Origin of the sequence: Roseateles toxinivorans, from assembly GCF_004362525.1 — a bacterium.
GTDB classification, from domain to species: Bacteria; Pseudomonadota; Gammaproteobacteria; order Burkholderiales; family Burkholderiaceae_C; genus Paucibacter; species Paucibacter toxinivorans.
In genome coordinates this window covers 55000-112670 of the sequence record NZ_SNXS01000006.1, presented here as the reverse complement: position 1 = coordinate 112670, position 57671 = coordinate 55000, and the positions used below count along the sequence as shown (strand labels likewise).

Below are 57671 nucleotides of genomic sequence, written 5' to 3'. Positions count from 1 at the left end.
CAAGGCAGAGAAGCGCGCCTCGCGCGAGCTGGCAATGAAGTACATCAACGGCTACCGCGAGGTGATACGCACCGACCCGGTGCTGGTCAAGCTGATGCAGAAGGATCGCCCCTTCGGCACCGTCGACTTCTACGGACTGAACACCGCGCTGCGTGACCTGGACCTGAACATCCAGCGCTCCGTCTAGTCGCCAACACCCCGTACAGCTGGCTTCAAAAGGAATTCCAACATGGCATTCACCGAATCCCAAACCGCGTGGCTGGAGGGCCTGTCCGGCCTTGCCCTGGCCAAGGAACGCGCGGACACCGAGCGCTCGAAGAAGGACCTGCTGGCCACCGAGCGCACGGTCAAGCTGGCGCCGGCCAAGGAGAGCATCAAGCGCAAGCTCAGCGCGGCCTCGTTCAAGAAAGGCAAGTTCAGCAGCGTCAAGGTACTCGACGAAGAAGGCGGACAGGAAGCTGAGTTCGACTACTCCGACGTCAAGGGCGACAAGCAGTTCGAGCAGGAATACCTGGCGATGATGCAGGACGCGATGGAGCAGATCTCCGCCGCGGTGGCACAGATGCGCGACGAGCAGACCGAGCTGATCGACGAGGAAACCGGCGCGGTGGTGCTGGACAAGAAGGGCAAGCCGGTGATGGTGCCTCTGTACACCGACGAGCAGATCGCCGAAGAGGTCTATATGCCGCTGGTGCGCGAGCGCCTGATGCCCGAGTGGCTGGTGCCCAACAAGTGGAGCAAGACGCAGCAGATGCTGGATGCCAGCGATGCACTCTACAAGGAACGGCTGGAGCAGTACACGGCCGAGATGCAGGAGGAGGACCAGACCCTGCTGGACGCCGGCAAGGACGCCACCACCCGTCTCGGCGGCCTGGCGCAAAAGGCGCTGGCCATGGTGCCCGGCGCCGAGGCCGAGCTGGCCAGCTCCATCGTCGGCCTGGTCACATTGGGCACGACCACCCTGATCACCGGCGTGCAGATACTGAGCAAGGGCCAGCTGGACCGCTCGCTGAACACGGTGATCGACAACGTCGGCTCCCTCCTGAGCCAGAGCCTGTCGCTGGCCACCGGCCAGGACGATATCGGCAAGCTGGCCGGCAATGCCTTCAAGGCCACCGTCGCCGGGGCCAAGATGGCGGTCAACCTGGCCCAGGACCCGCCCAATGTGGCCGGCGCCATCGACGAGTTCGCCAACGGCCTGCAGGCGGCGCTGAGCGTGGGCTTCAGCGGCAAGGAGCTGGGCGGCGCCGACCCCAGCCTGGTCAGCGAAGCCGCGGGCAAGTCCGCGGTGATGCTGTTCAAGGCCATTGCCACCGGCATACGGCTGCGCGAGCATGTGCTCAACGGCGATTCCGATGCCATCATTGCCGAGCTGACGGCCGCCTCGCAGGAGACCTTGAAGACGGTGCAGTCCATCGTCACCACGGCGATGACCGAGGGCAAGAAGGGCAAGACCAAGGAGGCGATCGAGAAGCAGCAGAAGGAGCTGACCGACAAGATCTCCCAAGGCATAGACCTGGCCCAGGCCGGCATCTCGACGGGCAAGAAGATCGTCGATGCGGTCAAGGTGCGCAGCATCAAGGGCATGGCCGAGGAAATCGTCAACGGCATCGGCGACGTGATCGCGGGCACCGTCAAGCTGGCCGCTCCAGCGGTGAGCGACATCGTTGGCAATGCCTACCGCGCGACCACCAAGACCGGCCTGGTCGCCTACTACCTGACGATGGACCCGCCGGACCGCAGCAAGGCCCTGGAGAGCCTGGGCCAGGGCTTCGAGGCGGCCTTCTCGCTGGCCGGCAGCGGCGGCAGCTCGGCCGACGCACTGAAGGCGGTGGGCAAGGCGGTGTCCACCGCCTTCGTGACGGCGGGCGCCAGCATCGACCTCGGCCAGGCCATCAGCGATGAGAAGTATGGCGATGCCGCCAAGGCCCTGTCCAAGCTGGCCCGCTCCATCATGAGCCAGGCCTTGAAGGTCGACATGAGCGGCGACCCCTCCGTCACCACCGAAGGCGAGGAAGGCAACGAGCTGGTGAAGAACGCCAAGATCGGCATGGACGCGTTCGATTCGCTCAGCAGCGTCATCACCGAGGCCATCGACGGGCTGAAGGACGAGAAGGCCAAGGCCAAGCTGATGCAGCAGCTCGATGAGCTGCGCACCGCCGACGCGCTGGCCGAGATCGAGTCCAGCAAGGAGGAGATCGAGCGTGTGCTGATCCAGGGCGACGAGGCCGGCGGCAAGGCGGCCGACACGCGCTCGATCGAGGTGCTGATACAGGAGATGCAGCGCGACCGCATGATCATGGAGATGGCGCAGAAGCTGATGTCGGCCGGTGCCACCGTCGTCGAGCAATTCGTGGCGCCGATGGCCGTCGGCGGCGCGGCGATCAAGCTGGCCGCCAACCTGATCAAGGCCACGCAGCGGGCGAGCATGCTCAACACCTGGATCAACAACCAGAAGGACATGCACAAGGCGGTCAGCAGCTTCGAAAGCTCGGCCGCCAACTTCGTCAAGAACCAGGGCGAGCAGTTCTCGCACTACGCGATTCAGGCGGCGCTGGAACTGGCGCGGATGATTGGCGAGATCGTCAGCTGCAGCGGTATTTCCTCGGCCGCCGGCGTGGCCCTGGCCAAGGGTGCGGCGCTGGCCATCGCTGCCGAAGACATTGCCTACGAGTACTACAAGAAGGCCGATCTGGAAAACGCCTGGCGCATCACCCGCAAGGCCTGGGCCAATCCGGACAGCCGCAAGCTGGGCCTGCTGGCGCGCAAGCTCAACCCGACCCTGGCCAAGTACACGCTGGCCTGGGGCGCCGCGGTGAAGCGCGATGCAATGGCCCAGGAGGCCATGCGCACCTGCGGCCTGAACGCGCTGACCCTGTCACAGAAGGACAGCAATGTCAGCCAGGTGCAGAAGTTCCTGGAGACCAGCTTCAACGAGGACAATGTGGTGCTCAAGCGCTACACGGTGCCCGACTGGATGCCCGCGGTGGTCGAGCTCACGGCCAAGAGCTGGACCACGGCCAAGCAGCGCGGCGAGACGCTGGGCGGTGTGATGCCGGCGAATGCCGGTGGCGTCGACGAGACACTGGTCCAGATCGCCAGGCTGCGGGTCGAGTTCCAGACGCAGGTCGAGACGATCATCAAGGTCGGCTACGTCAAGGCCGAGCGCGATGGCCACTACGCCTCGCTGGACAGCCTGCGCGATGACTTCGAGACGTCCGCGGACCGCTTCCGCGATCTGCTCAACAACTACGATCCGCGCGACAAGAACGGCAAGCAGCACAAGGAAATGAGCGACCTGGTGGCCGAGTTCAAACTCGCCGCCGAGGAGGCCGCTGCCGACATCGATTCGACTTGGCAGGAACTGTCCGACGCGCTGGAAAAGGTGCGCCCGCCGGAGAACCTGATGAGCCTGTTCGACGAGGAAGCAGTGACGACCTGAGGCTCGGAGGGTGAGAGTTTTTCGTAGCGAGCGGTTGTCAGGCTAGGCGGACGGAGCGCAGGGACCGGAACGTACTCCATGTACGTGAGGATCCCGAGCATCCGGCCAACGACGCATGGCGACCGCGCAGTAGAAAGGCGCTCACCCTCTCAGACGGTCAGCGCCTCCTCGATCTCGCTCATCGCATCCAGCGTCGCCTGCTTGAACTTGCTGCCGTTCATGAACGGCGCCTTCAGCAGGTGGCCGATCACGCTGTCGGTCTCGACGCGCTGGCGCAGGCCCTTGAACACGCCCATATTGCCGGCGTTGATGCCGGCATCGAGCTGGTTCTGCATATCGGCCAGCAGCTTGCCCAGGTGGGCCTCGATGGCATCGGTCAGTTCGGCCGGATTGCCGTCGGTGCCGGCCGACTCCAGGCTCTTGCGCAGAGTCTGCAGCTCGACGCCCAGCTCGGTCGGAATGCGCGCCCAGCGCTCCAGCATGAACTTGCGCTGCGCCACGATGCCGCTGGGCTTGGACTCGGCGGCAGCCTCGCGCTTGGCCTCCAGCAGTTGGGCCAGCACATCGTCGTCGATCAGTTTCTGCAGGATCTGCGCGGCATCGCCGTACTTCTCGCCCTCGGCCGCATCGGAGGCACGACCCCAGGTCTGAGTCAGCTTCGCGATCCGGTCGCTGATGTCCTTGCTGTCGCTGCCGCTGGCCTTGATGGCTGCCAGGTAGTCGGCTTCGAGCTGGTTGAACAGCTCGAAATAGCGGGCCGCGGCGGCATCGTCTGTCTGCTCCTCGGTTTCTGTCTCGGCCACCCCTTCCTCGACATCTTCCTCGACCTTGGCCTGCACCTTGGCCAGGGCCTGCTCCACCTCGGCCAGCATCGTGTTGGCCGTGTCGAACTCCTTCTTGCGGGCGAGCACGCCGGCCTCGCTGACCTTGAGCTTGATGTCCTGCGCGTCCGGGCGGCCGGAGGTGATGGCCTCCTTGACCTTGGGCAGCAGTGCGGCCAGGCGGGCGTTGAAGGCCGCGCCCTCGTCGCCGCCCGTGGCAGTGGGCTTGACGGCGGGGGCATCGCCCGGCAGTGGCGGCGCCGGAGGGATGGCGCCACCGCCCTGCCCCAGCAGCTTCTCCACCGCATCGAGCAGGCCGTTGGCGGAGTCGAACTCCTTCTTGCGCGCGAACATGCCCGCTTCGCTGACCTTGAGCTTGATGTCGGTGGCCGCCTCGGGCGGCGCCCCCTTGATGCGCGGCAGCAGGGCGGCGAGCCTGGTGTTGAACTTCTGGCCCGGGTCATTGGGGTCGACGGGGGTGGCCGTGGCCGGTGGCTTCACCTCGCCACCGGCGGTCGGCCGAGGCGGTGCGGGCGGAATTGACGCCTTGGCCAGATCGACCGGGTTGCCCAGCATGGTGTTGAGCATGGCCATGGACTTCAGCGCGCCGACCCAGTCACGCGTCGTCGCCTTGCCTGCCATGAACTCGAACACGCCGCGCAGACGCTGGGCATCCGGGCGCTGTTCCTTCATCGCCTTCAGGTACAGCGGCTCCAGCGTCACCAGCTTTTCTTCGTACTGCGCCTGCTCGGCGGTGATCGGGCCGTCCTCGTCTTCGTCATCGTCCTGGTCGGCACCGCTTTCGGCCGGCTCGCCGTCGTCGTCGATGTCGTTGGGGTCTTCGCCGCGCACGCGGATCTTGTAGCGCTGCTCGGTCTGCTTCAGCAGCGCCTCCTTGATCTTCTTGGCCATGCCGGCGGCCTGGGTCAGCAGGACGAAGGTGTGGGAGTTCTGCTCGAAGATGCATTCGCCCGTCACGAACTTGACGCCGCTGGTTGTGCCCAGCTCGGTGGTCAGCAGCTTGCGCCGCGGCGGGCCGATCGGCTTGCGCGAGACCATCACCACACAGTCCTTGCCGGCCACGGCGATCATCGCCTTCAGCACCACGCCCTTGCGCACCTCGCGCAGCAGCGGCACCATCTTGGTGGTCAGCAGGGTCGGGCTTTCCTCTTCCTCGCCCTCGCTCTCCTGAGCCTCCTTCTCGGCCTTCTCGATCTCCTTCTCGAGGCTCTTGCGCTCGTCCTTGATCGCGGCGTCCACATCCTTCAGATAGGCGGCCAGCGGCTTGTCGGCCTTGTTCTTCTTGAGCAGGTCGTCGGCCTCCTCCTGCACCTCGTCCAGCGCCTTGAGCTGCTCCTCCGGGCCGGCCTTCTCGGCCTTGGAGAGTGCTGCCAGGGCCTTCAGCCAGGCCTTGTCTTCATAGTCCAGCTTCTTGCTGAAGTCGGACCAACTCTTCTCGGTCAGGTATTTATTGCTCACCTATGGGCTCCTGGAATGTCACTGAGGCCGGCTGTATGGGTGCGCGGTCCTGCATGGGCAGGGCCGACAGCGATGGAGTTTCCGCTATCCCCGAGAACCGGGCAAGCCGTTTGCTCATTTCAAGCTGCGCCGCCGGTCAGCAGCCGACGCATGTCGACGAAGAGACCGGCCGAAAGCTGGTCGCGCAGCGGCTGCCAGTCGCTGCGGTCATCGGCGATCTCGCGATAGCTCTGGCGAGAGATCTGCAACATCTCGATGACCTGCTCGTTGTCGGCATCCAGCCAGGCGAAGACCAGGCTTTGGTCGACGGTGACTTCGACGAAGCGCAATTCGACGCCCGGCCCCATCGGCAATTCGGGCGACTTGCGCACGATGGCCATCTTCAGCAGTTCCAGATCGACGTCGTCAAGGCCCTCTTCGGCCGCGAGCAGCTTCTCCCGGAAGGCGGCGAGGCCGAACACGACCCGCGCCTTCAGTCCGGCGCCCAGCTCGCGGGCAACGCCGACGGCCCGGTCGCCATAGGACCGGTTGAAGACGGCCAGATCCTGGGCCTCGATCGCCTTCCAGGCGTCTATGGCGTCCGCCGGGTGGATGGCAAGCCATTGGCCGCGGCCCGTGTCCAGGTAGTTCAGCTCCGGCGCCAGGCTGAAGTTTTCCTGGCAGGCGCCGCAGGTCTGACGCTGGAAGCTGCCGTCGAACACGGCATCGCGCAGATCGGGCCGGCGGTCGGCGTTGACGCTGTAGGCCACATTGAAATCGACCGGCTTGCCGCAGGCCGGGCAGGCGATGACTTGCTGCTTGAAGAGTGACATGGAGAGTTCCCGTCCGGTCGGCTAGAGGGAGGCAAGCCAGGCATTCGCCGGATGGCTGGCTTTCAGTTTTTCCATCCGGTGGGCAGCATAGAGCTCGGACAGCCACTCGGCCGGCGCGCGGAACTGGTAGCCGGTGATGCCCTTGCTGCGGGCGGCCAGGTCGTAACTGACCCAGGTGCCGGGATAGGCCTCGTGGTAGACCCGGTCGCCGATGGCGCGCTTCTTGGTTTCGCTGCCCAGCTCCCACAGCTGCTTGTCCACGCGCACGGCATCGCACCAGGCCTCGGCCTGGGCCTTGCAGCCGGCCCAATCGAGGCGCGCGGGGTCCGGCATCGGGGGCGTGCCGCCCTTGGTCAACAGGTACTCGATCAGATAGTCCTGCGCCGGGTAGTTGAACTTGGCTGCCGCCGCGACGGCCAGCGGCGTCACATCGCGGCCATGCATGCGCCAGCCGCCGAACTCCGCGTCGCCTTCCTTGCTGGCCATGAACTGCTTCTTGTCGTCGATCGCATGGCCCAGCTCATGCAGGGAGGTCCAGTCAAAGTACTTGGGCGCTGGCGACGTGGCGCTGTCGGGTACCAGCTCGCATTCGGGCTCCACGTCCGGCAGCGCATAGACGGAATTGGCAAGGGGATGGGGATCGCCATCCTTGGCACGGCCGCAGCTCAGCACGACCCTGGCCACGCCGGGCTGATAGAGGGAGCCCCGGTCCTGGTTGGCCTTTTCGAAGCTCCTGCCGCCGTAACGATCGATCTTGATGCCCTCGGTATGGACATCCGGCACCATGGCCATCAGCTGGTAGAGCTTCTTCAGCGTGGTGGGATGTGCCTCGGTGTCCGGCTTGAGCACGCCATCCTTGGTGTAGTTCTTCAGTTCCACATTGAAGCGGGCCTGTATCGCCGCCTGCACCACCGAGCGCTTGGTCGTGGCCGGCAGATGGGCGATCACATCGTCGAGGAGCTGCTTGCCGCCATCCATGCCCAGGATGGCATCGACATCCCCCTTGGTCGGATCGGTCCCGCCCAGCATGCTCTTCTTCAGCTCCGCGCCCTTGCAGCGTGTGGCCACCTTGGCCAGCAGCTTGCGTGCGCCAGCGTAGTCCCGGGTCGCAGGCAGGGCCAGCGTCTTGGCGGCGGTGATGCACTCGTCGAGGATTTTCTGCACGTCGGCGCCGATGTGCGGATCCAGCGGCGTCAGCGCGTTCAGGCCATCCAGCGTGGCTTGCGCCTTGACGAGCTCGTCGCTGTAGCCGGTGAACTGCTCGGCCAGCGCGGTGGCGGCAGCGCACTCGTTGGCCACCGGCTCCAGCAGGCCGACGGGGCCACGGTAATCGTGCAGCAGGGCCTTGGCCTTGGCCGCGTCTATCCGGTCGAGCGTGATCCGGGCCTTGTCGGTCACCATGCTCGGCTCGGTCAAGCCATTGACCAAGGCCTCTGCGGCGAGCAGCGCCTTGCCGTACTCCAGATGTCGGTCACCCACCTCCTGGGCAGCCACACACTGGTCGACGACGGCCTCGATCTTGGGCTTGGCCTCGGCCGGCGCCAGCGCCTTGGCCGCGGCAAGCGCCTGCCCGATCGGATCGGTGCGGTCCTTGATCGCTGCCCGGGCTGCATGTCGTTCGGTGAGTCCCTTGAGCAGCTTCTCGGCCTCCAGCCAGGCTGCTGCACTGCCCTCGGCCGTGCCGTCGAGCAGCAGCTTCGCATCCGCGCCGCCCTTGGCCACGGCAGCATGCCCGGCCGCCACGGCCGCAGCGGTGTCGCACTCGGCCTTGACCTTGCCCAGCAGCTGCAGGGCGGTCTTGTAGTCCAGGCCCGCCGCCGCGCTCCTGGCCGCCTCGATGCGGTCCCGCCGGATGCGCTCCACATCGGCGGCCACCACCGGCTGGGTGAGCGGCACCAACTCGCTTTCGGCAGCGGCCAGGGCGGTGACGTAGCTGCCGTGATCCGTGACCAGGGTTTCGAGCGCCGTGCATTGGGCATCGACCGCATCGAGCAGCTGGGTGGCGCCCGCGTACTCGCGGCCCTTGGCATGGGTCTCGGCGGCATCCAGCCAACGGGTCTGGAGGTCTTTGAGTCTGTCGGAGATCAGCGCCACCGCGGGCGACAGCCCGCTCACCAGCCCGGTGCAGGTCAGCATGCGCGTCTTGGCCGCGGCGAGCTTGGGCAGATAGGCCTCATGCAGCACGGCGATCTTGGTTGCGGGCGGGCAGGCCCATTGAATCTCCAAGCCCACCTGACGGGCGGCTGCGTACTTGCCGCCGGCACGCAGATTCTCGCCGTTGAGATACCGGGTCTTGAGGGCGGCTATTTCGACGGCCACCGCAGCGACCCCAGCATGAGCTTCCAGCGCGGCGATGGCCTGATTGGCATAGTGCAGCGAGCCACCGGCCCAGTAATAGTCCGTGGTGTCTTTGGTTGCGGTGGCGGTCTGCAGCTCGCCGCTGGCCAGCAGGGCCACGGCCCCGGCAAAGTCGCGAGCCAGGGCAAGCGCCTCGGCAGCATCCACATGGTTGAGCTGGATGGCGGCTGCAATATCCCGCTTCGCCTGCCACACGCCAAACAAGGCCTCGACAAGGCCGATCTGGGTATTCAGCTCGGCAAGATTGGCTTTCGCCGGCGCCAGCTGGAGCCGGTAGGCGGCTTCGTCTGCAACGACCTTCTTCGCCACGTCGCAGGCACCGGCCACCCTGGCCAGCAGCTCCATCGCCTCGGCATACAGCCGGGTGGTCACCTTGGTTTGCGCGGCAGCGATCAGGTCGGTGTCGATCTTCAGCTTGTCGGCAGCGACCAGCGGCTCGGTCAAGGCGGCCGCCTTCAGCTTGGCGGCGGTGAGGGCGGTCTGGTAGGCGGCGTCCTGCGCAACGACGGCCTTGGCCTTGGCGCAGTCGGCCGGCACCTTGGCCAGTTCGGCCAGCGCGCCGGCATAGTCCCGGGCCGGGGGCTTGATGTCCTCCCTGGCCTTGGTGATGCGGTCCAGCCCGATCTTGTCCTTGTCGACGGCAATCAGCGGCTCGGCCAGGGCGACCAGCTGCAACTCGGCATCGGCCAGGGCCAGCAGGTATTGTCCGTGCCTGTCGGCCACGGCGCGGGCCGGAAGGCAGGCATTGGCGGCTTGCTCAAGCAGGGCCTTGGGATCACCGCCGTCCTCCGGCTTGGCCACGGCGGCCCGGGCCAGGGCGATTGTGGCGCGGATGGCCTCGCGGTCGTCCTTGATCACTTCGCCCAGGCCATCGAGCGCAGCCACCATGTCCTCCACCGCCTTGAAGGCCGGCTCGGGCGCGGTCAAGACGCCCGCAATCGGTGCCTGCGCCGCGCCATGGGCAGCCGCGGCCTCGCCCGCGCCGGTGACCACGGCCTTGGCGGCGTCGCATTCAGCCGCCACCTTGCCCAGCAGCAGCGTCGCGCCGGCGTGGTCCAAGGCAGCCGCCAGGGCCACGGCGGCATCGATGCGCTCGCTCTGGATGCGGACCCTGTCACCGGCCACGACGGGATCGGTGAGCAGCGCCACCGCCGCCTTGGCCGCGGTGAGCGCGATTCCATAGCCGGCGATCGCCGTGCATTCGCCATCGACCTTGGCCAGCAGGGCCAGCGCCTCGGCATAGTCGCCGGACACGACCTTGGCGTCTGCGGCGGTCAGGCGGCTGGTGGTGATCTGGGCCTTGTCGACCGCCACATCGCCGTGGCTCAAGGAGTCGATGCGGCTCACCGCTGCCGCACGCTGGGTCTGAAAGTCCTGGTGCTGGACCAGCAGCGCCTGTACCGCGGCATACTGCGCGTCAAAGGGCTTCAGCGCGTCCGATGCGGCGACATAGTTGCCCAGGCGGGCGGTCGCGACACCTTGATCAAGCACCAGCGCCTTGACACTGTTGATGCGGGTCAGGATGACTGGCGCAGCCACAGGGAAGACCGAAGCCGTGCCGTAGGATGCCTTGAGGAGCTGGTCGCTCGCCTTCCACTTCTGATAAAAGGCGTCGGCTTCGCCCTTGGTCTTGGTCACGGCGTTGACCCGTTTTTCCAATGCTTCCAGCAGCGCCATGGCATCCAGGTATTCGCCAGCCGTCGCCTTGGCTTCTGCCGCGGTGAGATTGTTTGCTGCGATGTCTGGTATGACATCCGCGACCCCCAGCAGAAGGCTGCCGAATTCGCTGGCCCAGCCATCACTCCAGCCCTTGCACTGGCCATACATCCAGTTGAAGCGGTTGATGGCCAGCGCCAGACCATCGACATAGCGCTGGGTGTGCACCTTGGCCAGCTGGCAGCGCTTGCCCGCCTGGGCCAGCAGGGTCATGGCGGTGCCCGAGTCGCCCGCCGTGGCGGCGGTCTTGGCGGCCTCTATGGTCTCGATCCTCAGCAGCGCCACTTCGGGTGCGACAACGGGGTGGGTCAGTGCCGCGGCCGCGTCTTCGGCCACCTGCAAGGCCGCTGCATACCTGTCTGCAATCTCCTTCGCCGCCGCACAGGCAGCGGCGACCTGGCCCAGCAGACCCAACGCGCCGGCCCGGTCGCCGGTGACGTTGACCTGGGTCTTGGCGGCCTCTATCAAGGTGGTCTTGATGTGCAGGGCCTCGTTCTTCACCACCGGCTGCGCCAGCAGGGCGACGGCCTGGTCGGCGGCGAGCAGCGCCTGATCGTATGCCAGGCCCTCCTGCCTGGCGACTTCGCAGGCCGGCGCCACCTTGTCGAGCAGCGCCATCGCCTCGCGCCAGGCAGCGCCGCCGGCTTTCGCCTTGGCGGCCGAGATGAAGTCGGAGCTGATCTTCTCGGCGTCCTTCACCAGGGCCGGATGGACCAGCAGAAGGACCGCCGCTTCGGCGGCACGCAGTGCCCCGGGGTATGCCTCCCTCAGGGCGGCATCGGGATCGGCCCGGGTCACGGGCGGCTCCGATGTCTTGCCACCGCTGCCGTCAACGGCGACCGCGACGACAGGCTCGCTCGACACCTGATGAAGGATGACCTCCATCTCGCTGGCCCACTGCTGCGTGGGCGAATCCTTGGGCTCGGACATACTGGCCTCCCGTTGGCTCCCGGCGGCAACCGCATCGTAGGCAATGGCGAATCTGAGGCGCTATCCTGCCGCATATCTGCGCATTGGCCGCATCAAGTCGGCATCAATCAGGTCGAAAACAGCATGTGCAGAAGCGCCACGGCGCCGCGTCTTCGCGTTTTGCACGATGTACAGTGCGCCTGATACGGCGATGATTCTCCATCCACTGCATTGATTCCGAAAGCGCAGCCCCCCACGTGGAAACTCCCCTTGCCGAACCCCTGCATTCCACACTGTCCGGTGTGGCACGGGTGCTGGTGCATGCCGGCAAGCTGCAGCCCAAGGCGGCCGAGGAACTGGCGCGCAGCGCCAAGGAGAAAAAGACCAGCTTCGTCGCGGCGGTGATGGCGGCCAGTGCGGTCTCGCCGACAGAACTGGCACACACGCTGGCCCATGCGCTGGCCCTGCCGCTGCTGGACCTGAATGCGCTGGACACGCAGAAGCTGCCACGCAACATCATCGACACCAAGCTCGCCGCCCAGTACCAGGTGCTGGTGCTGGGCCGGCGCGGCAGCCGCCTGTTCATCGCCGGGGCCGACCCGACCGACCAGGAGGCGGTGGAACGCATCAAGTTCGCCACCCAGCTGTCGCCCGAATGGGTGATCGTCGAGCATGACAAGCTGGCCAAGCTGGTCGAGGGCAGCACGACCAGCGCCAACGAGGCGCTGGAGTCGATCTCCGGCGGCGACTTCGAGTTCGACGTCACAGACGAAGAGAATGCCGCGCCCGAAACGGCGGATGTGCAGACCGATGTGGAAGACGCACCGGTGGTGCGTTTCCTGCAGAAGATGCTGATCGACGCGATCAATATGCGCGCCTCGGACCTGCACTTCGAGCCCTACGAGTATCACTACCGCGTGCGCTTTCGCATTGACGGCGAGCTGCGCGAGATCACCCAGCCGCCGATTGCCATCAAGGACAAGCTGGCCTCACGCATCAAGGTGATCTCGCGCATGGACATCGCCGAGCGCCGCGTGCCGCAGGACGGCCGCATGAAGCTGAAGTTCGGCAACAAGGCGATCGACTTCCGGGTCAGCACCCTGCCGACCCTGTTCGGCGAGAAGATCGTGATCCGGATTCTCGATCCGTCCAGCGCCAAGCTGGGCATCGAGGCGCTAGGCTACGAGAAGATCGAGAAGGAGCGGCTGCTGGCCTGCATCCATCGGCCCTACGGCATGATTCTGGTCACCGGGCCCACCGGCTCGGGCAAGACGGTGTCGCTGTACACCTGCCTGAACATACTGAACCAGCCCGGCGTGAATATCGCCACCGTCGAAGACCCGGCCGAAATCAACCTGCCCGGCGTCAACCAGGTCAATGTCAACGACAAGGCCGGCCTGACCTTTGCCGCCGCGCTGAAGGCCTTTCTGCGCCAGGATCCGGACGTGATCATGGTCGGTGAAATCCGTGACCTGGACACCGCCGACATTGCCATCAAGGCCGCCCAGACCGGCCATATGGTGATGTCCACGCTGCACACCAACGATGCGCCGTCCACCCTCACCCGGCTGCTGAACATGGGCGTGGCGCCGTTCAACATCGCCTCCAGCATCCTGCTGATCACCGCCCAGCGCCTGGCGCGGCGCCTCTGCGAAAACTGCAAGGTGCCGGCCGACTATCCCCGCGAGGCGATGGTGCGCGCCGGTTTTGCCGAGGTGGATCTCGACGGCAACTGGAAACCTTATCGCGCCGTGGGCTGCTCGAATTGCAACAATGGGTATCGGGGCCGGGTCGGCCTGTATCAGGTGATGCCCATCACCGATGCAATTCAACGCATCATTCTCGCCCTGGGCACGGCGGTGGATATTGCCGACCAGGCCCGCAAGGAGGGCGTGCGCGACCTGCGCGCCTCGGGATTGATCAAGGTCCGGGCGGGTATGACAACCCTGGAAGAAGTGATTTCGGTCACGAACGAATAAGCCCCCAGCGGGGACAATCAGCAGGCTGGGGATGGGACCCCAGGAGGTGATATGGCGACGTCAGCGGCGGTAAAGAATATTCCGGAATTCGTCTACGAATGGGAAGGCAAGGACCGCAACGGCAAGATCGTGCGCGGGGAAATCCGTGCCGGCGGCGAAGCCATGGTCAATGCCACGCTGCGGCGCCAGGGCATCCTCGTCAGCAAGGTCAAGAAGCGCCGGCTCAGCGGCGGCAAGTCGATCCAGCAAAAAGACATCGCCATCTTCACCCGCCAGCTGTCGACAATGATGCGCGCCGGTGTGCCGCTGCTGCAGGCCTTCGATATCGTTGCCCGCGGCAGCCCGAACCCCAAGCTGACCCGGCTGCTCAACGATATTCGCGGTGATGTGGAAACCGGCACCAGTTTGTCCACCGCATTTCGCAAGCACCCGATGTATTTCGACGCGCTGTATTGCAATCTGGTCGAGGCCGGCGAGGCCGGCGGTATTCTGGAAGCGCTGCTGGACCGGCTGGCCATTTACCAGGAAAAGTCGGTTGCGCTGAAAAACAAGATTCGCGGCGCCTTGATGTATCCGATAGGCGTGATGGTGGTGGCCTTTGTCGTGCTGGCCGTGATCATGATTTTCGTCGTGCCGGCGTTCAAGGATGTTTTCAAATCCTTTGGCGCCGACCTGCCCGCCCCGACCCTGGCGGTGATCGCGATGTCGGAGTTTTTCGTCTCCTACTGGTATCTGATATTCGGTTTCCTGGGTGGCGGCATCTATTTCTTCCTGCAGAGCTGGAAGCGCTCGGAGAAGATGCAGAAGACCATGGACCGGCTGCTGCTGAAGATTCCGATCTTCGGCGACCTGCTCTACAAATCGGCCGTGGCGCGCTGGACGCGCACACTGGCCACGATGTTCGCTGCCGGCGTTCCGCTGGTGGAGGCGCTGGACTCGGTCGGCGGCGCCTCGGGCAATGCCGTGTTTGCCGAGGCGACCGAGCAGATCCAGCGCGATGTCTCGACCGGCTCCTCGCTGACAACCTCGATGCAGTCGACCAATATCTTCCCCAGCATGGTGCTGCAGATGTCGTCCATCGGCGAAGAATCCGGTTCGCTGGACCATATGCTGTCCAAGGCGGCGGAGTTCTTCGAGGATGAGGTCGACGAGATGGTCAAGGGCCTGTCCAGCCTGATGGAGCCCATCATCATCGTCATCCTGGGCACCATGATCGGCGGCATCGTCGTCGCCATGTACCTGCCCATCTTCAAGCTCGGCCAAGTGGTGTAAGCACGGGATGGATGCAGAGCTGATTCATTTCCTGTTGTCGCCGTGGGCACTGGGTATTCTGGGCCTGTGCGTGGGCAGCTTCCTCAATGTCGTGGTGCACCGTGTACCGCTGATGATGGAGCACCAATGGCTCGGCGACGCCGCCGCCCACCTGGGCGATAAGCCGACCCTGCAGAAGCTGGCCGGCCTGAGCGCCGCCGAGGCCGACAAGGTGGCCAGCGCGGCCGCCCTGGTCAGCGCCAAGGTCGAGGCACTGCCGGCGCTGACCATTGCCAAGCCGCGCTCGCGCTGCCCCAGTTGCGGCCACCAGCTGGCCTGGCACGAGAACATGCCGCTGATCGGCTGGCTGCGCCTGCGCGGCCGCTGCTCGGCCTGCAAGACGCCAATCTCGCCGCGCTATCCCGTCGTCGAGGCGCTGACCGGGCTGCTGTTCGCTGCCATCGGCTGGCGCTTCGGCGCACAGGAGCTGACCCTGCTGTGGTGTGCCTTCGCCGCCGCCCTGGTGGCCCTGGCCGCGATCGACTGGGACACGACCCTGCTGCCCGATTCGATCAACCAGCCGCTGCTGTGGGCCGGCCTGGTGGTCGCCGCCGCGGGCTGGACCCTGCCGCTGCAGCAGGCCTTGATCGGAGCCTGCGCCGGCTATCTTTCGCTGTGGTCGGTGTACTGGCTGTTCAAGCTGACCACCGGCAAGGAGGGCATGGGCTATGGCGACTTCAAGCTGCTCGCCGCCCTGGGCGCCTGGCTGGGCTGGCAGATGATTCTGCCCATCGTGCTGGGAGCCTCGGTGATTGGCGCGGTGGTCGGCATCGCGATGAAGATGAGCAGCAGCCTGCGCGAGGGCCGCTATGTGCCCTTCGGCCCCTTTCTGGTCGGCGGCGGACTGGTGGCCCTACTGGCCGGGCCGCAGCGCGTGCTGGGCTGGATGGGATGGGCCTAGCGCGATCTCAGCCGCTGCGCATCGGCCTGACCGGGGGCATAGGCAGCGGCAAGAGCACGGTCGCTCGGGGTTTGGCGGATCTGGGCGCCACCTTGATTGACACCGACGCGATCGCCCGTGAGCTGACCGCGCCCGGAGGCGCCGCACTGCCCGCCATTGCTCAACGCTTCGGATCCCGAGCCATTGGTGCCGATGGCGCTCTGGACCGCGCCCATATGCGGGAGCTGGCCTTCGGCGATGCTGCCAACCGCCTCGCGCTGGAGGCCATCCTGCACCCGATGATTGGCGCCGAAACTTCAAGGCTGGCGGCCAAAGCGAACAGCGCGACCATCGTCTTCGATGTGCCCCTGCTGGTCGAGTCGGGCCGCTGGCGCGACCGGGTGGACCGGGTGCTGGTGGTGGACTGCCTGGAGGCGACCCAGATCGAGCGGGTGATGCGGCGTTCCGGCTGGACGGCCCTGGCGGTGCAGGCGGTGCTGGACCAGCAAGCCACCCGGCAGGACAGACGTGCCGCCGCCGACGCGGTGATCTTCAACGAAGGTCTGAGCCTGGCCGAGCTGCAGCAGCAGGTGCGGGCGCTGTATGCCCATTGGCTGCCATCAGCTGGCAGTTGAGCCTTTTCGGCATTTCTTGTTGTCGGCGTGGAACCAATGCGCGCCCTGTGAAACAATCAACAGGCTTGGCTGCGACGATGTCGGGCCCCGAACTCTCTCCTGCTGCATTGACTGACAAGGAATGGCCGCCTTGGTCCTCTACGAATACCCGTTCAACGAAAGCATACGCACCATGCTGCGGCTCGAACACCTGTTCGACCGCCTGGCCCAGTTGATACCGCGCGATGCCCCGATGGATCACCACTTCGCGCTGGCGACGATCTTCGAGGTCATGGACGTGGCTTCACGTGCCGATCTGAAGTCGGACCTGCTGAAGGAGCTGGAGCGGCACAAGGCCCAGCTCAACAGCTACCGCGGCAACCCGTCGATCTCGGAGCAGGCACTCGACGAGGTCGTGGCGCGCATCGACCATGCCTTCAACGGCCTGAACCAGCTCTCGGGCAAGGCCGGCCACAGCCTCACCGCCAACGAGTGGCTGATGAGCATACGCAGCCGCATCAACATCCCGGGCGGCACCTGCGAGTTCGATCTGCCGGCCTACTTCGCCTGGCAGCAGTTCGCGCCGACCAAGCGCCGCGCGGACCTGATGCAGTGGATGACCACGCTGATGCCTCTGGCCGAGGCTCTGCAGGTGCTGCTGGGCCTGCTGCGCGATGCCGGCGTGCCCCATATGGTGGCCGCCAGCGCCGGCCAGTACCAGCAAAGCCTGGCGGCCGGCCGCGTCTACCAGCTGCTGCGCATGCGCATCGACGGCAGCCTTGGGCTGATCCCGGAGATCAGTGGCCACCGGTTGATGGTCTCGATACGGCTGATGCAGCAGGACGACGAGGGCCGGCTCAGGCTGGCCTCCAAGGACACCTCATTCGAATTGACGCTTTGTGCATGACCACCGAAACCTCCTCCCCTGCCCCGCGCATCGTGCGCTGCCCCACCTGTGGCGGTGACAGCGTGTTTGCGCCGCAGAATACCTGGCGGCCGTTCTGTTCCGAGCGTTGCCGGATGATCGATCTGGGTGCCTGGGCCAGCGAGTCGTTCAGGGTGGAAGCCCACCCTGAACCGGACGAGGGCGACGAGCCCAAGGAAAACTAGGCACGCAGGCGGGTCAACAGACCCGCGGTCGAGCTATCCAGCCCGCTCACGTCGCCACTGGCCACGCGCGGCAACAAGGCGCTGCAAAGCGCCTTGCCCAGCTCCACGCCCCACTGGTCGAAGCTGTTGATGCCCCAGAGCGCACCGCTGACGAAGACCCGCTGCTCGTACATCGCGATCAGCGCGCCGAGCGAGCGCGGCGTCAACGCCTCCAGCACAAAGGTCGTGCTGGGCCGGTTGCCGGGGAAGCTGCGGTGGCGCGCCACCGTCTGCGCGTCCAGCGCTGCACTGGCCGTCGGCGCGCGCTCGGTCAGCGCCTGCTCGGTGGTCTTGCCCTGCATCAGTGCCTGCGACTGGGCCAGGCAGTTGGCCAGCAGCTTCTGGTGCTGATCGGCCAGCAGGGGCTTGAGCACCGGGGCCAGGTCTGGCCCGTAGTTGGGCGTCTTCACGGCGATGAACTCGACCGGGATCACATCCGTGCCCTGGTGCAGCATCTGGAAGTAGGCGTGCTGGCCATTGGTACCGGCCTCGCCCCAGACGACCGGGCTGGTGGCATACGCAAGCGCATTGCCGTCCAGATCGACGCCCTTGCCATTGCTCTCCATCTCCAGCTGCTGCAGATAGGCCGGCAGACGTTTCAGGCCCTGGTGGTAGGGCGCCACGCTGCGGCTGCCGAAGCCGTGGAAGTTGCGGTACCAGACATCAACCAGGCCCAGCAACACCGGCAGATTGGCCTGCAGCGGCGCCTGGGCGAAGTGCTGGTCCATCGCATGGGCGCCGGCCAGGAAGGCACGGAAGTTGTCGGCGCCTATGGCCAGTGCAATTGGCAGGCCGATGGCCGACCAGATCGAATAGCGGCCGCCGACCCAGTCCCAGAAACCGAAGGTGGTGGTGATGCCAAAGGCCGCCGCCGCGGCGACGTTGGTCGTCGTGGCGACGAAATGCCTGGCGATGTCCGTACCGCCCTGGCCCAGGAACCAGGCCTTGGCGGCCTGGGCATTGGCCAGCGTCTCCTGGGTCGTGAAGGTCTTGGAGGCGACGACGAACAGCGTGTCATGCGGGCTCAAGCCGCGCAGCACCGGTGCCAGGTCGTGCCCATCGACGTTCGAGACAAAGTGCAGCTTCAGCTCACCGTGGGCAAACGAGTCCAGCGCCGGCACGACCATCTGCGGGCCCAGGTCGCTGCCGCCGATGCCGATATGCACCACATGGCGCATGCCGCTGCGGGCCGTGTCGCGCACCTGCTCCACATAGGTCAGCAGGCGCTCCAACACCTCCTGCACCTGCTCGCTTTGCGGCCCAAAGCCTGCGGGCGCGCGCAGGGCCGTGTGCAACACGGCGCGGCCCTCGGTGTGGTTGATCGCCTCGCCGGCCAGCATCGCATCGCGCTGCGCTTCGAGCCCGCAATCGCGGGCCAGTTGCAGCAGCAGTGCCAGCGTCGCATCGTCCAGCAGGTTCTTGGACAGATCGGCAAACACCTCTGGCGCCTGCACCGACAGCTTGTCGAAGCGGGCCGCATCGGCTGCGAAGGCCTGACGCAGATCGAAGCGCCGGCCGCTGCCCTGGAAATGCGCGTTCAGCGCGGCCCAGGCCGGAGTCTGGTCACAGCGCGGGTGTTTCATCTCAGCGACTCAATCATCTGGTCCAGCTTGCCGGCGTCGACGGCGAACAGGCGTATGCCCTCGGCCAGCTTCTCGGTGGCCATCGCGTCCTGGTTCAGCGCGAAGCGGAACGTGGCCTCGTTGTAGCTGTGCGCCTCCAGGTTCATGCCCTGAGCCATCTCGGCACTGAGCTGGCGTGTGAGCGGCGCGTCCAGTGCCTGCAGCTGACCCAGCAGGTCCGGGCTGATGGTCAGCAGGTCGCAGCCGGCCAAGGCCTGGATCTGTCCGATATTGCGGAAGCTCGCACCCATCACCTCGGTCGGGATGCCGTACTTCTTGTAGTAGGCATAGATCTGCGCCACCGACTTGACGCCAGGGTCGTTGACGCCCGAGCTGGCGGCCTCGTCCCAGGCCGCGCCGGCCGACTTCTTGTACCAGTCATAGATGCGGCCGACGAAGGGCGAGATCAGCTGCACGCCGGCCTCGCCACAGGCCACCGCCTGGCAGAACGAGAACAGCAGGGTCAGGTTGCAATGGATGCCCTCATGCTCCAGCGCTGCGGCGGCCTGTATGCCCTCCCAGGTCGAGGCCAGCTTGATCAGCACGCGTTCGCGGCCGATGCCTGCCTGCTCGTAGAGCTCGATGATGCGATGGGCCCGGGCAATGCTGCCGGCCATGTCGAAACTCAGGCGGGCATCGACCTCGGTGGATACGCGGCCCGGCACCACCTTCAGTATCTCCAGGCCGAAGCGCACCAGCACCTGGTCGACGATCTCCTCCAGCGGCTCGGTCCTGTGCGCGGCCACCGTGGCGGCCAGCAGCGGCGCGTAGTCGGGCGACTGCACCGCCTTCAGTATCAGCGACGGATTGGTCGTGGCATCGCGCGGCGCGTACTGGGCCAGTTGCAGGAAGTTGCCGGTGTCGGCCACCACGGTGGTGAAGGCTTTGAGCTGGTCGAGTTGGTTCATGGCGGAAAGCTGGAAAGTGGCAATGGGACAGCCAAGATTAGAACCTGTAGGCAGCGTCTGACTGCGACATCGCGGTTACATGCCCTGATCGAGAAAACCCTGAAGTCCCCGGGCAAAACGCAAAAGCCTGGGGTTTGGATTGACGCGGCGATGAAACTTGGCCATCATTAACGTGTAACTAGGTTACATCAACGGCGATTTTCACACACAACAGCGCTCGCAATCCATGTCTTTCGACCTTGTCTTCTTCGGCGGTACTGGCGACCTCACCTGGCGCAAACTGATGCCTGCCCTGTTCCAGGCCTTTCGTCACGGCAAGCTGCCCGAGGGTGGCCGCATCCTCTCCGTCGCCCGCGATGACATGCCCGACGAGCGCTACCGCGAGTGGCTGAAGGAGCGCTTCCGCGAGGTCGAGGGCCCGAAGCGGCCGACCGATGAAGAGTTCGAGCGCTTTGCCGCGCTGCTGCACTACCGGCGCATGGACCTGTCCCAGCCGGAGCACTACCAGCGCCTGAAGGACTGGCTGGCCGAGCGCAATGCCGACACCGTTGTGCTGTACCTGGCCACCAGCCCGCATCTGTTCACGCAGATCTGCGCGCAGCTGGGCGCGGCCGGCCTGAACGGTCCCAAGATCCGCGTCGTGCTGGAAAAGCCGCTGGGCCATGACCTGGCCAGCGCCCAGGAGATCAACAAGGCGGTGCGCTCGGTGTTTGCTGAGACCCAGGCCTTCCGCATCGACCATTACCTGGGCAAGCCCTCGGTGCAGAACCTGATGGCGCTGCGCTTCGGCAATGCGCTGTTCGAGCCGCTGTGGCGCCGTGAGAGCATTGCCAATATCCAGATCACCCTGGCCGAGGGCCTGGGCGTGGGCACGCGCGGCGACTTCTACGACCGCACCGGCGCGCTGCGCGACATGATCCAGAACCATGCGCTGCAGCTGCTGACGATGGTGGCGATGGAGCCGCCCTCGACCAATGACGCCGACGCGATACGCGACGAGAAGCTCAAGGTGCTGCGTTCGCTGAAGCCCTTCACCGCCGAGAGCGTGGGCCGCGATGTGGTGCGCGGCCAGTACCGCGCCGGCACGGTGGATGGCAAGGCCGTGCCCGGCTACTTGGAGGAGGTCAAGGTGCCGTCCGACAGTGCCTGCGAGACCTTTGTCGCGCTGCGCACCGAGGTGCAGAACTGGCGCTGGGCCGGCGTGCCCTTCTATCTGCGCACCGGCAAGCGCCTGGCCGCGCGCGACGCGCAGATCGTCGTCAACTTCCGCCCCGTGCCGCACCCGATCTTTCCCGGTGGCAATGTCGCCAACAAGCTGGTCATCAAGCTGCAGCCCGAGGACGGCCTGGAGCTGCACCTGCTGGCCGCCAAGGGCAGCTCGCATGGCGAGTCGCTGGCACCGGTGTCGCTGGACCTGGATTTCGACAAGGCCTTTGCCGCCAACCGCGTCGGCGCCTACGAGCGACTGCTGCTGGATGCAATTGCCGGCCGGCTGAACCTGTTCGTGCGCAGCGACGAGCAGGAGCAGGCCTGGCGCTGGGTCGAACCGATACTCGACGCCTGGGAGCAGGACACCACCGGTCCCCGCCCCTACACCGCCGGCAGCTGGGGACCACCGGCCGCCAGCGCGCTGGTCGCGCGTGATGGTTTTGCCTGGGCTGAAGAACAATGAGCCCGGCGCCGGGCCGCCCCAAGGCGGGCGAAGTCCCCTCGGGGGACCGCTTGACGTACCCGTTGAGCGAGAGGCAAACATGAGCATTGTGGACCGCGTGCGGGCGGCGTTGCCGGCGCTGCCACCGGCCGAGCAGCGCGTCGCCCATCTGCTGATCGCCGATGCGCGCGCCTTTGCCACCCTGCCGGTCACCGAGCTCGCCGAGCGGGCCCATGTCAGCAAGCCGACCGTGGTGCGCTTCTGCCGCAGCGTTGGCTATGACGGCCTGGCCGACTTCAAGCTGAAGCTGGCCGGCAGCGTCAACGAGGGGGTGCCCTTCGTCCACCGCGCGGTGGACGAGGACGACAAGCCCAATGTGCTGATCATCAAGGTCATAGACAACGCGGTGGCCGCCCTGCTGCACTACCGCAATGACGCGGCCAGCCCCTTGTTCGAGCGCGCCATCAATGCGCTGGCCGAGGCCGGGCGCGGCAAGCACCGGATTGAGTTCTACGGCGTCGGCAATTCGGGCATCGTGGCCCAGGACGCGCAGCACAAGTTCTTTCGGCTGGGCGTGAACACCATCGCCTGCAGCGACGGCCATGTGCAGCTGATGAGCGCGACCATGCTCAAGCCCGGCGACTGCGCGGTCGTGATCAGCAATTCAGGCCGCAGCCGCGACCTGATAGACGCGGCCGAGATCGCGCGCAAGAAGGGGGCGACGGTGATCATCATCACCGCCAGTGGCTCGCCCTTGGCCCAGATCGGTCAGACCCAGGGCCATGTCTTGCTGGCCGTCGACCATCCGGAAGACTACGACCGCTACAGCCCGATGGTGTCGCGGCTCCTGCACCTGATCGTGATCGACATCCTGAGCACCGGGGTGGCACTGCAGCTGGGCCAGGAACTGCGGCCCATACTGCAGGAGATCAAGCGCAATCTGCGCAGCAAGCGCTACGCGCCATCGGCCGACTGAACGTCGATCAGGCCGCGGCAGCTTCGGGCCACAGCAATTCGCTGAGACCATAGACGCGGGCCAGCTCGGCCAGCTTGGGCGGCGCGCCAACCAGGGTCAGCCGGCGGCCCGAGGCCTGGGCCCGGCGCTGACATTCCAAGAGCACGGCCAGCACGGCCGAGTCGAAGTCCAGCAAGGCGGAGGCATCCAGCTCAAGTGGTGCCTGCGCCGGCGCGGCTTCAAGCGCCTGGCTGAGCCCCGCCAGCACCTGCGGGGCGTCGCTCAGCCCGACCTTCTGCGGCAGGGTCAGCATGATGGCCAGCTTACTTGGCTGCCGGGGCGGCGGCCTTCTGGTTCTTGTCGGCCAGCATCTTGATCAGGCCGTCGATGCCATTGGCGCCGATCTCCTGGGCAAAGCTGTTCTTGTACTGATCGGCCAACCAGATGCCCAGCACATTGACGTCATAGATCTTCCAGCCGCCGGCAGACTTCTCCAGCCGGTAGTCGAGCTGGATCGGGTCGCCCTTGCCGCGGACCTCGGTGCGCACCACGACCTCGATGTCCTCGGCGCTGGCACGCAGCGGCTTCAGGCTGATGGTCTGGTCCTTGACCTGGGTCAGCGCGCCGGCATAGGTGCGCACCAGCAGGGTCTTGAACTCGTCCTGCAGACGCTTTTGCTGCTCGGGCGAGGCCTGGCGCCAGAACCGGCCGGTGGCCGTCGCGGTCATGCGCTGAAAATTGATGTGGGGCATGACCTTGGCGTCCACCAGGGCGATGATCTTCTGCACATCGCCACCCTGGATGGCCTTGTCGCTCTTGACGGAGTCGATGACATCGGTGGACACCTGACGAATCAGCGCATCGGGGGCGGTGATGTCGGCCGCCTGGGCCGTCAGGCTCACGCCCAGGGCCAACGCGGCCAGACCGCGGACAAGAACAGATTTGAACAACATGGGAATCCTCATTTCAAGCGCGCCACCCGAGGGGGCAGCGGCGGTTCGACACATGGCCTCAACGCGCGGTGGGGCCGGAAAGTTCACGGCCCGACCTGCGGCGGCGACACCCGCTCGGCCGGCGGCGCGGGTTTCAGATCCTCGTCCTCATCCTCTTCGCCGATGCTGCCACGTTTGGTCAGGTAGGCGTCGCGGATGAAGGTGTACTTGTCGAGGGCGATTTCTTCCAGCATCTGCGAGGCCCGCAGGTAGTTCGCGCGCGAGTTGACGGCCTGCAGCGCGAATATGCTGAACTGGGTCTTGCCATCGTTGAATACCATGGGCGGCGTGGCCAGGCGGTCCAGCGGCATGGCAATCGTGTCGCGCACCGAGCCGGGGCCGAAGATCGGCCAGACGATATAGGCACCGGTCTTGAATCCCCAGCGCCCCAGCGTCTTGCCAAAGTCCTCGTAGTGATGCTCGAGGCCTGCCTCACCGGCGATATCCAGCACGCCGCCAAAGCCCAGCATGGTGTTGAAGGCAAAGCGCGCCGTGTCCTGGATGCCCGCACGCCAGCGGCCCTGCAGGAACAGGTTCACCGCCGACCAGCCATCGGCCACATTGTTGAAGAAGTTGTCGGCGCCCTGGCGCAGAGGGCCGGGCACGACATCGCGATAGGCGGTGGCCACGGGCTTCAGCACCGCCTTGTCGACTTCCTCGTTGAAGGCGAAGACCTTGCGGTTCCAGCGCTCCCAGGGGTCCAGCTTCTGGCCCGGGCCCATGCGGGCCTGCGACACGAAGTTGGCGCAGCCGGACAGGGTGAGCACGGCCAGCAAAAGGGTCAGCAGGCCCAGGCGCCGCAGGCGTGGGCCGGCGAGTACGAGGTCCCTCACTTCTTCTCTCCCTGGACGGCCGCCGATCCCGCGTCGGCCGCCTTGCTGTTGATGAACTGCCCGATCAGCGACTCCAGCACCACCGCCGACTGGGTCTGCGTGATGACGGCTCCGGCGACCAGGTTCTTGTCGTCGGCGCCCGGCTCCAGGCCGATGTACTGCTCGCCCAGCAGGCCCGAGGTCAGGATCTTGGCCGAGCTGTCCTTGGGGAAGACGAAGCGCTTCTGCAGCTGCAGCACGACTCGTGCCTGATAGCTCTTGTCATCGAAGCTGATGGCCTCGACGCGGCCGACCACCACACCGGCGCTCTTCACCGCCGCATGGGCCTTGAGGCCACCGATATTGTCGAACTTGGCGGTGACGGCATAGGTCTCCTCGAAGTTCAGGCTCAGGAGATTGCCGGCCTTCAATGCCAGAAACAGCAGCGCTGCGCCACCGATCAGGACAAACAGGCCGACCCAGGCGTCATGGCGGGAGGATTGCATAAGCACCGTTCCTTAAATCGAAAACATCATCGCGGTCAGCACGAAGTCCAGCGCCAACACCGCCAGCGAGGCCACCACCACGGTGCGGGTGGTGGCCTGGGCCACGCCCTCCGGCGTGGGCTGGCAGGTATAGCCCTGCAGCAGGGCGACAAAGGTCACCGTCAGGCCGAACACCACGCTCTTGATCACGCCGTTGCCGACATCGGCAAACACATCGACACCGCCCTGCATCTGCGACCAGAAGGCGCCGGCATCGATGCCGATCAGCGGCACGGCCACCATCCAGCCACCGATCACGCCAACGGCCGAGAACACGGCGGCCAGCAGCGGCATGGCGATCATGCCGCCCCAGAAGCGTGGCGCCAGCACACGGGTAACCGGGTCAACGGCCATCATCTCCATCGCGGTCAGTTGCTCGCCGGCCTTCATCAGGCCGATCTCGGCCGTCAGCGAGGTGCCGGCGCGGCCGGCAAACAACAGGGCAGCGACCACCGGCCCCAGCTCGCGCACCAGACTCAGCGCCACCAGCAGGCCCACCGCCTCGGACGAACCGTAGCGCTGCAAGGTGTAATAGCCCTGCAGGGCCAGCACGAAACCGACGAACAGGCCAGACACAGAGATGATGGACAGCGATTTGTTGCCGAGGAAGAAGACCTGGTCGATGACCAGCCGCGGCCGCGCCAGGCAGCGCGGCGTGCGCGCCAGCAGCTCCAGCAGGAAGCGGGCGGCCCAGCCCAGATCGACCAGCAGCTGGCGCACCGCACGGCCCAGCTGGACGGGATGAAACAGCATCATGCGCGGGTCCCCAGTCGGAAATCATCGGCCACCGAGCGGGCCGGATGGTGGAACTGCACCGGCCCATCGGGCTGGGCCATCACGAACTGCTGCACCAGCGGGTCGCTGCTGTGACGCAGATCGTCCGGTGTGCCCTGGGCGACGATACGACCATTGGCAATCATCGCCACCTGATCGGCAATCAGGAAGGTCTCGTGCAGATCGTGGGACACGACCACGCTGGTCAGGCCCAGCGCATCGTTCAGGTCACGTATCAGCCGCGCGGCAATGCCCATCGAGATCGGGTCCAGGCCGGCGAACGGCTCGTCATACAAGACCAGGTCCGGATCCAGCGCGATCGCCCGTGCCAGCGCCACGCGGCGCGCCATGCCGCCGGAGATCTCGCTGGGCATCAGATCGCGGGCACCGCGCAGGCCCACCGCGTTGAGCTTCATCAGCACCAGGTCGCGAATCATCGATTCGGGCAGCCTGGTGTGCTCGCGCAGGGGAAAGGCGACGTTGTCGAACACCGACAGATCGGTGAACAGCGCACCAAACTGGAACAGCATGCCCATGCGCCGACGCGCGGCATAAAGGCCTTGCGCGTCCAGCGGCGCCAGATCCTGGCCGTCCAGCAAGACCTGGCCCGACAGCGGCTTGAGCTGGCGGCCGATCAGGCGCAGCACCGTGGTCTTGCCGCCGCCCGAGGTACCGATCAGGGCCAACACCTTGCCCCGCGGAATGCTCAGATTGACGTTCTGCAAGATCACCCGGTCGCCGTAGCCGCAGCTCACCTCACGCAGTTCGACGAGGGGCTGGGCAGATAGGCTGGCTTGCAGATTCAGGTTTGGAGGCATGGGCCGGTGGGTGGCGCGGCGCCCGGCGCTTGGGGCCCGGGCACATCGGAAGAGGTGCGACAGGCCAGCATCATAGGGGAAACACCGATGATGCGTCGCCGGCCCCGCCAAAACCCCGGCCTGCGGCCCGGCTAGAGGCGAAGGCCGCGACTTCCCGCCGGACGTTCGGCGTCGAAGCGCACCTCCACCCTTATCAGCGACTTGACCGCCTGGCCCTGCAGTTCGCCGGGCACGAAGCTGGCGCCGAGAAAGGACTCGCGTGCCACCGCCTCCAGGGCGGGCGGCAGGCCGTTACCCTCAACCCTGACTCTTTGCACCACGCCCAGCTCGTCAATGAACAGGGCAAGAACCGCGCGAAAATGACCACCCTGCGTCTCGGCCCCCTCCGGCCAGAGCAGGGCCACCTGCGAGCGCAGCAGCGGCGGCACGCTGAGCCGGGAGCGCGGCAGGTAGATGTCGTCCGCACCGGCTTCAGTGGTGGCTGGGGCCGCCAGTTGCAAGGCAGGCAGCGGGGCCTGGTCCAACTGAAGCTCGGGCGGCACGGACTCGACGGCAACCGGGGCAGCGCCATCGGCAATCGCCTGGAGCGGGCCCACCTCTGCCTCCATCGACTTGAGCGCGACCGGGGCCGCGGCGCCGACCTGCACCAGCACCGCACGTGGCACAGCGCCTCCCGGCGCCGCAGCAGCGGTGCCCAGCCATGGTGTGCCCAGCACCGCCGCGTGAAGCCCCACCGAGGCGAGCACAAAGGCCAGCAGCGGAGCGGTACGCGGCGCCATAGATGAGCTCCTCAGTCCACCAGCTCACGCCAGGAGCTGCGGCGCGTAGCTCCTGTGCCGAGCAGGGCCGGTTCGATCGACTTGCTGCCCGGCTGGCTGGCATCGGTCTTGGTGATGATGGTCAGGCCGGTACCGTTGCTCAGCTGCACCGTGCTCAGACCGGCCACCATGGTGCTCAGGAACTCCGCATCACCCTTGCCGGTGGCCACATTCAGCTGGTAGATCCACGAGGTGCCGGAGCTGGCCTCGGTACAGTCAGACGCCGTGGTGCCCGGCACATTGCCGGCCACCGTGAGGATGTTGAAGGCCAGTTGCATGTCCACATTGACGCGCTCCCCGGCCGTCGCCAAGTCCACGTACCAGCCATTCTTGCTGCTCCAGTCCACAGGGCTGCCCTCGATGACCTTGCGCACCGACGTCGTGGTGACGGCCTGCTGCACCAGGGTACCGCCGGCGCGCACATCGCCAAGGCCGGTGGCAGCCAGACTGTCCTTGATCGCGTAGATGCTCTGCACCCCGGTCGTGGAGACGTCGGTTTTGCCCAGGTAGCGGCCGGTACCGATATAGACCACCGGGAAGCGCGTGCCTTGGAACTCGACCTCGGCCAGCTGGGGCGCCACCGTGATCGACTGGGGCACACCCTCCACCTGCAGCTGCGCCAGCTTCAGCGCTGCGCTCTTCGGCTCGGTCACGTCGTCGATGTCGAAGCGCCAGACATTGCCCAGCAGGTCACCGGCGTAGTAGCGCTGGGTCAGGTTCTCGGTATCAAACTCGACCCAGCCGTTCAGTCGGCCCAGGCCGCTGGGCGTGTCGGCGGCACCAGCACCGGTGCTGATCTTCTTCAGCAGGGCGCCGGTGTTGGCATTCAGCACGAACAGGTGGCCGCCGCCATCACCGGGCGACACATTGTTGTAGCCCGAGGTGAAGGCCACCACCCAGGTGCCGTCCTTGCGCTTGGTGATGATCGGGTTGCCGTAGCTGAGACCCAGGTCGTCGTTGGTGTACTCCCACAGCGCCACCGGGTTCAGCGGATCGGTGATGTCCAGTGCATAGTAGCCGCGGCCACCGGCGTTCAGCCCGCCGACCAGAATGGTCTTCCAGGCGCCGTCGACGTAGATGTCGCCCGCCGTCGGCGTGGCATCGACAAAGTACTGGTGCTTGGACTCGTAGTACTGGTCGCCCAGCTTGTACATATTGGCCATCACCATGCTGGGGATGTAGGCCCAGCGTTCCTTGCCGTTGGTCGCGTTGATGGCATGCAGCATGCCGTCATTGGCGCCCACATAGAGGGTGGGCGGACGGGTCTTCTGCTTTTCTGCGCCCTTGAAGCTGGCGTAGCCGTTCTCGGTGTAGGCGAAACCGGGTGCGCCCACATAAACCGGCGAGGAGTTGACGATGTCGCCCAGCACCTGGTTGCGGCTCCGGTACTCGGTGTGCGGCTGGCCACGCAGGAAATCCACCATATTCGAGCCCGAGTCCACCACCGCCTTGGCCGCATCGCTCAGGCCGGAGCACTGGGACAGCTGTGCCGTTGCGGACTTGGAGCAGACGTTGTCGAACAGGCCATTGAGCCCGTCGGTCGTCAGGTTGGCATAGGTGAACTCGCGCAGGGTGCCGGTGTTGCCCGAACCCTTCTTGAAGTAGTGGATGGTGCCGCGCGTCGACGGAGTGATCTGCTCGGCCGCCGACCACTTGTGCAGGTCCACTCGGTTGCCCTGGGCGTCGATGGTCGAGGTCGGGATCGCACCTGTCTTGGTATTGATCTCGTAGGCCCGCAGATCACCGGTCCATTCCGACGAGCGGAACTGCGCGATGTACACGCCGTTGTCACCCTCCACCGGCTGCAGGGTGCTGGTCGCCGCTGCCGACGAGGCACCGGTGGCCGCCGAGATGGTGTTCAGCGCCGCCTTCAGGCTGGCGATCAGCGAGGCCGGATCGACGGCACTGAAGTAGCGCCCGCGGCCGTTGACCGCCGCATGCCAGAGGTCGTCGATATTTACGGCCCCTGCATCGTCACCCGGTGCGGGCCAGTTCTTGCTGCCCTGGGTGATGGCCAGGAAGTCGGTCTTCGGGTCGGTGTCGTAGTTGACATCGAACTGCAAGGTGCCATTCATGCCCAGGCTCAGCGTGAACGTGCTCATATGCTGCCAGCGCGCATTGTCCTTGCCCAGCGCGGTGACATTGTTCTCGCACACCGAGGTGCCCAGCGCGCCGATGCAATTGTCCAGCGCATCGGTGCGCAGATCGGACTGGTAGTAGTACATCGCCACGTCGGCCAGGGTGTCGCTGTTGGCACCCGAGGTGCTGCTCGTGGTGCTGCTGGTCTTGCTGCCATCGCTGGAGACCGGCGTCGTGCTGGTGACGACGGGCGCGCCATCGGTCGGCGTCGGGCCGGTGGTGACCGGCGTGGTGGGGCCGGTGGTGCTGGCGGTGGTGGCTGCCGGGGAGTTTGCCGTGGGCGTCGTAGGGGGGCTGGCACTCGACGAGCAGGTCGTCTGCGTGGTCGAGCTGCCGTTCACCCAGGGCGTGTACTCGGTTGAATTGGTACTCGTCGCAGCGGAGGTCACGACCGGCGTGCCGCTGGCAGCCGTAGTCGTCGGGCCGCTGATGCGCGTGACCGTGGGGGCGCTGGTCGTTCCAGCGACAGTGGTGTCGGAGCTCTGCGTGCCATTGACCACGATGACGGTGCGCGTCATCGGCGTGGTCGTCACCATGCGATCAACCACCGTGGATATCGACACCGGCGTGGTCGTGGTCACCGTCGTGGTGGTGGCCACCACGGCCACTTCGTCCCGCGTCTGCACGGTCTCGACCTGCTTGCCCCAGCCCGGCGCGCAGCCACTGGCCGACAGGCCGGATTTGCCGTCGCTGCTGGGGTTGTTGGGTCGGCTGGACAGGCCGGTCAAGGTGTAGGTGTAGCTGGTATCGTTGAGCCTCGTGATCGTGAACGCGCCGTTGTAGGCAGCCAGGTTGACGCCGCTGATGGTCACGACATTACCGGTGCTGAAGCCGTGCTTGGAACTGGTGGTGACCGTGATAGTGCAGTTGCCGCCAGAGAAGGAGCCGCTGGTGCAGCGCTGCACATCGGAGTTGTTGACGGTGCTGTAGCTGCTGGTGGTCAACGAATAACTGATGCGCTTGGTACCCTTGGGCGTGCGCTCTGTGACGGTGGTGGCCGAGGTGCTGACCGTGTTCTTAGGAGTGGCAGTCGTGCGTTCCCAGGTGTCGGTCTTGGTCCAGGTCTCCTTCGTGGTGGTGGTCACCGTGCCGCCGTCGAACATGGGCCGCAGGGTTGCGCCGCCGTCCTGCTGGCCGACGGAGTCGGTGCCGTTCAGCGCCAGCGGGCCATAGGTCGCAGACTCCAGACCGGTGTTCCAGTAGCCGTCCGTTGACAGGATGGTGAAGTTCTTCTGGCATGAATACTGCACAGGATCGTAGCTCTGGCCGGCGATCTTCTTTGCGTAGTAGCGGCCGACCTTGGACAGCGAACCGCGCAGCGGCGTGCTGCCGCCGGGATTGGTGGCCATCAGCTTGGTGTAGAAGCTTTCCTTCTGCTTGGGAACGAAGTCGCGAATATCCAGGTGCTTGCTGCCCTCGGTCACGCCCTTCTCGCCAATGGTGGTGAAGCCGATGCGGAACTTGTCGTCCATGTCCTTGAACGCGCGGCTGACGCTGGTCTTCATCAGCAGCATGCGGGTGCGGTAATAGGCGTTCCAGTTCGCATAGCGTTGCGCCTCGGTCGAGTCCGGCGTGACGATATGGGCGGTGAAAACCGCATTGCCGGGCGCCACGCCGAGGTCGCTGTTGCACTCCTTGTAGAAGGTCGAGGCGGTGACCAGCTTGTTGCCCGGATACTGGAAGTCGAGTGCCTTCTGGCTGCCGCTGTACGAGTAGTAGACCTGGTTGGCCGGCGCCCCCTCGGATACGACCGGATTGGCCAGGCTGCCCGAGCCGATGGCCATCGCCACGTTGAGGCCCAGATTGCCGGTGCCGTAGTCCCAGCTGGTGACCTTGGCCACCATATAGTTCGTCGGCGCGGTGGACGAATACACCGTCACCACCTGGCCGACGAAGAACCAGTTCGCCGCACGGCTGGTCGAGGTGACCTTGACCGTCAACGCACCGCTGCTGACGATGGATACCGCCCCCACCGTGGTCGGATAGTCGGTCTGGCCGACCGGATCGCCCGCGCTCAGGAAAGCCAAGCTGCCAGCAGCCTGATCGGTACCATCGGCATTCTTGGGCGGATCATAGGGCGCGGCGGCAGCCACCGGGTTGAAGGCCAGTCCATTGCACTGCGAGGTCCGCTTGCCATACTCGGCCGCGCTGTTGCCGTCGGGGCGCAACTGGAAGTTGTTGGCATCATCCGGCATGTAGTCCCAGGCCATGCTGCCCGAGTCGTCGAGCACAAACATGATGTTGGGCTTGACCTTGGTCGTGGCCGTGGTGAACAGCGGCGCCGAGGCGATGTCGGTGGTGCCGGCCAGCGACGCGGTACTCAGCGCCAGCGCCAGGGTGCTGCCCAGCAACGCACGGGCGGTCAGCAAGAGCGCGGAGTGTGTCTCAGAAGGCTTCATGGAATTCTCGCAATCGGGACGTTTGGCACAAACTTCTCGGATCTGCCGGCAGGGTCCGGCAGAGGCCTCAAAAGTGCACCAGGGTTTCGGCGTAAGCCACGGTGCCACGCACACCCACGGTGCGCGTCACGATGCGGTAATAGGTACCGGCTGTCTTGTCGGAAAAGTGCTTGGATGCGCTGTAGCTGATGCTGCCGCGCTGCGACGAGGTCTTCGTCGATGCGGTGACCGGCTGGGCGCAGTCCTTCAGCGGCGGGTCCGAACCCGGCACGATCTCGCACAGGCGCGTGATCACATAGCGCGAGACATTGCCACCGCCGACCTTGATCGCCGCCGCCGCCTTCAGGCACACGGTGGGCCTGTCGTTCCTGCCCGGCACCGCGCAGTCATTGCTGTCCCAGTCGACCAGCACCAGGGAGGCCGCGGCGGTGGCCACGGTGCGACCGGTCGGGTCGAGCGCCGCACGGGAGGTGTGGTAATAGCCCAGGGCCTGGTTCTCGGCGTCCAGCGTCGGGCCGACATTGGCCTGCAGCCAGGTGATGGCACTCTCGGTGGCCACCGAGCCGGCCGCCAGTGCGTCCTGCTTGAAACCGAGATTGCCCAGCACCAGGGCACCGGTATCGACGGTACGCACCAGGGCCACAGCGCCCAGCGTGAGCACCACCACGGCGATCAGCGAAAACAGCATCGAGACGCCGCGCTGCAGCCGCGCTGCACCGTTCGAGGCCAGTCGTTGGATGCGCTTCATGTTCCGCTCTCCGAGGCCGGGGGGGGAGGTGGTGTGGCGGTCTTGAAGTCACTGCGCCAGACCTGGTTGCGCAGGGGCACCAGCACATCGAAGACCTTGTAGCGGTAGTGCTTCCAATCGGTGGCGCCATCGACCTTCAGGCTGAGGCACTTGCTGCTGCCGCAGGCGGCGGTGCCCGCCACCACGGCAAAGTTGCCGACGTCCCACAGCGGTTGGGCCTGCGTGACCTCGTCCTTCTCGAACTGGGCGCTGCGGGCCACGATGGCCACGCGCACGGCCCGCACCTGCAGCCACTCGGCATTGTTGGCCGGCGTGGTGGTGTCGAAGCTGTCGACCACATCATCACCATCGGTGTCTTTACCGTACAGCGCCTGCAGGTTGATGATGTTGGACTGCAGATCCTGGGTCACGTTGGCGCGGGTGTTCAGATCAAACTGGGTCTGGCGCAGCTTGTTGTCGGCCGTCACACTGAACGTGAGGTCGCTCAAGGTGCCGAGGTTGATCAGGAAGGCCCCGTCGGCCGAGGCCGCATCGGGAAACTGGTTGCTGTTCCAGGTCGCCGAGTCGGTGCGGGTGACCTGACCGGTGTCGGTGGCCGATGCCTGGAAGATCTGGCAGGGCTGGTCCGGCCCGTAGACCAGGGCCAGCAGGTCGCCGGTGGCTATGCCCACGGCCGACTTCACCACCATCCGGGTGCGTTGATCGCCGGGACCGGCGGGGTTGTAGAAGGGGGCGCTCAGACTGACAGGCAGCGAAAAGCCCGGTGTCGCCGCCGCGAGAATGCGCAGTGTGTCGGGTGCGCCACTGGCACCCTGGGTGATCAGCACCGGGGCCAGCGTCGGGGGCAGACCCACGACATCAACACCGGCGTACTGGGCGGACAGCACGCAACCCGACACCTGACCGTCGGTGGCCAGGCCGTAACCGGCCATCTTCAGCTGGCGCTGCACGGCATAGATTGCCAGTCCGCCGTTGATCTGGGCATCGGAGCCGGAACTGGCGCTGCGCTTGTTGCCCTCGGAATAGACCAGCACGCTGGCGATCACCAGCGTGGACAGCAGACCGATGGTGACACCCACCATCAACTCGACCAGGGTGAATCCGCCTTGGCGGGCGGCGCCGGGATGGCGGCGAGCTTGGGCAAGAGGTTTCATTGCTGCCAGACCATCGAAGAGTTATAGCGGTTGCGGTCCTGGTCGCCCTGGATCCAGGTCAGGGTGACGTTGACGGTGCCTGTGCCCGCGTCGCCGACCAGCACGATCTCGGCCGAGGGCAGCGTCGCCTCGACCTTGCGTTTCCAGTCGGCGCAGCGCACATAGCCGGCGCAGCTGGCATCGCTGTACAGAGGCAGCCGGGTGATGTGGTCGGTCTGCACCAGGGCAAACAGATCATTGGTCAGATAGGCCGCGTCGGCCCGGATCTTGGCCGTGGTCTGGGCGCGGGTCATCGAGGCCTGCAGTCCGACCAGACCGAGCACACCGAAGGCGAAGATCAGCATGCCCACCAGGGCTTCGACCAGGGCGACGCCGTGCTGCCGCTGCCTGCCTGTCATGTTCATGCGGGGAGCTCCCATAGTGTCCAGCCTCATAGCACCGGGCAGGCCCGGGGGTCGTCGGCGGCCACATCGCGGTCGCACATGCGCACGGCGCCGCCGGTCTCGACGACGACGCGCAGGCGCCTGCCATCGCCATTGCTGGCCACCACATCGACAACCTGTATCGCGCCGGCCTCGACGATCACCTGGCCCAGCCCATTGAAGCGCACCCGGGTCGCGGCCGCGTCGGTGGCGCTGAGTGCGGTAACCGTCAGGCGGTCGGCACCGGACACCGCGCCGGAGCTCTGCACCAGGCGAGGTCCGGCGGTCATTGAGGGTTCGGCGGCGCAGGCGCCGGCCGGTGTGGTCACGCTGACCACCCAGGTCGCTGCATTCGAAGCCAGATCGCAACCATTGCCAGGCACCTTGGAACTGGCGTCGGCCACCAGCCAGAAGCCGACGTTGCCATTCGTCTTCAGCGCCTCCATGCGCGCCCGCTCGATGCCGGAGCGAATGCCCTCGGCCGCATTGCGCACCTTCAGGCCCTGGATCCAGCTGACCGCCTCGGGCATGGCCATGGCCAGCATGAACACCAGCACGGCCATCGCCACCACGGTCTCGATCAAGGAGAACCCGAGCTGGCGGCGCGGTGTGCGACCGATCAGCATTCGTCCCCCTTGATCAGCCAGCACAGCTTGGTGCTCGCATCGCCCTTGAACTTGGTGGTGGCCAGCACACCGTTGTGGTTGACGGTGTATTCATGACCGATGGCCGCGCCGGCGGCACCAGTGGCCGTGACGGTGAAGCCCTGGCCGGCGTTGCTCAGCACGCAGGCGTAGCTGAAGTACTTGCTGCCGGTGCGCACGAAGTTGCCCCAGGAGGTGCCGGAGCCGCAGGTATCGGTGCCGTAGTTGCGGTTGTCTTGGAAGTACTGCTCCATCTTGACGCGGTAGTCGGACAGTGCACTGGTCGCCTCGGGGATCTGGCCGCGGCGCACATAGTCGTTGTAGGCCGGCAGGGCCACGGCCGCCAGGATGCCGATGATGGCCACGACTATCATCAACTCCACCAGGGTGAAGCCACGCTGCGGGGCGACGGGGGAAGCGACGATGTTCATGTGCGGAGGACCTTGTTCTTGTTGACCGGTGGACGTTTTGCGCGGCACCAGCCGCACGGCACGCCCTTCTTGTTTGGGCTTGACGTCATTTTCGGCAGCAAGTGGCCGGGCTGATGTGCGAAATTGCGCAGTATTCGACGCTCTATCGACAAGCGGCACGGTGGCTGCGATCAGCGGGCAGGGCCTGGTAACTGCCTGCAACCATCGCAAGGGCCACGCCAGCCCCTGATCTACCCAATCTAGGCCAAAAGCGGCCGGAAACGAAAAAGCCGCCCAATGGGGCGGCTCTGGCGGTCTTGAGGACTGCGTTCAGCGTGGCAAGACGCTGCGGCCCATCAGGAACTCATCGACAGCACGGGCGGCCTGGCGGCCCTCGCGGATCGCCCAGACGACCAGCGACTGGCCGCGGCGCATATCGCCGGCAACGAACACCTTGTCGATATTGCTGCGGTAGGCCTGGGCGTTCTCGGTCGCCGCCTTGGCATTGCCGCGACCGTCCTTTTCAACACCAAAGGCATCGATGACCGAGGCCACCGGGCTGATGAAGCCCATCGCCAGCAAGACCAGCTCGGCCTTCAGGATCTGCTCGCTGCCCTCGATTTCGATCATCTTGCCGCCCTGCCACTGCACACGCACGGTCTTCACCCCGGTCAGCTTGCCCTTCTCACCGAGGAATTCCTTGGTGGCAATGGCGAACTCGCGCTCGCAGCCTTCCTCGTGGCTGCTGGACGTGCGCAGCTTGATCGGCCAGTAGGGCCAGGTCAGCGGGCGGTCTTCGACCTCGGGCGGCTGGGGCATGACCTCGAACTGGGTCACGCTCTTGGCGCCATGACGGTTGCTGGTGCCCACACAGTCGCTGCCGGTGTCGCCGCCACCGATGACGATCACGTTCTTGCCATCGGCGCGCAGCTGGCCCTTGAGCTTGTCACCGGCATTGAGCTTGTTCTGTTGCGGCAGGAATTCCATCGCGAAGTGCACACCGTCCAGGTCTCGACCCGGCACGGGCAGGTCGCGCGACTGCTCGGCGCCACCGGTCAGCAGCACGGCGTCGAACTCGGCTTTCAGCTGTTCGGCGCTGATACTTTCCTTGGCCCAGTTGGTGACCTTGCTGCCCTCGGGCAGGCTGCCGACGATCACGCCGGTGCGGAACACCACCCCCTCGGCCTGCATCTGCGCGACGCGTCGGTCGATATGGTCCTTCTCCATCTTGAAGTCGGGGATGCCGTAGCGCAGCAGGCCGCCGATGCGGTCGTTCTTCTCGAACACCGTGACGCTATGACCGGCACGCGCCAATTGCTGGGCAGCGGCCAAGCCGGCCGGTCCAGAGCCGACAACGGCGACGGTCTTGCCGGTCTTGACCTTGGCCGGCTGCGGCGTGACCCAGCCCTCGGCCCAGGCGCGGTCGATGATGGCGTGCTCGATCGATTTGATGCCCACCGCGTCGTCATTGACGTTCAGGGTGCAGGCCGCCTCGCAGGGCGCGGGGCAGATGCGGCCGGTGAACTCGGGGAAGTTGTTGGTGCTGTGAAGCACGGTGATCGCGTTTTTCCAGTCGCCCTGGAACACCAGATCGTTGAAGTCCGGAATGATGTTGTTGACCGGGCAGCCGCTGTTGCAGAACGGCGTGCCGCAGTCCATGCAACGGGCGGCCTGCACCTTGGCCTGCTCGTCCTTCAGTCCGATCACGAACTCTTTGTAGTTCTTCAGGCGCTTGGGCACGGGCTCATAGCCCTCCTCGATGCGCTCGTATTCCATAAAGCCGGTGACTTTTCCCATGTGCTTGCTCGTCTTGGGTGGTGTGGGGTTGCGACGTTCGTCAGGCGCGCGCGGGGGCTGCGTCGCTGGCCTTGGCGTGGGCGATGGTCTGCTGGGCCTCGCGGGCCGCATGCAGCTCGCCCAGGGCGCGCCGGTACTCGCTCGGGAAGACCTTGACGAACTTGGCGCGCGACTCGGCCCAGTGGTCGAGGATGTGGCGGGCGCGCAAGGACCCCGTCCAGCGGTGGTGGTCCTCGATCAGCTTCTTCAAGATCGCCTCGTCGGTCTGCTGTGCGCCGCCGGCCACACTGTGCCAGATGGCGCGGTCCACGGTGGCCTCCTGCTCGGTGCCGGGCAGCAGCTTGTCCAGGCTGACCATGGCCGTGTTGCAGCGCTTGGCGAACTGGCCGTCCTCGTCATAGACATAGGCGATGCCGCCGCTCATGCCGGCAGCAAAGTTACGCCCGGTCTTGCCCAGGATGACGGCCGTGCCGCCGGTCATGTACTCGCAACCATGGTCGCCCGTGCCCTCGACGACGGCGCTGGCCCCCGACAGGCGCACCGCGAAGCGTTCACCGGCCACGCCGCGGAAGAAGGCCTCGCCGCTGGTCGCACCGTAGAGCACCGTGTTGCCGACGATGGTGTTGGCCGCCGCGTCGCCGCGGAAGTCGATGCTGGGGCGCACGACGATGCGGCCGCCCGACATGCCCTTGCCGGTGTAGTCGTTGGCGTCACCGATCAGGTACTGGGTGATGCCCTTGGCCAGGAAGGCGCCAAAGCTCTGGCCGCCGGTGCCCTCCATCTGCATGAAGATGCTGTGGTCGGGCAGGCCCTCGGGGCGATGGCGTATCAGCTCGCCGGACAGCATGGCTCCGACCGTGCGGTTGACGTTGCGCACCTCCTGCATGAACTGCACCTTCTCGCCGCGCAGGATGGCGGGCTGGCACTTCTCGATCAGCTTCACGTCCAGCGCGCGGTCCAGGCCGTGGTCCTGGGTGTCCGTGTGGATGCGCGGCACGTCGGCCGGCACGAGATCGGCACTCGGCTGATGGAAGATGCGGCTGAAGTCCAGGCCCTGGGCCTTCCAGTGGGCGATGCCCTTCCGGGTGTCCAGCAGGTCGGAGCGGCCGATCAGGTCGTCGAACTTGCGGATGCCCAGCTGGGCCATGATCTGCCGCGCTTCCTCGGCAATGAAGAAGAAGAAGTTGACGACATGCTCGGGCTTGCCGGTGAACTTCTTGCGCAGCACCGGGTCTTGGGTGGCCACGCCGACCGGGCAGGTGTTGAGGTGGCATTTGCGCATCATGATGCAGCCCTCGACGACCAGCGGCGCGGTGGCGAAGCCGAACTCGTCGGCACCGAGCAGCGCGCCGATGACGACGTCGCGGCCGGTCTTCATCTGGCCATCGGCCTGCACGCGGATACGGCCGCGCAGGCGGTTCAGCACCAGCGTCTGCTGCGCCTCGGCCAGGCCCAGTTCCCAGGGCGTGCCGGCATGCTTGATTGAACTCCAAGGCGAGGCACCGGTGCCGCCATCATGACCGGCGATCACCACATGGTCGGCCTTGGCCTTGGCCACGCCGGCGGCGATGGTGCCCACGCCCACTTCGGAGACCAGCTTCACCGAGACGTCGGCACGCGGGTTGACGTTCTTCAGATCGTGGATCAGCTGGGCCAGGTCCTCGATCGAATAGATGTCATGGTGCGGCGGCGGCGAGATCAGACCCACGCCTGGCACCGAGTAGCGCAGGAAGCCGATGTAGTCGGTCACCTTGCCACCGGGCAGCTGACCGCCCTCGCCCGGCTTGGCGCCCTGGGCCATCTTGATCTGGATCTGGTCGGCACTGACCAGGTACTCGGTCGTCACGCCAAAGCGGCCCGAGGCCACCTGCTTGATCTTCGAGCGCAGCGAGTCGCCCTCTTTCAGCTCGTAGTCGGACTCGATCACCTTGGCGCCGATCACGTCACTGACCTTGGTGCCGGCGGTGATCGGTATGCCCTTGAGCTCGTTGCGATAACGGGCCGGATCCTCGCCGCCCTCGCCGGTATTACTCTTGCCGCCGATGCGGTTCATCGCGATGGCCAGCGTGGAATGCGCTTCGGTGCTGATCGAACCCAGCGACATCGCGCCGGTGGCAAAGCGCTTGACGATCTCGGCAGCCGACTCGACCTGGTCCAGCGGAATCACCTTGCTCGGGTCGAACTTGAACTCGAACAGGCCACGCAGCGTCATGTGGCGCTTGCTCTGGTCATTGATCAGCTGGGCATATTCCTTATAGGTGTCGAACTTGTTGGCGCGGGTGCTGTGCTGCAGCTTGGCGATCGCGTCCGGGCTCCACATATGCTCTTCGCCACGGGCGCGCCAGGCGTACTCACCTCCGGCGTCCAGCATGCTTTCCAGCACCGGGTCGTCGCTGAACGCGGCGCGGTGCATGCGTATCGCCTCTTCGGCCACCTCGAATACGCCGATACCGCCCACCTGCGTCGGTGTGCCGCGGAAATACTTGGAGACGAAGTCCTGCTTCAAGCCTATGGCCTCAAAGATCTGCGCGCCGCAGTAGGACATATAGGTCGAGATGCCCATCTTGGACATGATCTTGGACAGGCCCTTGCCCACGCCCTTGATGTAGTTGTAGATGGCCTTGTCGGCGGACAGGTCGCCCGGCAGGCCCTGGGCCGCGGCGGCCAGGGTTTCCAGCGCCAGATAGGGGTGGACGGCCTCGGCGCCATAACCAGCCAGCACGGCGAAGTGATGAACCTCGCGGGCGCTGCCCGTCTCGACCACCAGGCCGGCGGTGGTGCGCAGGCCGGCACGCACCAGATGGTGGTGAACAGCGGACAGGGCCAGCAGCGCCGGAATCGCCACACGCTCGCGGCTCAAGGCGCGGTCGGTGATGATCAGGATGTTGTGGCCGCTCTTCAGCGCATCGACGGTCTCGGCGCACAGCGAGGCCAGCTTGGCCTCGGCGCCCTCGTGGCCCCAGACCAGCGGGTAGGTGATGTCCAGCTCGTAAGGCTTGAACTTGCCATGGGTGTGGGCCTCGATCTGGCGCAGGCGCGCCATGTCCTTGAAGTCCAGCACCGGCTGCGACACTTCCAGCCGCATGGGAGGATTGACCGCGTTGATGTCCAGCAGATTGGGCTTAGGACCGATGAAGCTGTTCAGCGACATCACGATCGCCTCGCGGATCGGATCGATCGGCGGATTCGTGACCTGGGCGAACAACTGCTTGAAGTAGTTGAACAGCGACTTGTCCTTGCTGGAGAGCACGGCCAGCGGCGAGTCATTGCCCATCGAGCCCAGCGCTTCTTCGCCATTGGCAGCCATCGGCGCCATCAGGAACTTCACGTCTTCCTGGGTGTAGCCAAAGGCCTGCTGGCGGTCGAGCAGGGTTTCGGCGAACGGCGTCGGGGCGCTGTCGGGCACGGCAATGCTGTCGAGCTTGACGCGCACGTTCTCGATCCACTGGCGGTAGGGCCGTGCGTTGGCAAACTGGGTCTTCAGCTCTTCGTCGTCAACGATGCGGCCCTGCTCCAGGTCGATCAGGAACATCTTGCCGGGCTGCAGGCGCCACTTCTTGACGATGCGGTTCTCGGGTATGGGCAAGACGCCGGTCTCGGAGCCGAGCACGACCAGATCGTCGTCGGTGATGATGTAGCGGGCCGGACGCAGGCCGTTGCGGTCCAAGGTGGCGCCGATCTGGCGGCCGTCGGTGAAGACCATCGCGGCCGGGCCGTCCCAGGGCTCCAGCATCGCTGCGTGGTATTCGTAGAAGGCGCGGCGGCGCGGGTCCATCAGCGTGTGCTGCTCCCAGGCCTCGGGAATCATCATCATCGCCGCCTGGGCCAGCGGGTAGCCGGCCATGGTCAGCAGCTCCATGGCGTTGTCGAAGGTGGCGGTGTCGGACTGATGCTCGAAACTGATCGGGTAGAGCTTCTTCAGATCGTCACCCAGCACCGGCGACTTCATCACACCCTCGCGGGCGCGCATCCAGTTGAAGTTGCCCTTGACGGTGTTGATCTCGCCGTTGTGCGCGACGTAGCGATAGGGGTGGGCCAGCGGCCACTCGGGGAAGGTATTGGTCGAGAAGCGCTGATGGACCAGGGCGATGGCCGAGACGGCGCGCGGGTCGGACAGGTCCTTGTAGTAGCGGCCGACCTGATCGGCCAGCAACAGGCCCTTGTAGATGATGGTGCGGCAGCTCATGCTGGGCACGTAGTACTCGTGGCTGTGCGTCAGGTTCAGGGCCTGGATGGCGCTGGAAGCCGTCTTGCGGATCACGTAGAGCTTTCGCTCCAGCGCATCGGGCACGATGATGTCGTGGCCGCGGCCGATGAAGATCTGGCGTATCACCGGCTCTTTCTCGCGCACCGTGGGCGACATCGGCATGTCACGGTCCACCGGCACATCGCGCCAACCGAGCAAGACCTGGCCCTCGGCCTTGACCGCACGCACCAACTCCTGTTCGCAGGCCAGGCGGGAGGCGTGCTCCTTCGGCAGAAAGATCATGCCGACGCCGTATTCACCGGGCGGAGGCAGCTCGATGCCCTGGGCCGCCATTTCGGCGCGGTAGAACTCGTCGGGGATCTGGATCAGGATGCCGGCACCGTCACCCATCAGCTTGTCGGCACCCACCGCGCCGCGGTGATCCAGGTTCTCAAGAATCTTCAGACCCTGCTGGACGATGTGATGCGCCTTGTGACCCTTGATATGGGCGACGAATCCGACGCCGCAAGCGTCGTGTTCGTTGGCTGGGTTGTACAAACCTTGCTGCGAAAGGGACTGAATTTCTGCCGCCTGGCTCATGGCGATCTCCACATCAACACTAGGGATGGGGCGAAGATTACTGCACTGCAGCAAACCCAACAAGAATTTTAAATTAGGGTCGGAGTCGTTTTATCTACCGTCACCCGTTATCTGCACAATTAAATGGGGTCGGAGTCATTTATTGAATCATTGCTTGCTCGCAACCTCGATGCGACTGTTGGTGGCCGCCCCCGCTTACGTGCTTGCAGCGGCCGATCAGTCTGACCTGCAAGCTCAGCAAGAAAGCCGGCGGAGCCCAATGGCCAACCTTTCAAGGCCGAGTCGGTCAAAGCCTTCTGATCGCCGGTGCTCAGTTCCGCATCGAACAAGGCCTTGTACGCCGCATCACGCTCGAATGGCGTATTCCCCAGGGTCCAGAAGAGCGGATGCTCGGTGATGACTGCGTCACTACGCTGCCCGATGTAATGACCATGACTGGACCACGCGAAGTCGAGGCATTGGGTCACCAAACCGGCCCTTACCGGATTCAGATCGATATAGCGCATGCAGGTCATGAAATAGCGCTCACTATCAATCAGCGAAGCGCGAAATCTGCCCTCCCACAGCGTTCCGCTGCGACCATGCCGGTGGTTGAACCAGGCCACGTAGTTCCGACCCTGCGCCTGCATCATGCGGCTGATGCCATCGGCTTCATCCGGCGTGACCAGCAGGTGCACGTGGTTGTCCATCAGTACATAGGCGTGTATAGCTACCTTGCAGTTGGCTGAGACCTCCCGCAGAAACTCCAGATACTTGCGTCTGTCCTGATCCTCAAGGAACACGGGCTGGCGGTTGTGGCCACGCTGGATGACATGATGGGCTTGGCCACCCATGACGAGGCGGGGGAGTCGGGCCATGAAATGCACCTACTTAATTGGAGTCTGACCCCAATTAGAACATCAGAACAGCGTTCGGCCGGTGAGGCGCTCATGCTCGCGAATGGCGAAGCGGTCGGTCATGCCGGCGATGTAGTCGGCAATGCCACGTTCGGCACGGCCCGTCGATGTGAAGTCGATGGGCATGCCACTGGGGTCGTTTCGGTAGACCTCGAACAGCTCGCGCACCACCTGCTTGCCCATGGCCGTGGTGTCGACTACCTGGGGGTGGCGGTAGAGATTGGCGAACAGGAAACGCTTGAGTGCGCTGCCAGCCTCTCGCATCGGCTCGCTGAAACACACCAGACGTTGAGCATTGCTGCGGACGTCGGCCACCGAGTCGACGCCTGCGGCAAGCAGGCTGACCCGGCTTGCCTCGATCACGTCATAGACCTGGGCAGAGAGCATGCGACGTATCGCCTCGAACAGCAGGCGGCGGCCCTGGAGCGCCGGATACTCGCGCCGCACCGCCTGGCTGTGCAGGCTGAACAATTCGACCTCGTCCAGTTGCTCCAGGCTCAGCAGGCCGGAGCGCACGCCGTCATCGACATCATGGGCGTTGTAGGCGATCGAGTCGGCCAGGTTGCACAGCTGTGCCTCCAAGCTGGGCTGGGACCCATCGAGAAAGCGCCGCCCCACCCCGTTGGGCTCGGTCATCTCCAGCTTGATGGCATTGGTGCGCGAGCAATGCTTGAGAATGCCTTCGCGCGTTTCAAAGCTCAGGTTCAGGCCATCGTAGTCGGGATAGCGCTGCTCGAGTTCATCGACGACTCGCAGGCTTTGCAGGTTGTGCTCGAAACCACCGAACTCGGCCATGCATTCGTGCAGCGCATCCTGGCCGGCATGGCCGAACGGTGTATGACCCAGGTCATGGGCCAGGGCGATGGCCTCGACCAGATCCTCGTTCAGGCCCAGCGTGCGGGCTATCGAGCGGCCGAGCTGGGCCACCTCCAGCGAGTGCGTCAGCCGCGTGCGGAACAGATCGCCCTCGTGGTTCAGGAACACCTGGGTCTTATAGACCAGGCGGCGGAAGGCCGTGCTGTGCACAACGCGGTCGCGGTCGCGTTGATAGTCGCTGCGCGTTGGGGCCGGCGTCTCGGCATGCCGGCGGCCACGCGTCCGCGCGGCATCGCAGGCATAGGGGGCGAGCGGCATGTCGATCAGCTCAGGTAACTCATGCTCACCGAGCCGCCCTTCAAGCGCAGTTCGCCGCTATCACTTCAGCCACCAGCGCATCGGGAGCGGCGCGCATGCTCGCATGACCCAGGGCGTCGATCAGCACGAATCGGATCTCGCCACCCTCGGCCTTCTTGTCGACACGCATCAGTTCCAGGTATCGCTGCACGCCGAGCCGGGGACCGAGCAGCGGCAACCCTGCCCTACCGATCAGCCTCCTCATGCGGGTCAGAAACTCGGCCGGCATCAAGCCCAGCCGTACCGACAGATCACTGGCCATGACCATGCCGCAGCCTACGGCCTCGCCGTGCAGCCATTCTCCGTAGCCCAGGCCGGCCTCGATAGCATGGCCAAAGGTATGGCCGAAGTTGAGGATGGCGCGCAGACCCTGCTCCCGCTCATCCTGGCCGACCACCAGTGCCTTGATTTCGCAGGAGCGTTGGACCGCATGGGCCAAGGCGGCCTTGTCCCGAGCGAGCAGCGCATCCAGGTTCTGTTCGATCCAGCCCAGGAACCCTGCATCGGCGATAGGTCCGTACTTGATGATCTCAGCCAGCCCGGCCGACAACTCCCGCGCGGGCAGGGTATCCAGCGTGTCGAGGTCGGCAATCACCCGCACCGGCTGGTAGAAGGCGCCGACCATGTTCTTGCCCAAGGGGTGATTGATCGCGGTCTTCCCGCCGACCGACGAATCCACCTGGGCCAGCAGGGTCGTCGGCACCTGCACAAAGGGCACGCCGCGCATATAGACCGCGGCGGCAAAGCCAGTCATGTCGCCGATCACTCCGCCGCCCAATGCGAACAGCACGGTCTTGCGGTCGCAGCCGCGGCTGAGCAGGGCATCGATGATCAGGTTCAACGAGGTCCAGTCCTTGTAGGCCTCGCCGTCGGGCAGATTGAGCACCTCGATGCGGCGGTAGTGCTGGCTCAGCGCGGTCTGCAGGCGCGCCAGGTAGAGCGGTGCCACCGTCACATTGCTGACGATCAGGGCGCAATCGGCCCTGGGCAGGTCCCGCCAGGCGTCGGCACTGTCAAGCAGGCCTGAGCCGATCAGGATTTCGTAGCTGCGTTCGGCAAGCGCGATCGAAATGCGGGAGGGTGAAGAGGCAGGTGCGAGCTGAGGGCTGCTGACGGAATTCATGTCCGCCAGTGTACGGCCATCATCCGGGCGTCGGCCTGGCCTGCACCGATGATGGCACGCGCTGGCTGTCCACCAGGCCGGCCAGTTCGAGCTGCATCAGAATCATGTTCACCAGCGAGTTGACGCTGGGCCGGCCGGTCTCGATCAGAAAGTGCGCCGTGCGCCGGTACAGCGGGTCGCGCTGCTGGAACAACTCGCGCAGCTTGGCCAAGGGGTTGTTGACCTGCAGCAGCGGGCGTTGGGTGTCGTGGCGCAGCCGACGGAACAGCTCCTCGGGCGAGGAGCGCAGATACAGCACGGTGCTGTGGCGCTGCAGCAGCGCCCGGTTTTCCTCGCGCAGCACCGCCCCACCGCCGGTCGCCAGCACCAGGTCCCTGGCCTCGCTCAGCAGGGCGGCAAGAGTCTCATGCTCCAACGCACGGAAAGCTGCCTCGCCCTCGCGCTCAAAAAAAGGGCGAATCGCTTCGCCCAGTTTCCGCTCGATCTCGGCATCGAGATCGATGAAGTTGATGCCCAGCAGGCGCGCCAGCTGCCTCCCGACGGTGGACTTGCCGCATCCGGGCATGCCCACCAGCGAGATGCACAGCGGCGCTGGCTGCGGCTTCGTCACCTCAGTTCGGGTTCAGGCAGCCGTTGCCGACATTGCCTGGGATGGGCTCGATGCCGTAGGGGCTGACCACAAAGGCCGGTGGCGGTGTTTCGGTCTTGATGGCCTTGGCATCGCCCGGCAGCAGACCGGAGTACACCGCCGGGGGGCTCAACACGCCAAAGGCCGCCGCCGAGATCTTGAACGACACCCAGGAGGCATGGCTCTTTGGATACTCGACCTTCAGGATGGCCGATCCGCTGGCATCGGTCTTGGTGGATCCGACCATGCTGATGGCCGCGTCGGACTTGCGCGGGTCCAGGGCGCCGTTGCCATTGATGTCTTCGCCACTGTCGATCGAGCCGTTGCGGTTCACGTCCTCGCTGAGGCAACGCGCGGTGACGGTCGGAATCCAGGCCGACTGAGCCGCATTCCAGGTGTAGTAACCCTTGCCATAGGCCAACAGGTCGATCGACGGCGTGATCTGCACATTGGGCATCGCATTGCCGGCCGAGTCCACCACCAGGAGCACGAACTTCTGGATATAGGTGAGATTGGCCGGACCAACCTCGATCGTCTCGTTGGTGCCGATGGTCACAGACAAGGCCTCCGACACCACCGTCAGCTTGACGCTGATTTCCTTCGATGTGCCAGGGCAAGGCGCATCGTCGGCAAAGTCGGGGAAGTCGACCAGGTCATAACAGGCGCGCAGGCGCAGGCCATCGGTCGGGCTGGAGCGCGAACCGGGGATGTAGGCGGTGGTCGCCACACCATTGACATCCGAATAGCTGGTGCCGGCGCCGATCGAGAAGGTGCCTCCGACCGCATTGGTCGGATCGACCTTGAAGCGCACCCGCACATCCTTGATGGCCTTGTTATTGCTGCCCAGGAACAGGGCCCGCACGTCGATGCGGTTGGTGTTGCCGACCGTATTGACCTTAACCACATTCGATTCCAGCGACAGCGCCGCCGACAACACCGGCCCGGTGGCTGCCGGGATCGAACCTGTGCTCACCAGAATCGTCTGCACATTCGCCGGCGCACCGCCCGAGCTGGCCTTGATGTCGTAACTGCCCGCCGCCAGGGGCGCGGTATAGCCGAACAGATAAGTGCCGTTCTCATCGGTCAACGCATTGGTCACCAGGCTGCCCGGCCCGGTGATGGTGATGGGCACCTGTGCCAGACCGTTGTTGTTGACGTCGCGCAGCTTGTACTCGACCTTGCCGCCATCCCCGACGTTCATCACGGTCGGGTCGGCCGTACCGGTCAGCTTGGCGCCGCTGACCTGGAAGCCGGCGCTGCGCACCAGGCTGTCGCTGGTCGCAGTGATGGTGACGCGACGGTTGGTGCGGTCGGAACCGATCAACACCTCCGCCGTGACCTGACCCTGTGCATTGGTCGATGAACTGCCGGCAATCAGGACCGCGTTCTGGTCCACGGTAAAGGCCACCGGAATACCGGCCAGGGCGTTACGTGAGGCATCCACCGCCGTGGCGGTGACCAGCACCTTCTCAAGACCGGAGTTCTGGATGTTGTTGCTGCTCAGCACCAGCGTAAGGTCCGCCGCACGAGGAATCGTCACCACCGCGTCGACGACATCGAACGAGATGCTGCGTGAGACGGTGCCGCTGTTGACCGTCACGGTGATGGTGCGCTTGGTCTTCATGCCACCGATGGTCACAGCGGCCTTGATCTGGCCACTGACAGCATCGGTCGCGGTCTTGCCACCCTCCGGCGTGACGACCGCACCGGCATCGACCGAGAAGCTCACCGGTACCCCGCCCAGCGCCTTGCGCGCGGTGTCCAGCGCGGTGACGCTGACGGTCACCGTATCGGTGCCCGAGTTGGTCAGCGTGGGCTTGTCCAGCGTGACCACCAGGTCCGAGGTCTTGCTGCCCGAAATGCTGTCAACCACCTCGAATGAAACTGTCTTGGTGATGGTCCCGGAGCGTGCCGTCAAGGTGATGGCACGGTTGCTCTTGTCCGAACCGATGGCCACCTTGGCGGTGATCTGGCCGGTGCCGGCCGCCGTGGCCGTGGCCGAGGGCGTGACGAAGGCATTGTTGTCCACGGTCACTGCCACGGGAGCGCCGCCGACCACATTGCGGGCGGCGTCCAGCGCCGTCACCGTCACGGTCGCCTCTTCGGCGCCGGTATTGGGCACGGTCGTCTTGTCAATGGTCAGGCTCAGGTCCGCGGTCACGACGGTCGTGCCGGTGCCCGGGCCCCCTCCCAGCACCGGATCGCCAGCAGCGCCGCCGCCGCCGCAGGCGGTCATGGTCAGGCTGCCCAGCAATATCACAGCACCCGCGATGAAGCGGGTCATGCCAGTGAATGCGCTCATTTGCTTCTAACTCCTACAGTCCCGCCCCAACAGGGTCGAGTGAAATGCATTGACGCGTCAGCGCGTGGCCGCCCGCTCGCTCACCACCTTGGGCGTGATGAAGACCAGCAGTTCGGTCTTGTTATTGGACCGCGTGCGCGATTTGAAGAGATTGCCCAGCACGGGCATGTCGCCCAGCCAGGGCACTTTGGTGACGTCCTCACGCTCGTTCTGCGTGTAGATGCCACCAATGACGACGGTGCCACCGTTCTCCACCAGCACCTGGGTCTTCACATGCTTGGTGTTGATGGTGAAGCCCTGGTTGGTGGACGCACCCTTGCTGTCATTGGTGACGTCCACGTCCAGGATCACATTGCCTTCCGGCGTGATCTGCGGCGTGACTTCCAGCTTCAGGCTGGCCTTGCGGAAGGTCGTGGCCGTGGCGCCACTGGAGGTGGAGACCTGGTAGGGAATTTCCTCGCCCTGTTCGATCAGCGCCTTGACCTGGTCGGCGGTGATGACGCGGGGGCTGGAGATGACCTTGCCCTTGCCGTCGGCCTCCAAGGCGGACAGCTCCAGGTTCAGGAAGCGGTTCGACGAGGCGCTGAACAGCGACAGCGCGAACGTGGCAGGCGTGCCACCCTCGATGCCACCGGCCGGCATATTGATCATCTGCGAGTTGGCAAACACAGGCGCAGTCGAGCCCGGCTGCTTGGTCTGGTAACCGATGGCGTTGTAGTTGTTGCCGGCGGTGATGTAGTTGTTGCCGCCCACATTGACACCCGGCACGCCGCCCTGGATACCGCGCAGGTCGGTAGTGCCCAGCTTGACGCCCAGCGAGCGGCCGAACTTGTCATCGGCCTCGACGATGCGGGCCTCGATCAGCACCTGGCGCACCGGAATATCGATCTTGGCAATCATTGCCTGGATCTCTTCGAGCTTGGACGGGATGTCCGACACGAACAGCTGGTTCGTGCGGGTTTCGTAGATCACCGAGCCACGGGTGGAGAGGATGCGGCTGGCCGTGCCGCCCCCCGCACCGCTCTGCCCGCTCAGGCCCTTGGCAACTTCCTCGGCCTTGGTGTAATTGAGCTGGAAGGATTGGGTACGCACCGGCTCCAACTGCGCAATCGCGGCCTTGGACTCCAGATCGACCTTCTCCTTGGCAGCCAGCTCGTCCTTGGGAGCGATCCAAAGCACATTGCCGGACTTGCGCAGACCCAGACCCTTGGCCTGCAGAATGATGTCCAGCGCCTGATCCCAGGGCACGTCCTTCAGGCGCAGGGTCACGTTGCCAGTGACCGTGTCGCTGGTCACGACGTTGAAATTGGTGAAGTCGGCGATCACCTGCAGCAGGGCGCGGACCTCAATGTTCTGGAAGTTCAGCGACAGCTTGTCGCCGGCATAACCTGGCCCCTGGGTCAGCTTGTTCGGATCGACCTTTTGCGGCCGCACCTCGAGCACGAACTGGTTGTCGCTCTGGTAGGCGCTGTGCTCCCAGTCGCCACGCGGCTCGACTACCATGCGCACCCGGTCGGCCGACTGGGTGGTGGTGATGTTTTGCACCGGCGTGCCGAAGTCGCTGACATCCAGGCGGCGCCGCAGGCTCTCGGGCAGCGTGGAGCGCAGGAACTCGACCACCAGGGTCTTGCCCTGCTGCTTGATGTCCACGCCGACCTGGTTGTTGGGCAGGTTGACGATGACGCGGCCGGTGCCATCCTGCCCGCGACGGAAGTCGATATCTTTCAAGGCCAGCGGGTTGGCGTTCAGGCTGGGCGCAAAGTGCACCGCATCCGCGGCCGAGGGCACGGCAGCCGTTTCCAGAATCACCAGCAAGGCATTGCCCTGCAACTGCGCGCGGTAGCTGGATGGCTGTTTCAGATTCAGCACCACGCGGGTGCGCTCACCCGATTGCGCCACATTGGCCGAACGCAGATTGCCCTGGTTGATCTCGACGCTGGGACGGCCCATCGCGTTGTTGACACCGGGCAGGTCGATGGCGATTCGCGGTGGCGTCTGGATCATGAAGCCTCGAGGCACCTCGGACAGAGGCTGGCTGAGCTCGATGCGTATCACTTCCACGCCAGACTGCTGGGTGCTGCTGATGGCCTGGATGGCATTGGCCGCGGCGGCGGGCGCCTCCGCGGTCTGTGCCGTCGCGGCCGTCTGCAGGCCCAGACTCAGGGTCATGGCCAGGGCAAGCGCGCGCCAGTGGGTCATAGTGGAGTTCTCCTGCATATTTTTCATCGCCCCTTCTCCTGAAGCTGGAGGGTACTGGTGCGCTCTATCCACTCGCCCGCAGCGTCCTGGACAATTTCTCTCAAGGCGATGTCCGTCTCGGAAATCTTCATGATCTTGCCGTAGTTCACGCCCAGGTAATCGCCGGACTTGACCTGATAAAGCAGGTTGTCCACCTTGAGCAGGGCATATTGGCGCCCCTCGCGGGACACGCTGCCGACCATGGTCATGCTGTCCAGAGGGAAGGCCTCCAGCGGTTGCTTGCGCCGGCTCATTTCAGAGGTCAGCAAGGAGTTCGGTTGCCGCGCCTCCTGCTTGACCGCCACCGTCAGCTTCTGGGCGCTGAACGGCTCGACGCTGGCCTGCGTCTCGTAGGCCTGGGGCAGGAACTTCTTGGGCGGCACCAGCGGCTTGACGGTGGCCTGCACCTCACGCTTTTGCTGCTCCATCCATTGACGCAACTCGTCCATGTCGGCCGCGCAACCCAGCAGCAGCAGCGTGCCCATGCACAGGACAGCGACAGTGCGCATAGACAAGCGCCTCATTTCTTCGCTCCCGCTTTGCTGGTGGCCTTGCGTTGTTCGGCCACCTCGGCAGAGTCCAGGTAGCGGTAGGTACGGGCCGTGGCCTCCATGGCCAAGGCGCCCGCGGTGTTGGCGTCACGCGCGTTGGCGGCGATCACCACCAGGTTGTGCAGTGTGACGATGCGCGACAGATTGGCCACATCGGCCGCAAATGCGCCGATGTCGTGATAGCGCCCCGACACCCGCACCGAGATGGGCAGTTCGGCGTAGTAGTCCTTCACCGCCACCTGGCCGGGCCGGAACAGCTCGAACTGCAGGCCGCGGCCCAGTCCGGCCTGGTTGATGTCCGACAGCAGCGCGTCCATCTCGGCCTTGCCGGGCAGCTGCTTCTCCAGCTGGGTGACGTACTCTTCGACCTGGCGCTTTTGCTTGCGCAGCTCGGGCAGGTTGACGGCCTGGCTGAGCTTGCCGCGATAGTCCTGCTTGAGCGTGGGTTCACGATCGTGCTCGGCCTGCAGCTGAGTCTGTGCATCCGACAGCACCAGGTACCAGCTCAAGCCCAGCACCACCACCACCACGGCCAGGAAGGCCGCCAGCTTGGGCAGGAGGGGCCATTGGCCTGGCTCGTTGGGGTTGAGTCCGCGGAACTGCGAGGCGGCCCGCTCGAACTGAGCATTCAGATCGAACTTGGGGGTGCTTGCCTTGGTCGCCATGCTTGCCTCAGCTCTTGTTGGTCTTGGCAGCAGCGCCCGGCACGCTCTGGGCCTCGGGCTGCGGCTGCTTGATCGAAACGCGCATAGAAAAGTCGAACAGGCGCTTTTGCTCGCGGTTGTTGGTGGTCAGGTTGGCAAGGCGGATCTCAACCAGCTCGGGCCGCTCCAGCCATTCGGAGGCCCGCGCCGTGCTGCGCAGAAACTCCGACACCCGCTCATTGGTCTGCGCAATACCGGTGATCGTGACCACCTGGCCGGCCTGGCGGATGCTGGTCAGGTAGACGCCCTCGGGCGTGTGCTTGGCCAGCTCATTGAGCAGGTGCACCGGCGTATTGCGATCGGTCTGCAGGTCTTCAACCGCCTTCTGCCGCGCCTTCAGCGACTCGATTTCAGCGCGCAGATTGGCGATGTCCTTGATCTGGATCTCCAGGCGATCGATCTCGGCCTTCAAGTATTGGTTGCGGCCCTGCTGATCGCTGGTCAGCTGCATCAGCACCGCATAGCCGATGGCCGCGATGCCCAGACCCACCAGCGCCGAGACGCCCAGACCCACGAAGAACGCGGTCTTGCGGCGCTTGCGCTTTTCCTCCCGATGCGGGAGCAGATTGATCAAGATCACTGGTGGAACCTCCGCATCGCCAACCCGCAGGCGGTCAGATAGGAAGGCGCCTCACGGCGCAGCTTGCCCTCGCGGATATTGGAGCCCAGCGCCATGTTCTCGAACGGGTTCACCACCATGCAGGCGAAACCGGTCAACTCGGTCACTCGCTCCTTCAGACCCGGCAAGGTGGCCGTGCCACCGGCCAGCATCACATAGTGCACCTTGTGGTGCGGCGTGCTGGTGAAGAAATACTGCAGCGCCCGGCCGATTTCCTGCGACAGGCTGTCCACAAAGGGAATCAGCACCGCCGACTCATAGTCCTCGGGCAGATCATTGGCCAGCTTCTTCTGCTCGGCCTCCTCGTAGGAGAAACCATACTGGCGCGAAATCAGCTGCGTCAGTTGCGAACCGCCAAAGGCCTGGTCGCGGTCATACAGCATCTCGTCGTCGCGCAACACCTTGAGGCTGGTGGTGTCGGCGCCGATTTCGAACAGGGCGACGAGCGCATCCTTGCCGGCATTGGGCAGATTCGCCACCAGTCGGCCCATCGCCATGCGCGAGGCATGGGACTCGATATCCAGCACGGCCGGGCGCAGGCCGGCGGCCTCGGCGAGGCCCTGACGGTCCTGCACGCGGTCCTTGCGGGAGGCGGCGATCAGCACCTCGACGTCGCCGATCGAGGTCGGGCTGGGGCCGATGACGCAGAAGTCCAGGCTCACCTCGTCGAGCGAAAACGGTATGTATTGGTTGGCCTCGGCCTCGACCTGTATTTCGAGCTCTTCGTCACGCAGACCGGCGGGCAGCATGATCTTCTTGGTGATCACGGCCGATTGCGGCATGGCGAGCACGGCCTGGCGGGTGCGGGTGCCACTCTTGGCGACCACCCGGCGCACGGCGTCGGCGACCTCATCGAATTTCTCGATCTGGCCATCGGTGATCCAGCCCTTCTCGAAAGGCTCGGCGGCAAAGCGCTCCAGCACATATTCGCCGGCGGCGTTCTGCCCCAATTCGACCAGCTTGACGCTTGATGAACTGATGTCCAAGCCAATCATCGGCGCATGCTTGCGACCCAGCAGCACGTCAAGAATTCCCATGACGCCTTTCTCCCCAACGCTTCAAAGTGCGTCGGACTGTTAAGAAACTACTTCAATGCTAGCAGTAAAGGTGTTGACCCACAAAGGAAATCCGGCCGAGGCAGACTCTCCTACGTTGCTAAACATACACGCACAAAGCGGACACGGATCGGTGCAGAAGCGCCGGAATCACCGACCACTTCGGCCAAATGCCAAACAGTTCACGAATCCGCCGGGGCCGGGTTGAAGCGCTTCCTATAATCGCGGGCATCGCGCCCGGAGGCCCATGAGCGAATCCAATCAATCGACACCCACCGCATCTCGTCTGAACTCTGGTGGCGCCCTGGCCCTGATGGGCCGCATGCTGGTCAAACTATTCGGCCTGGCACTGGCCTTGCTGACGATAGGCCTGCTGCTGCTGGGCGTGGCACTGGCCGTTGCGTATCCGAAACTGCCCGACACCTCGGGTTTGACCGAGTACCGACCCAAACTGCCACTGCGGGTTTTCTCGTCCGATGGCGTGCTGCTGGGCGAGTTTGGCGAGGAGCGCCGCAATTTCGTCCCCATCCAGCAAATCCCCAAGGTCATGCAGGATGCGGTGCTGTCGATCGAGGATGCACGGTTTTACAAGCACGGTGGCGTGGACTACCTGGGCATCATCCGCGCGGGTTTGGCCAATCTCGCGGAATCTCGCAGCCAGGGTGCCTCCACCATCACCCAGCAGGTGGCAAGAAACTTCTATTTGTCCACCGAAAAAACCCTCACACGCAAGATTTACGAAATCTTACTGGCGCTGAAGATCGAAAGCGAACTGAGCAAGGAACAGATTCTCGAGGTCTATATGAACCAGATATTCCTGGGTCATAGAGCCTATGGCTTTGCGGCCGCCAGCGAGGTGTATTTCGGCAAGGCGCTGAAGGATCTGTCGATTGCAGAAGCCGCCATGCTGGCCGGACTGCCCAAGGCACCCTCCTCCTACAACCCCTTCAGCAATCCGCGGCGCGCCACGCTCAGGCAGCAGTACATCATCGACCGCATGCTGGAGAACGACTTCATCACGGTCGAGCAGCATGATGCGGCCAAGGCTGAGCCGCTGCGTTACCGCCAGGTCTCGGTGCCGCCGGCCCATGCCGAATTCGTCGCCGAGACCGCCCGCCAACTGGTCTATGCGCAGTACGGCGATGAGGCCTACAGCCGCGGCCTGAATGTCTATCTGACGCTGCGCGCAGACGAGCAGACCGCCGCCTACCGGGCGCTGCGCAAGGGCATTCTCGATTTCGAGAAGCGCCAGGTCTATCGCGGCCCCGAGGCCTATGTGGATCTGCCCTCGGACCCCAAGGAGCTGGACGCCCGCGTCGCCGACGCGCTGTCAGACCACCCGGACAACGACGAGTTCATCGCCGCGGTTGCTCTGGAGGCCAGCCCGAAGAAGGTCTTGGCCTCGCTGCAAAGCGGCGAAACCATCACCATCACCGGCGAGGGCTTGAAACCTGCCACCTCCGGCCTGGCCGAGCGCGGCAATCCGAAGACGCAGATCCGGCGCGGCGCGGTGATACGGGTGGTCAAGGGCCCGGCGCCGAAGAACGAGTGGGCGATCACCCAGCTGCCCGAGGTCGAGGGCGCTTTCGTCTCGATGGATCCGCGCAATGGACGGGTTCGAGCGATGGTCGGCGGCTTCGACTATGCGAAGAACAAGTTCAACCACGTGACCCAGGCCTGGCGCCAGCCGGGCTCCAGCTTCAAGCCCTTCATCTATTCGGCTGCGCTGGAAAAAGGCTTCACGCCGGCCACCATCGTCAATGACGCACCGTTGTTCTTCGACGCCAGCAGCACCGGCAGCCAGCCCTGGGAGCCGAAAAACTACGATGGCAAATTCGACGGTCCGATGCCGCTGCGCACCGCACTGGCCCGGTCCAAGAATATGGTGTCGATACGGGTGCTGCAGTCCATCGGGGCTGAGTACGGCCAGGAGTGGGTCACGCACTTCGGCTTCGATGCCGACAAGCACCCCGCCTATCTGACGATGGCCCTGGGCGCCGGTTCGGTGACGCCGATGCAGATGGTGCAGGGCTATGCGGTGTTCGCGAATGGCGGCCTGCGCGTGGCGCCGCAGCTGATTGCCCGCCTGACCGATGCCCGCGGCAAGCTGCTGCATGAGGCCCCCGAACCGAAGATCGGCGAGAACTCGCGCGTCATCGATGCGCGCAATGCCTTCATGATGAGTAGCCTGCTGCAGGAAGTGACCCGCTCGGGCACGGCCGCCAAGGCTCAGGCGACCTTGAAGCGCCCCGACATCTACGGCAAGACCGGTACCACCAACGACTCGATGGATGCCTGGTTCGCCGGCTACCAGCACAGCGTGGTGGCCGTGGTCTGGATCGGCTATGACACGCCACGCAAACTGGGCACTGGCGAGACCGGCGGCGGCCTGTCACTGCCGGTATGGATCGACTACATGAACTTCGCGCTGAAGGGCGTGCCGGTCGAGGAGGCGGTGGCGCCCGAGGGCGTGGTCAACCAGGGTGGCGAATGGTTCTATGACGAATACGCCGGCAATGCCGGCGTGCGCAGCATCACCAGCGACAACAACGCCGGACTGCCGAAATCGGCCAACGAGGAAGAGAAGAAGAGCATTCTCGACCTGTTCCGGCGGTAAACCTGGCGCATCAAGCCGGCTTGAACTCCAGAGCCAGGCCCGCCTGGGCGCTGGCATGGGCCGACAGGGCGGCATGAAACTCGCGCCCGTCCTTGGTGTCCAGCCACCGGCCATCGACGTACTTGAAGTGGAAGCCGCCGCCGCGCGCGGCCAGCCACAGCTCCTGCAGCGGCGGCTGGGTGTTGAGCACGATCTTGCTGCCGTTGCCGAAGCTCAGCTCCAGCAGGCCGCCGGTGCGGTGGGTGTCTATATCAACCACATCCTCGTCCAGCCAGCGGTCCAGCGTGGTCTCGATGGCGCTGAGCACGGCCATGGCCTTGCTCAGATAGTCGCTGTCGGACAGCGGGGTAGCAGCAAGCGGAGCATTCATGGCCGGTAGAATCTTTTCATGAGCAAACAACAGCAAAGTGTAGTCGCGCGCCGCATTGCCTCTCCGGCCAAAGGGTGGTGCGCCAGCGCCCTGCTGATGCTGGCCCTGTGCAGCGCGGGCTGCGGGCAGAAAGGGCCGCTGTATCTGCCGGCGGCAGCCAAAGCGCCGACTCCAGCAGCCTCCGCAGCGAAACCATGAAAAACGGCGCCTAGGGCGCCGTTTTTCATGTGGGGCGACTGCGCCCTCAGGCGCGCCCCTCGGCCACTGCGTGGCAGGCAATTTTGATGCCCTGGAACTCGGCCAGCGCCGGGCGCTCCACCTTGCAGCGGTCATTGGCCAGCGGGCAGCGTGGATGGAAGCTGCAGCCGCTGGGCGGATTCAGCGGATTGGGCACCTCGCCCTGCACCGGGGTGCGTGAGCGGCCGGTCATGTGGATGTCCGGGATCGCGTCCAGCAACATGCGCGTGTACGGGTGGCGCGGATTGTCGAACAGGTCCTTCTTGTCGGCCAGCTCGACCAGGCGACCTAAGTACATCACGCCGACCTGATCGGCCACATGGCGCACCACGGCCAGGTTGTGCGAAATGAACAGATAGGTCAGGCCACGCTCGCGCTGCAGGTCCTTCATGATGTTCAAGACCTGAGCCTGCACCGACACGTCCAGCGCCGAGGTCGGTTCGTCGCAGACCAGGAACTCCGGCTGTGTGGCCAGCGCACGCGCGATCGAGATGCGCTGGCGCTGACCGCCCGAGAACTGGTGCGGGAACTTCTCGACGTCGGCCGCCGCCAGGCCCACCGATTGCAGCAGGGCAATGACGCGCTGCTGCAGTTCGTCCGAGCCATTGACCATGCCGTGCTCGCGCAGCGGCTCGCCGACGATGTCCTGCACCTTCCAGCGCGGGTTCAGGCTGGCATAGGGGTCCTGGAAGATCATCTGCGTGCGCCGCCGCAGGGTGCGGCCCTCGGGCGTCGCCAGGGTGGCGGCGATATCGGCGCCATCGAAGCTGACCACGCCCTGGGTGGGCTTGTAAAGGCCGACCAGCAGACGCGCCACCGTGCTCTTGCCGCAGCCCGATTCACCGACCAGTGCCAGCGTCTTGCCGCGCTCGATCGTGAAGCTCACGCCATCGACGGCATGCACATACATCTTGGGCTTGCGCTCGACGACACGATTCAGCCAGGGTGCGGACACGTCGAAGATCTTGGCCAGATCCTTGACCTCAACCAATGGATGATTGCTCACGCCCTGTTCTCCTGGCCTTCGGCATGCAACCAGCACGCCACGCGGGTGGCGCCCGCCTGTATCAAATTCGGACGCTCAACACGGCAGCGATCGAAGACTTTGGGGCAGCGCGGGTTGTAGGCGCAGCCGGTTGGAATGTTGTTGAGTCGCGGCATCGAGCCATCGATCTGCAGCAGGCGCTCGCGGTCCTCGTCCATCGCCGGTATCGAACCCATCAGGCCCGTCGTGTATGGGTGGGCCGGCTTGTGAATCACGTCCTGCACCGGGCCGATTTCGGCAACGCGCCCG

The 57671-nt window shown here is 65.1% G+C and carries 45 protein-coding genes (2 of these 45 only partly in view); 12 read left to right on the top strand and 33 right to left on the bottom strand.

Annotation, left to right across the window (positions count from 1 at the left end):
• Nucleotides 1-187: the final stretch of a hypothetical protein gene (locus tag DES47_RS21570; RefSeq protein WP_133702827.1), read on the top strand. Its footprint begins 3656 nt before the window's first position; 187 of the gene's 3843 nt are visible here — the last part of the coding sequence; its start codon lies off the left edge, out of view; it ends in the stop codon at nt 185-187.
• A gap of 42 nt (nt 188-229) precedes the next feature.
• Nucleotides 230-3442, top strand: a complete 3213-nt coding sequence (locus DES47_RS21565; RefSeq protein WP_133702826.1) for a hypothetical protein — start codon at nt 230-232, stop codon at nt 3440-3442.
• Between the two features lie 149 nt (nt 3443-3591).
• On the opposite strand, the gene DES47_RS21560 is transcribed toward DES47_RS21565, so the two are convergent.
• The 3 genes from DES47_RS21560 to DES47_RS21550 form a co-directional block, all read right to left on the bottom strand.
• Nucleotides 3592-5742 (bottom strand): hypothetical protein, encoded by a 2151-nt coding sequence (locus DES47_RS21560; protein ID WP_133702825.1) that lies wholly within the window; start codon nt 5740-5742, stop codon nt 3592-3594.
• A gap of 119 nt (nt 5743-5861) precedes the next feature.
• Entirely contained in the window at nt 5862-6554 is a 693-nt protein-coding gene (locus tag DES47_RS21555) for a CpXC domain-containing protein (RefSeq protein ID WP_133702824.1), read from the bottom strand.
• 21 nt (nt 6555-6575) lie between these two features.
• Entirely contained in the window at nt 6576-11558 is a 4983-nt protein-coding gene (locus tag DES47_RS21550; RefSeq protein WP_133702823.1) for a hypothetical protein, read from the bottom strand.
• Nucleotides 11559-11794: 236 nt separating this feature from the next.
• On the opposite strand from DES47_RS21550, the gene pilB reads away from it, so the two are divergent.
• The 6 genes from pilB to DES47_RS21520 all read left to right on the top strand — a co-directional run bounded on the left by pilB (nt 11795) and on the right by DES47_RS21520 (nt 17431).
• A complete protein-coding gene (gene pilB, locus DES47_RS21545) occupies nt 11795-13516 on the top strand; it encodes a type IV-A pilus assembly ATPase PilB (RefSeq protein ID WP_133702822.1) in 1722 nt (573 codons plus the stop codon).
• A gap of 51 nt (nt 13517-13567) precedes the next feature.
• Nucleotides 13568-14788, top strand: a complete 1221-nt coding sequence (locus DES47_RS21540; protein WP_133702821.1) for a type II secretion system F family protein — start codon at nt 13568-13570, stop codon at nt 14786-14788.
• Nucleotides 14789-14795: 7 nt separating this feature from the next.
• Complete coding sequence (locus DES47_RS21535) at nt 14796-15728, top strand: prepilin peptidase (RefSeq protein WP_133702820.1); 933 nt, start codon at nt 14796-14798, stop codon at nt 15726-15728.
• Nucleotides 15719-16342 (top strand): dephospho-CoA kinase, encoded by a 624-nt coding sequence (gene coaE / locus DES47_RS21530; protein ID WP_133702819.1) that lies wholly within the window; start codon nt 15719-15721, stop codon nt 16340-16342. The genes DES47_RS21535 and coaE overlap by 10 nt, the downstream gene beginning before the upstream one ends.
• 130 nt (nt 16343-16472) lie before the next feature.
• A complete protein-coding gene (zapD, locus tag DES47_RS21525) occupies nt 16473-17228 on the top strand; it encodes a cell division protein ZapD (protein WP_133702897.1) in 756 nt (251 codons plus the stop codon).
• Nucleotides 17225-17431: a DNA gyrase inhibitor YacG gene (locus DES47_RS21520; protein ID WP_133702818.1), complete on the top strand. Its 207-nt coding sequence runs from the start codon at nt 17225-17227 to the stop codon at nt 17429-17431. Before zapD ends, DES47_RS21520 begins: the two co-directional genes overlap by 4 nt.
• On the opposite strand, the gene pgi is transcribed toward DES47_RS21520, so the two are convergent.
• Nucleotides 17428-19053, bottom strand: a complete 1626-nt coding sequence (gene pgi, locus DES47_RS21515; protein WP_133702817.1) for a glucose-6-phosphate isomerase — start codon at nt 19051-19053, stop codon at nt 17428-17430. The genes DES47_RS21520 and pgi overlap by 4 nt on opposite strands.
• The gene (gene tal, locus DES47_RS21510) at nt 19050-20000 is read right to left on the bottom strand and encodes a transaldolase (protein ID WP_133702816.1); all 951 of its coding nucleotides are present in this window, start codon (nt 19998-20000) and stop codon (nt 19050-19052) included. The genes pgi and tal overlap by 4 nt, the downstream gene beginning before the upstream one ends.
• Nucleotides 20001-20226: 226 nt before the next feature.
• On the opposite strand from tal, the gene zwf reads away from it, so the two are divergent.
• Together zwf and DES47_RS21500 are read left to right on the top strand one after the other, a co-directional pair.
• Complete coding sequence (gene zwf, locus DES47_RS21505) at nt 20227-21672, top strand: glucose-6-phosphate dehydrogenase (RefSeq protein WP_133702815.1); 1446 nt, start codon at nt 20227-20229, stop codon at nt 21670-21672.
• 85 nt (nt 21673-21757) lie between these two features.
• Nucleotides 21758-22627: a MurR/RpiR family transcriptional regulator gene (locus tag DES47_RS21500; RefSeq protein ID WP_133702896.1), complete on the top strand. Its 870-nt coding sequence runs from the start codon at nt 21758-21760 to the stop codon at nt 22625-22627.
• 7 nt (nt 22628-22634) lie between these two features.
• On the opposite strand, the gene DES47_RS21495 is transcribed toward DES47_RS21500, so the two are convergent.
• From DES47_RS21495 to DES47_RS21375, 25 genes are all read right to left on the bottom strand, one after another.
• A complete protein-coding gene (locus tag DES47_RS21495) occupies nt 22635-22919 on the bottom strand; it encodes an STAS domain-containing protein (RefSeq protein WP_133702814.1) in 285 nt (94 codons plus the stop codon).
• A gap of 10 nt (nt 22920-22929) precedes the next feature.
• Nucleotides 22930-23559 (bottom strand): MlaC/ttg2D family ABC transporter substrate-binding protein, encoded by a 630-nt coding sequence (locus DES47_RS21490; protein ID WP_133702813.1) that lies wholly within the window; start codon nt 23557-23559, stop codon nt 22930-22932.
• An 83-nt stretch (nt 23560-23642) separates the two neighbouring features.
• On the bottom strand, nt 23643-24431 hold the full coding sequence (locus DES47_RS21485) for an MlaA family lipoprotein (protein ID WP_133702812.1): 789 nt from the start codon (nt 24429-24431) through the stop codon (nt 23643-23645).
• The gene (mlaD, locus tag DES47_RS21480) at nt 24428-24916 is read right to left on the bottom strand and encodes an outer membrane lipid asymmetry maintenance protein MlaD (protein WP_133702811.1); all 489 of its coding nucleotides are present in this window, start codon (nt 24914-24916) and stop codon (nt 24428-24430) included. The genes DES47_RS21485 and mlaD overlap by 4 nt, the downstream gene beginning before the upstream one ends.
• A 12-nt stretch (nt 24917-24928) precedes the next feature.
• Nucleotides 24929-25711, bottom strand: coding sequence for a lipid asymmetry maintenance ABC transporter permease subunit MlaE (gene mlaE, locus DES47_RS21475; RefSeq protein ID WP_133702810.1), 783 nt, complete (start codon nt 25709-25711; stop codon nt 24929-24931).
• Complete coding sequence (locus DES47_RS21470; RefSeq protein WP_133702809.1) at nt 25708-26547, bottom strand: ABC transporter ATP-binding protein; 840 nt, start codon at nt 26545-26547, stop codon at nt 25708-25710. Before DES47_RS21470 ends, mlaE begins: the two co-directional genes overlap by 4 nt.
• A gap of 131 nt (nt 26548-26678) precedes the next feature.
• Complete coding sequence (locus DES47_RS21465) at nt 26679-27326, bottom strand: energy transducer TonB (RefSeq protein ID WP_133702808.1); 648 nt, start codon at nt 27324-27326, stop codon at nt 26679-26681.
• Between the two features lie 11 nt (nt 27327-27337).
• On the bottom strand, nt 27338-31903 hold the full coding sequence (locus DES47_RS21460) for a PilC/PilY family type IV pilus protein (protein WP_133702807.1): 4566 nt from the start codon (nt 31901-31903) through the stop codon (nt 27338-27340).
• Between the two features lie 67 nt (nt 31904-31970).
• Entirely contained in the window at nt 31971-32651 is a 681-nt protein-coding gene (locus tag DES47_RS21455) for a pilus assembly PilX family protein (protein WP_133702806.1), read from the bottom strand.
• On the bottom strand, nt 32648-33805 hold the full coding sequence (locus DES47_RS21450) for a PilW family protein (protein WP_133702805.1): 1158 nt from the start codon (nt 33803-33805) through the stop codon (nt 32648-32650). The genes DES47_RS21455 and DES47_RS21450 overlap by 4 nt, the downstream gene beginning before the upstream one ends.
• Entirely contained in the window at nt 33802-34209 is a 408-nt protein-coding gene (locus DES47_RS21445; RefSeq protein ID WP_133702804.1) for a prepilin-type N-terminal cleavage/methylation domain-containing protein, read from the bottom strand. The genes DES47_RS21450 and DES47_RS21445 overlap by 4 nt, the downstream gene beginning before the upstream one ends.
• A 26-nt stretch (nt 34210-34235) precedes the next feature.
• Nucleotides 34236-34853 (bottom strand): GspH/FimT family pseudopilin, encoded by a 618-nt coding sequence (locus DES47_RS21440; protein ID WP_133702895.1) that lies wholly within the window; start codon nt 34851-34853, stop codon nt 34236-34238.
• A complete protein-coding gene (locus DES47_RS21435) occupies nt 34847-35302 on the bottom strand; it encodes a type IV pilin protein (RefSeq protein ID WP_133702803.1) in 456 nt (151 codons plus the stop codon). Before DES47_RS21435 ends, DES47_RS21440 begins: the two co-directional genes overlap by 7 nt.
• A 309-nt stretch (nt 35303-35611) precedes the next feature.
• Nucleotides 35612-37078, bottom strand: coding sequence for a glutamate synthase subunit beta (locus DES47_RS21430; protein ID WP_133702802.1), 1467 nt, complete (start codon nt 37076-37078; stop codon nt 35612-35614).
• A 40-nt stretch (nt 37079-37118) separates the two neighbouring features.
• Nucleotides 37119-41864 (bottom strand): glutamate synthase-related protein, encoded by a 4746-nt coding sequence (locus tag DES47_RS21425; RefSeq protein ID WP_133702801.1) that lies wholly within the window; start codon nt 41862-41864, stop codon nt 37119-37121.
• Between the two features lie 119 nt (nt 41865-41983).
• Nucleotides 41984-42721 (bottom strand): REP-associated tyrosine transposase, encoded by a 738-nt coding sequence (locus DES47_RS21420; RefSeq protein ID WP_133702800.1) that lies wholly within the window; start codon nt 42719-42721, stop codon nt 41984-41986.
• Between the two features lie 42 nt (nt 42722-42763).
• Nucleotides 42764-43894 (bottom strand): deoxyguanosinetriphosphate triphosphohydrolase, encoded by a 1131-nt coding sequence (locus DES47_RS21415; RefSeq protein ID WP_133702799.1) that lies wholly within the window; start codon nt 43892-43894, stop codon nt 42764-42766.
• 40 nt (nt 43895-43934) lie between these two features.
• Nucleotides 43935-45056, bottom strand: a complete 1122-nt coding sequence (aroB, locus tag DES47_RS21410; protein ID WP_133702798.1) for a 3-dehydroquinate synthase — start codon at nt 45054-45056, stop codon at nt 43935-43937.
• Nucleotides 45057-45075: 19 nt separating this feature from the next.
• Complete coding sequence (locus tag DES47_RS21405; protein WP_133702894.1) at nt 45076-45621, bottom strand: shikimate kinase; 546 nt, start codon at nt 45619-45621, stop codon at nt 45076-45078.
• Between the two features lie 46 nt (nt 45622-45667).
• Nucleotides 45668-47986 carry an Ig-like domain-containing protein gene (locus DES47_RS21400; protein ID WP_133702797.1) on the bottom strand — a complete coding sequence of 773 codons (2319 nt, stop codon included), beginning with the start codon at nt 47984-47986 and terminating at the stop codon, nt 45668-45670.
• A 57-nt stretch (nt 47987-48043) separates the two neighbouring features.
• The gene (locus tag DES47_RS21395) at nt 48044-50212 is read right to left on the bottom strand and encodes a type IV pilus secretin PilQ (protein ID WP_133702796.1); all 2169 of its coding nucleotides are present in this window, start codon (nt 50210-50212) and stop codon (nt 48044-48046) included.
• Nucleotides 50209-50733 (bottom strand): pilus assembly protein PilP, encoded by a 525-nt coding sequence (locus DES47_RS21390; RefSeq protein WP_243748418.1) that lies wholly within the window; start codon nt 50731-50733, stop codon nt 50209-50211. Before DES47_RS21390 ends, DES47_RS21395 begins: the two co-directional genes overlap by 4 nt.
• Nucleotides 50734-50744: 11 nt before the next feature.
• Nucleotides 50745-51440 (bottom strand): type IV pilus inner membrane component PilO, encoded by a 696-nt coding sequence (locus tag DES47_RS21385; protein WP_133702794.1) that lies wholly within the window; start codon nt 51438-51440, stop codon nt 50745-50747.
• Nucleotides 51441-51447: 7 nt separating this feature from the next.
• Nucleotides 51448-52059, bottom strand: a complete 612-nt coding sequence (locus DES47_RS21380) for a PilN domain-containing protein (protein WP_133702793.1) — start codon at nt 52057-52059, stop codon at nt 51448-51450.
• Nucleotides 52056-53135, bottom strand: coding sequence for a pilus assembly protein PilM (locus tag DES47_RS21375; RefSeq protein WP_133702792.1), 1080 nt, complete (start codon nt 53133-53135; stop codon nt 52056-52058). The genes DES47_RS21380 and DES47_RS21375 overlap by 4 nt, the downstream gene beginning before the upstream one ends.
• A 265-nt stretch (nt 53136-53400) precedes the next feature.
• On the opposite strand from DES47_RS21375, the gene DES47_RS21370 reads away from it, so the two are divergent.
• The gene (locus DES47_RS21370; RefSeq protein WP_425057474.1) at nt 53401-55770 is read left to right on the top strand and encodes a penicillin-binding protein 1A; all 2370 of its coding nucleotides are present in this window, start codon (nt 53401-53403) and stop codon (nt 55768-55770) included.
• A 10-nt stretch (nt 55771-55780) separates the two neighbouring features.
• Here DES47_RS21370 and cyaY read toward each other — a convergent pair whose 3' ends face one another.
• Entirely contained in the window at nt 55781-56113 is a 333-nt protein-coding gene (cyaY, locus tag DES47_RS21365) for an iron donor protein CyaY (protein WP_133702892.1), read from the bottom strand.
• Between the two features lie 45 nt (nt 56114-56158).
• On the opposite strand from cyaY, the gene lptM reads away from it, so the two are divergent.
• A complete protein-coding gene (lptM, locus tag DES47_RS21360) occupies nt 56159-56338 on the top strand; it encodes an LPS translocon maturation chaperone LptM (RefSeq protein ID WP_133702791.1) in 180 nt (59 codons plus the stop codon).
• Nucleotides 56339-56384: 46 nt separating this feature from the next.
• On the opposite strand, the gene DES47_RS21355 is transcribed toward lptM, so the two are convergent.
• Both DES47_RS21355 and DES47_RS21350 read right to left on the bottom strand, forming a co-directional pair.
• Entirely contained in the window at nt 56385-57383 is a 999-nt protein-coding gene (locus tag DES47_RS21355; RefSeq protein ID WP_133702790.1) for an ABC transporter ATP-binding protein, read from the bottom strand.
• Nucleotides 57380-57671: the 3' end of an ABC transporter ATP-binding protein gene (locus DES47_RS21350; RefSeq protein ID WP_133702789.1), read on the bottom strand. The gene runs 692 nt beyond the window's last position; the window shows 292 of its 984 coding nt (coding positions 693-984); its start codon lies beyond the right edge, outside the window — the gene reads right to left on this strand; the stop codon is at nt 57380-57382. The genes DES47_RS21355 and DES47_RS21350 overlap by 4 nt, the downstream gene beginning before the upstream one ends.

Bases quoted from the DNA above. Each gene is read 5' to 3' on its own strand.
- DES47_RS21540 (WP_133702821.1), top strand. From the start codon at position 13,568: ATGGCGACGTCAGCGGCGGTAAAGAATATTCCGGAATTCGTCTACGAA.
- zwf (WP_133702815.1), top strand. From the start codon at position 20,227: ATGTCTTTCGACCTTGTCTTCTTCGGCGGTACTGGCGACCTCACCTGG.
- DES47_RS21435 (WP_133702803.1), bottom strand. From the start codon at position 35,302: ATGAACATCGTCGCTTCCCCCGTCGCCCCGCAGCGTGGCTTCACCCTG.
- coaE (WP_133702819.1), top strand. From the start codon at position 15,719: ATGGGCCTAGCGCGATCTCAGCCGCTGCGCATCGGCCTGACCGGGGGC.
- DES47_RS21390 (WP_243748418.1), bottom strand. From the start codon at position 50,733: ATGCGCACTGTCGCTGTCCTGTGCATGGGCACGCTGCTGCTGCTGGGT.
- DES47_RS21555 (WP_133702824.1), bottom strand. From the start codon at position 6,554: ATGTCACTCTTCAAGCAGCAAGTCATCGCCTGCCCGGCCTGCGGCAAG.
- DES47_RS21440 (WP_133702895.1), bottom strand. From the start codon at position 34,853: ATGCTGATCGGTCGCACACCGCGCCGCCAGCTCGGGTTCTCCTTGATC.
- mlaD (WP_133702811.1), bottom strand. From the start codon at position 24,916: ATGCAATCCTCCCGCCATGACGCCTGGGTCGGCCTGTTTGTCCTGATC.
- DES47_RS21420 (WP_133702800.1), bottom strand. From the start codon at position 42,721: ATGGCCCGACTCCCCCGCCTCGTCATGGGTGGCCAAGCCCATCATGTC.
- DES47_RS21400 (WP_133702797.1), bottom strand. From the start codon at position 47,986: ATGAGCGCATTCACTGGCATGACCCGCTTCATCGCGGGTGCTGTGATA.
- DES47_RS21405 (WP_133702894.1), bottom strand. From the start codon at position 45,621: ATGCCCGGATGCGGCAAGTCCACCGTCGGGAGGCAGCTGGCGCGCCTG.
- DES47_RS21445 (WP_133702804.1), bottom strand. From the start codon at position 34,209: ATGAACATGACAGGCAGGCAGCGGCAGCACGGCGTCGCCCTGGTCGAA.
- DES47_RS21550 (WP_133702823.1), bottom strand. From the start codon at position 11,558: ATGTCCGAGCCCAAGGATTCGCCCACGCAGCAGTGGGCCAGCGAGATG.
- DES47_RS21450 (WP_133702805.1), bottom strand. From the start codon at position 33,805: ATGAAACCTCTTGCCCAAGCTCGCCGCCATCCCGGCGCCGCCCGCCAA.
- DES47_RS21455 (WP_133702806.1), bottom strand. From the start codon at position 32,651: ATGAAGCGCATCCAACGACTGGCCTCGAACGGTGCAGCGCGGCTGCAG.
- mlaE (WP_133702810.1), bottom strand. From the start codon at position 25,711: ATGATGCTGTTTCATCCCGTCCAGCTGGGCCGTGCGGTGCGCCAGCTG.
- DES47_RS21385 (WP_133702794.1), bottom strand. From the start codon at position 51,440: ATGGCGACCAAGGCAAGCACCCCCAAGTTCGATCTGAATGCTCAGTTC.
- DES47_RS21495 (WP_133702814.1), bottom strand. From the start codon at position 22,919: ATGCTGACCCTGCCGCAGAAGGTCGGGCTGAGCGACGCCCCGCAGGTG.
- DES47_RS21415 (WP_133702799.1), bottom strand. From the start codon at position 43,894: ATGCCGCTCGCCCCCTATGCCTGCGATGCCGCGCGGACGCGTGGCCGC.
- DES47_RS21425 (WP_133702801.1), bottom strand. From the start codon at position 41,864: ATGAGCCAGGCGGCAGAAATTCAGTCCCTTTCGCAGCAAGGTTTGTAC.
- DES47_RS21520 (WP_133702818.1), top strand. From the start codon at position 17,225: ATGACCACCGAAACCTCCTCCCCTGCCCCGCGCATCGTGCGCTGCCCC.
- DES47_RS21535 (WP_133702820.1), top strand. From the start codon at position 14,796: ATGGATGCAGAGCTGATTCATTTCCTGTTGTCGCCGTGGGCACTGGGT.
- DES47_RS21395 (WP_133702796.1), bottom strand. From the start codon at position 50,212: ATGAAAAATATGCAGGAGAACTCCACTATGACCCACTGGCGCGCGCTT.
- DES47_RS21565 (WP_133702826.1), top strand. From the start codon at position 230: ATGGCATTCACCGAATCCCAAACCGCGTGGCTGGAGGGCCTGTCCGGC.
- DES47_RS21490 (WP_133702813.1), bottom strand. From the start codon at position 23,559: ATGTTGTTCAAATCTGTTCTTGTCCGCGGTCTGGCCGCGTTGGCCCTG.
- tal (WP_133702816.1), bottom strand. From the start codon at position 20,000: ATGAACCAACTCGACCAGCTCAAAGCCTTCACCACCGTGGTGGCCGAC.
- aroB (WP_133702798.1), bottom strand. From the start codon at position 45,056: ATGAATTCCGTCAGCAGCCCTCAGCTCGCACCTGCCTCTTCACCCTCC.
- DES47_RS21375 (WP_133702792.1), bottom strand. From the start codon at position 53,135: ATGGGAATTCTTGACGTGCTGCTGGGTCGCAAGCATGCGCCGATGATT.
- DES47_RS21370 (WP_425057474.1), top strand. From the start codon at position 53,401: ATGAGCGAATCCAATCAATCGACACCCACCGCATCTCGTCTGAACTCT.
- DES47_RS21460 (WP_133702807.1), bottom strand. From the start codon at position 31,903: ATGAAGCCTTCTGAGACACACTCCGCGCTCTTGCTGACCGCCCGTGCG.
- pgi (WP_133702817.1), bottom strand. From the start codon at position 19,053: ATGAAACACCCGCGCTGTGACCAGACTCCGGCCTGGGCCGCGCTGAAC.
- DES47_RS21465 (WP_133702808.1), bottom strand. From the start codon at position 27,326: ATGGCGCCGCGTACCGCTCCGCTGCTGGCCTTTGTGCTCGCCTCGGTG.
- lptM (WP_133702791.1), top strand. From the start codon at position 56,159: ATGAGCAAACAACAGCAAAGTGTAGTCGCGCGCCGCATTGCCTCTCCG.
- DES47_RS21430 (WP_133702802.1), bottom strand. From the start codon at position 37,078: ATGGGAAAAGTCACCGGCTTTATGGAATACGAGCGCATCGAGGAGGGC.
- DES47_RS21470 (WP_133702809.1), bottom strand. From the start codon at position 26,547: ATGCCTCCAAACCTGAATCTGCAAGCCAGCCTATCTGCCCAGCCCCTC.